This window comes from Burkholderia sp. BCC1640 (assembly GCF_902833125.1).
In the GTDB taxonomy this organism is placed as follows: Bacteria; Pseudomonadota; Gammaproteobacteria; order Burkholderiales; family Burkholderiaceae; genus Burkholderia; species Burkholderia diffusa.
The window spans coordinates 171,977-228,261 of the sequence record NZ_CADFEF010000004.1; the positions used below are offsets into that span (position 1 = coordinate 171,977).

Consider the following 56,285-nt stretch of genomic DNA (forward strand, 5'->3'; position numbering starts at 1 on the left):
GCCGCGAACACGACGAGCAGCATCGCGAGCCCGCGCTCGGAATGCACGTGATGCACGATGCGATGCGCGAGCCACATCAGGCACCCGGACAGCTCGAGCGCCTTGGTCAGCATCAGCAGACCCGCGAGCGTCGCGACGGTCTGCCAGTCGACGAGACCGACCAGTGCGCCAACTGGTTGCGGACGCAACCATTGCAGAACAATCAGCGCAAGCGCCAGCACCGTCAGTACGGGTTCCTGCAAAAGCCAGCCAAGCCACCGGCGCGGCGCCGGCGCGCCCGTGTTTTCCATCGATCGTGCCTCGTTATTCTTCGGTCGCGACGTTGCCGCGCAGACGCGCAAGAATGCCCTCGAGCGCGTCGAGGTTGCCGAAGTCGATCATCACCTGCCCTCGCCCGCGGCGGCCGAGCTTGATCTTCACCGTCGACGCGAGCAGGTCGGACAACTCCTCCTCGAGACGACGCGTGTCGCGGCCGCCATCGTCCTTCGCGCGCGCCTTCACCGCCGGCGCTTCCTTCGTCGTATGCGCGACCAGCTTCTCGGTCTCGCGCACCGACATGCGTTTGTTGACCACCTGGTGCGCGAGCGTGATCTGCGTCGCGGCATCGACTGCAAGCAGCGCACGCGCGTGGCCCATGTCGAGGTCACCGGCCAGCAACATCGTCTGCACCGGCGCCGCGAGGTTCAGCAGGCGCAGCAGGTTCGATACCGCGCTGCGCGAGCGGCCGACCGATTCGGCCGCCTGTTCGTGCGTGAAACCGAACTCATCGAGCAGGCGCTGGATACCGTGCGCCTCTTCCAGCGGATTCAGATCCTCGCGCTGGATGTTCTCGATCAGCGCCATCGCGGCGGCAGCCTGATCGGACACGTCCTTCACGAGCACCGGCACTTCGTCGAGGCCAGCCAGGCGTGCCGCGCGGAAACGCCGCTCGCCCGCGATGATTTCGTATTTGTCAGATGAAATAGGTCGTACCAGGATCGGCTGCATCACGCCTTGCGCGCGAATGCTGGCCGCCAGCTCCTGCAGGCTGCCTTCGTCCATCCGCGTCCGCGGCTGGTACTTGCCGGCCTGCAGCTTGCCGAGCGCGAGCGTGTTCGGTGCCCCTTCGATCTTCACCGCTTCGGTGATGTCCGCACTGCCGCCGAGCAGCGCTTCGAGGCCACGTCCCAAGCCCTTCTTCTTTGGTACCGCGTTCATGTCTTTCTTCCTCGCTTCGCTCATGTCCGGATCACGACACCTCGAACGCGCGCACGCGATCGATCATCTCGGCACCGAACTGGAGATACGCCTGCGCACCGCGAGAGTTACGGTCGAATACGACGCCCGGCAACCCGTAACTCGGCGCTTCCGCCAAGCGCACGTTGCGCGGAATCACCGCGTCGAACACCTTGTCGCCGAAGTGCGCTTTCAGTTGATCGGAAACTTGCTGCTGCAGCGTAATGCGCGGATCGAACATCACGCGCAGCAAGCCGATGATCTTCAGGTCGCGGTTCATGTTCGCGTGAACCTGCTTGATCGTATTGACGAGGTCCGACAGCCCCTCCAGCGCGAAGTATTCGCACTGCATCGGGATCACGACGCCATGCGCCGCGCACAATCCGTTCAGCGTCAGCAGCGACAGCGTCGGCGGGCAATCGATCAACACGAAGTCGTAGTCGTCGGCCACGTGTTCGAGCGCGGCCTTCAACCGTCGCTCGCGGTTATCGATGCTGATCAGTTCGATCTCGGCACCGGACAGTTCACGGTTGGCCGGCAGCACGTCGTACGTGACACCTTCCGGACGCACGCGCGCGTCCGTCACCGATACGCCGTCGACCAGCACTTCGTACACGGTCGACTCGCAGGCGGCCTTGTCGATCCCGCTGCCCATCGTCGCGTTGCCCTGCGGGTCGAGATCGATCAGCAGGACTCGTTGCTCCTGCGCTGCAAGGCTTGCGGCGAGATTGACCGATGTCGTCGTCTTGCCGACGCCCCCCTTCTGGTTCGCAACGCAGAAGATCTTTGCCATCGTTGGTGTGTTCCCTTTACCTTCAAACAAACGGCGCGCTACCGCGCACCTTCAATTCGCCTCGTCGACGGTGACCTCGATCAGATGCCGTTCGGCATCGAGCATCGGTACCGCCAGCCGTATCGCCTGCTTTACGCGACTGCCTTCCGGCAACCGTGCAATTTCGTCGTCCGGGTGGACACCCTTCATTGCCCAGATCGATCCGCCGGGCGCGACGAGATGTCGAGCAAGTTTAACGAAGTCGGATAGATCCGCGAAGGCGCGGGATACGATCATGTCGAATTTTTCCGGCACTTCGACGCCAGGCTGCAGCGATTCGACACGCCCGGTGACGACAGACAAGTTCGCGAGCTTCAGCTCGGCGCGCATCTGCGTCTGGAATGCAGACTTCTTCTGCACGATATCGTTCAGCGTGACCTGCCAGTCCGGCTGGACGATCGCCAGCACGATACCGGGCAATCCGCCGCCCGAACCCACGTCGAGCACGCGCGCCGATGCACGGTCGCGCAGATGCGGAACGATGGAGAGCGAATCGAGAATGTGCTGGATCAGCATCTGCTTCGGGTCGCGGATCGCGGTCAGGTTGTAGACCGCGTTCCACTTGCCGAGCAGCGCGACATAGTCGAGCAGCTGGTTGCGTTGTGCATCCGTCAACGTGATGTCGAGCGCGGCCGTGCCGTCGACGAGCATCTGTTCAAGTACGTCCCGATTAACCGCCGGCGCGCGACGCGCCGTCATTGTTGCGTCGGGACGGTGCCGTCCCCCTGTTCCGTCACTTCCGCGGCGGCGCCGTTACGACGGCCGAGGCCGCGGCGCTTCAGGTGCACCATCAGCAGGGAGATCGCAGCCGGCGTGACGCCCGAAATCCGCGATGCCTGGCCGATCGTTTCCGGGCGGAACTCGTTCAGCTTCTGGCTCACTTCGAACGACAGGCCGCGCACCTCGCGGTAGTCGATACCGTCCGGCAGGCGTGTGTTCTCGTTCGCATCGTTGCGCTCGATCTCGCTGGCCTGCCGCTCGATATAGCCCTGATATTTGATGCCAATCTCGACCTGTTCCTTGATCTGCTCGAGCAGCACCGGATCGTCGGCCAGCGGCTCTGCAGGCGCGCATTCACCACCCTTCAGGCCGCACACACCGTCGTAGCTGATACCGGGGCGGCGCAGCAGTTCGGCGAGGCTGTACTCGTGATCGATCGCCTTGCCGAGCAACGCAGTCGCCTCTTCAGGCGGCAGCGTCTTCGGCGTGACCCACGTCGACTTCAGTCGTTCGGTTTCACGTGAAACAGCGTCGCGCTTCCGACTGAACGCATCCCAGCGCACGTCGTCGACGAGGCCCAGCTCGCGGCCGATCTCGGTCAGGCGCATGTCCGCATTGTCTTCACGCAGGCTCAGACGATATTCGGCACGACTCGTGAACATCCGGTACGGCTCCGCCACGCCACGCGTGACGAGGTCGTCGACCAGCACGCCAAGATAGGCCTGATCGCGACGCGGGCACCATGCGTCCTTCTCCTGCACGTAGCGGCCTGCATTCAGGCCGGCCAGCAGCCCTTGTGCGGCCGCTTCTTCGTAGCCGGTCGTGCCGTTGATCTGGCCCGCAAAGAACAGCCCATTGATCGCCTTCGTCTCGAGCGACGCCTTCAGCGCGCGCGGGTCGAAGTAGTCGTATTCGATCGCGTAGCCGGGGCGCAGGATGTGCGCGTTCTCAAGGCCGCGCATCGAGTGCACGAGCTCAAGCTGCACGTCGAACGGCAGGCTCGTCGAAATCCCGTTCGGATAGAACTCGTTGGTCGTCAGCCCTTCCGGCTCAAGGAAGATCTGGTGCGATTCCTTCGATGCGAATCGGTGGATCTTGTCCTCGATCGACGGGCAGTAACGCGGGCCGACACCTTCGATCACGCCTGTATACATAGGCGAACGGTCGAGGCCGCCGCGAATGATGTCGTGGGTGCGCTCGTTCGTGTGCGTCACCCAGCACGGCAGCTGCTGTGGATGCTGCTCCGCACGGCCCAGAAACGAGAATACGGGGATCGGATCGAGGTCGCCCGGCTGCTCGTCCAGCTTCGAAAAGTCGATCGAGCGGCCATCGATACGCGGCGGCGTACCGGTCTTCAGGCGGCCCTGCGGCAGCTTCAGCTCCTTCAGGCGAGCCGACAGCGACACGGCCGCCGGATCGCCTGCGCGACCGCCCGTATAGTTGTTCAGGCCGACGTGAATCTTGCCGTCGAGGAACGTACCGGCCGTCAGCACGACCGCACGTGCGCGGAAGCGGATGCCGATCTGCGTCACGGCGCCGACCACGCGGTCGCCTTCGACCATCAGGTCGTCGACAGCCTGCTGGAACAGCCACAGGTTCGGCTGGTTCTCGAGCCGATGGCGGATTGCAGCCTTGTACAGGATGCGGTCGGCCTGCGCACGCGTCGCGCGCACGGCCGGGCCCTTAGACGAATTGAGGATCCGGAACTGAATACCGCTCTCGTCCGTCGCGGCGGCCATCGCGCCGCCGAGCGCATCGACTTCCTTGACCAGATGGCCCTTGCCAATGCCGCCGATCGACGGATTGCAGCTCATCTGGCCGAGCGTTTCGATGTTATGGGTCAGCAGCAGCGTCTTCGCACCCATACGGGCCGATGCCAACGCGGCTTCCGTGCCGGCGTGCCCGCCACCGACGACGATGACATCAAATTCTGTGGGAAAAAGCATGGTGGATTCCGTGCGCAGGACTGCGCACGAACCTATCTGAGAAATGTATGGGGCGAATTATAGCGGGTTCGCTTTTCACCCGAAGACCGTCCGAATGGTAGGGCCGGTTCATTTGGTCGTTTTTTTCGCCCGACCGTGCAAGCTGTGCCGTGCGGCCTGCTTCGGCGGCGCTGCCGCGCCCTCAGCGCACATCGTCAGGCTGTGCAAAATCGCGAACCCGGCAGTGGTTTGCGAAACCCGCCGTCGCTGCGCCATCACAGCATGTCGGATCGACCTTCCTACGCTTATCCCCTGTGCCATTTGGCCCCGTGTCGATAGAACACCGTCGCGCGTACAGCGCTCAACTACCCTGTGCAGCCCGACGATGGGGCCCCGCTCGTCACAGGGCTTCCGCTCGTTGCTCCGGCACTTATCCCCACGCCGGATTCACCGACGCATCGCCCTCTTCCAGAAAACAAAAGCGGCGTGTTTCACGTGAAACACGCCGCCCGTTTCCCGCCAACCGCCTCACCGATCAAGCCGTTTTTTTCACCAACCCCAAGTATGTTTCGATCACGCGCGGATTCTGCGCCAGCTCGGCCGCCGGCCCTTCCAGCGCAAACTCCCCAGTCTCCAGTACATAGCCGTAGTCCGAGATTTGCAGCGCTGCCCGAGCGTTCTGCTCGATCAGCAGCGTCGCGACACCTGTGCCACGTAACGCGCTGATGATATGAAAAATCTCCTTCACGATCAGCGGTGCCAGTCCGAGACTCGGCTCGTCGAGCATCAGCAAGTCGGGCTTGCCCATCAGCGCGCGGCCGACCGCGAGCATCTGCCGCTCACCACCCGACAGCGTGCCGGCCGCCTGCTTGCGCCGCTCCTTGAGCCGCGGAAACAGCGCAAACACATGATCGAGCTGATCGAGAAAGTTCGACTCGCCTGCGAGCTTGCGGCGATACGCGCCCAGCACAAGGTTATCCCCGACCGTCATCGTGCTGAACAGCTCGCGCTTTTCCGGGACCAGGCACATTCCCCGCGCGACACGCTGTTCGACCGGCAGTGCGCCCACGTCCTTGCCACGGTACACCACGGCCCCTGACGCATGCCCGGTCACCGGCAACGCGCCCATGATTGCGTTCAGCAGCGTCGACTTGCCGGCCCCGTTCGGGCCAATCACGCTGACGATCTGCCCAGCGCCGACCTTGATCGCCGCGCCGTGCAGCGCCTCGACCTTCCCGTAACGCACCGCCAGGCCGCGCACGTCGAGAATCGGCATCGTCGTATCCGTCATCACTCCACCCCGCCCAGATATGCTTCGAGCACCACCGGATCCTGCTGCACGTCCTGTGGCAGCCCTTCCGCGATCCGCGTGCCGAATTCCATCACCACCAGCCGGTCGGTGAGGTTCATCACGAAATCCATGTCATGTTCCACGAGCAACACGCTCATCCCCTCCGCCTTCAGGCGCCGCAGCAAGTGGGCGAGTTGCTGCTTCTCCTGGTAGCGCAGCCCGGCGGCCGGCTCGTCGAGCAGCAGCAGCGTCGGATCGCAGCACAGCGCGCGCGCGATTTCGAGAATCCGCTGCTGGCCGAGCGCGAGGCTGCCCGCTTCGTCGTACATGTGCCTCTCCAGCCCGACGCGGCGGATCTGGCGTGCCGCCTCGGCCAGCAGCTGCGCTTCCTCGTGCGCATTGAGCCGCGCGATGCTGCGCCACACGCCCGTATGGCCGCGCAGGTGCGCGCCGATCGCGACGTTCTCGAGCACCGTCATCGTCGGCAGCAGCTTCACGTGCTGGAACGTACGACCGATCCCCCGCCGGACGATCTGGCGCGACGTGAGTCCGTTAATCCGCTCGCCGCGGAACGTGATCGTGCCGGCGGTCGGCTGCAGCACGCCGGTCACGAGGTTGAACGTGGTCGACTTGCCGGCGCCATTCGGGCCGATCAGGCCGATGATCTGCCCCGCTTTCACGTCGAAGCTGACGTCGTTGACGGCCACCAGGCCGCCGAACTGCTTGCGCGCGTTATCGACGACGAGCAGCGGCTCGCCCGCCGCCGGCTTCGCGCGCTGCGGCAACGGATCGGCATGGTCGGGCGCATGTGCGCGCGGCCCGCGCGGAAACAGCTTCGCGACGAACGGCCACACGCCCTGGCGTGCGTACTGCAGCAGCAGCACCATCAGCACGCCGAACACGATGATCTCGAAGTTGCCTTCCGAGCCGAGCAGCTTCGGCAACAGCGTCTGCAGATAGTCCTGCAGCACCGTGAGGATCGCCGCCCCGAGCACCGCGCCCCACACGTGCGACACGCCGCCGACCACGGCCATGAACAGGAATTCGATCCCGTGGTTCAGGCCGAACGGGGTCGGGTTCACCGCGCGCTGCAGATGTGCGTACAGGAAGCCCGAAACCGCCGCGAGCACGGCGGCGTAGACGAAGATCACGACGCGCATCCACGCGGTGTTCACGCCCATCGCCTCGGCCATCACGCCGCCGCCGCGCAATGCGCGGATGGCACGGCCTGGCCTGCTGTTGAGCAGGTTCTGCACCGACACGATCGCGGCCAGCACGACGGCCCAGATCAGGAAGTACAGGCTTCGGCCGCTTCCCAGCTCGATGCCGAACAGGTTCAGTGCCGGAATCCCGTTGATCCCGTCGTACTTGCCGAGCAGTTCGAGGTTGCCGAACAGGTAGAACAGCGCGAGGCCCCACGCGATCGTGCCGAGCGGCAGGAAGTGCCCGGACAGGCGCATCGTGACCGCACCGAGCACGAGCGCGACGAGCGCCGTCAGCACGACGCCGACGATCAGCGCGAGCCACGGCGACACGCCGTAGCGCGTCGTCAGGAATGCGGTCGCATACGCGCCGATGCCGACGAATGCGGCCTGCCCGAAGCTCGTCATCCCGCCGACGCCCGTCAGCAGCACGAGTCCGATCGCGACGATCGCGTAGAGGCCGATGTAGTTCAGCAGCGTGATCCAGTATTCGGGCACCTGCAGCGCGCCGGGCAGCACCGGCAGCGCGAACAGCGCCACGAGGAACACCCAGAAGGTCTTGTTGCGTACCATTGTCTTCATCGCGTCACTCCTCTTCCTCTTCCGTGTGCGGCGTCGCGAAACTGCGCCACAGCAGCACCGGGATGATCAGCGTGAACACGATCACTTCCTTGTACGCGCTCGCCCAGAACGACGAATACGATTCGAGCACGCCGACCAGCAGCGAGCCGGCGGCCGCGAGCGGATAGCTGACCAGCCCGCCGATGATCGCGCCGACGAAACCTTTCAGGCCGATCAGGAAGCCGGAGTCGTAATAGATCGTCGTCAGCGGACCGACGAGGATGCCGGACAGCACACCGAGCCCGGCCGCCAGCGTGAACGCGAGCCGCCCCGCTTCGGTCGTGCCGATGCCGACGAGCCGCGCGCCGAGACGGTTCACCGACGTCGCACGCAGCGCCTTGCCGGCGATCGTGCGGCCGAAGTACACGTAGAGCGCACCGATCAGCACCAGCGCGGTCACGACCACGAGGATGCTCTGCACCGACACCGTCATGCTGCCGACCGACAGCGACGCATCCGCGAAGCCGTTGGTGCGCGAACCTTCCGCCCCGAACATCACGAGCCCGAGGCCGACCATCGCGAAATGGACGGCGACGGATACGATCAGCAGCAGCAGCGTCGTGCCTTCGGCGATCGGCTGATAAACGAGCCGGTAGACGAACGGCCCCATCGGCACGACGATCGCGAGCGTCAGCGCGATCTGCGCAAGCATCGGCATCGGCTGCGCGGCGAAGCTGCGCGTGATCGCGAACACCGCGAGCGGCAGCAGCACGTAGCGGCTAGCGAGCGTCGCGAGCGTGCGGCCGAGCTGATGGCGGCGTTCGCGATGGCGGATCAGGCCGCCGACTTCCAGCAGGAAGCACGCGATGCCCATCACGAACAGCAGCCAGCAGGTGGCGGGAAATTTCTGCGCCTGCAGCGCTGCAAGCGTGAGCGCACCGTAGGCGACGAATTCACCTTGGGGAATGAAGATCACCCGCGTGACGGAAAACACCAGCACGAGCGCCAGCGACAGCAATGCATAAATGGCGCCGGTCGTGATGCCGTCTTGCGCGAGGATCGCCGCAATCGAGAGATCCATACGTTTCGTGTATCGAGAATGCTGCGGAGAAACGAAAGACGGGAATGGCCGCGGCGCACGAACGGCAAGATCGGCGCGTCGGGCGCCACGCGGCTGGCCCCGGTGATTCCATGCGGCACGGGAGCGGCCCGTCAGGCCCGCTCCGCTGCCGACGGCGCGCACGGCGCCGTTCGCGCCGCGCCCGCCGGTTTCACGTGGTGCTTATTCGGCCTGCAGCTTCCACTTGCCGTCGACGATCTGCACCATCACGCGCGCACGCGTGTCGAAGCCGTTGTGATCGGTCGGCGTCGTGTTGATCACGCCGTGCGACACGGGCAGGTCCTTCACGCTCTCGAGCGACGCGCGCAGCGCCTCGCGGAACGCCTCGGTGCCCGGCTGGCCCTTCTTCAGCGCGTCGGGAATCGCACGCTGCAGCAACAGCCCCGCATCCCATGCGTGGCCGCCGAAGGTCGACAGCGAACCGGCGCCGTATGCCTTCTCGTACGCGGCCTTGTAGCCGAGCGCCGGCTTCTTCACCGGGTTCGAATCGGGCAGCTGGTCGGTCACGAGCACCGGGCCGGCCGGCAGGATCTCGCCTTCGCAATCCTTGCCGCACACGCGCAGGAAGTCGTTGTTCGCGACGCCGTGCGTCTGATACACCTTGCCCTTGTAGCCACGCTCCTTTAGCGTCTTGGCGGGCAGCGCGGCCGGCGTGCCGGACCCGGCGATCAGCATCGCGTCGGGATTCGAGCCCATCAGCTTCAGCACCTGCCCCATCACCGACGCGTCGGTGCGGTTGTAACGTTCGTTCGACACGAGCTTCAGCCCGTTCTTCTCGGCCGCTGCGCTGAACGTCTTGTACCAGCTGTCGCCGTACGCATCGGCGAAGCCGATGAAGCCGACCGTCTTCACGCCGTGCTTCGCCATGTAGCCGGCGATCGCATCGGCCATCAGCTGGTCGTTCTGCGGCACCTTGAACATCCATGCGCGCTTCGCGTCCATCGGCGAGATGATCTGCGCGCTCGCCGCGAGCGAGATCGTCGGCGTCTTCCCCTGCGATACCGGGTCGAGCATCGCGAGCGAGTTCGGCGTGACGGACGAACCGATGATCGCGTCGACGTGATCCTCGTCGATCAGCTTGCGCACGTTCTGCACCGCGCGGCTCGTGTCGGACGCATCGTCGAGCACGATGTACTGGACGCTCTTGCCCGCGATTTCCTTCGGTAGCAGCGCGATCGTGTTCTTTTCCGGAATCCCGAGCGATGCGGCCGGCCCGGTGGCCGACAGCGTCACACCGATCTTCACCTGCGCCGACGCCGTGGCCGCCGCGCACACAAGGCCCGCGGCAAGCAAAACCTCCATCCATCGATTCATCTTCATTTATGTTGTCTCCAAACGCTGCTCGAAAAATCCGCGGGTCGCTCGGGCGGCTCCCGGTCCTCAAAAAAGTTAATAATTTAACTATCTCGCCGTACCGCGCCTACGCTCGTTTTCCCGTGAAACGCCGGCACCGCCATCAAGCCCCGGCGAGACCGCGCGCGCACGCGCCGCGGCGCGTGCCGACACGGTCGTGCGACCGCCACGATGCGCGGCGGCAATGTCGTCAGGATGAACAAAACGGAGAAATGCGACGTTGCGCGAGACGCGATCGATGCGGACGCAACGATCGTCGGAAGGTCGGCCGGCCTGGCCGGGTTCGGCTCCACGAGCTCGCGGCGCAGAATCGAAAAATCGGCCGTTCATGCGAACGCGAACGACACGTCGGATGCGAACGCAACGACCGCGGAGACCGTCGTGCCGGCAAATCGCACCGGAACGCGCATGCCGGCCGCAGGACGGCTCGTGAACGCCGGGGCATACCCGTGCACCGCCGACCCCGAACGAGCGGCGCCAGCCGCCCCTCGCACCCCGATCCATCGTCCCGCGCTTCTCATCCAACCGCACTCCCTCTTCTGCATTTTGCTTGTAGGAGAACTGCCGACCGTTTTCCCGACCGCTCGGTCGGCGAAAGCTGAGTGTAACGGACGCTTTTTGCGCACGCCAACCGGGTAAGCCCGGACGGCAATGCACGCGGCTGCGCGCCGGCGGCGATCGACCGGCAGGAATGGATGAAAACGGGGAGACGGGATGACGCGCGAGCGAGGTGGGGCAGAATGCGGCGCCACTGCCCTGCACCAGCAATGGAAATTCGCGCACCAAATGAAAAAGCGCTGTTGGATTCCGTCCAACAGCGCTTTGGGGTCCGGGCACTTTGTGCCTCGATTGTCTCCTCGTTCTCCACCTGCAAATTCGTTTCGCGGTGCATCAGAACTGAAACGAAGATTAAAGGACCTTTCACCCTGCGACAACTTAGCATTTACCCCTATGGTGCATCGCCGCACGAAAATGGGGCACCAGTCTCGCCGCGCGGCACCGGCACGAGGCCGCCGAAACGCCCTTCCCGGCCGGGCCGGATGGTGCTTCGCATCAACGCGCCGCGCCGGCCGCCGCGCTGCAATCAGGACGGCCTGAGCGTCTTGACCCGCGCGACCATCTCGCCGACGATCCCGCGCCTGAACGCAAGCACGCATGCGATGAAGATCAGCCCCGTGACGATCGTCGTCGATTCGCCGAGCGAGTGGAACCAGCCGATGCCGGTCGCCGACGCGAGCCATTCGCCGATGTCGCCGAGCCGGTCCTCCAGCGCGACGATCAGCGCCGCGCCGAGCAACGGCCCGAACAGCGTGCCCATCCCGCCGACGAGCGTCATCAGCACGACGAGGCCCGACATCGTCCAGTACGCGTCGGACAGCGTCTCGAAACCGAGCACCAGCACCTTCAGCGAACCGGCCAGCCCCGCGAGCCCGGCCGACAGGATGAACGCGAGCAGCTTGAAGCGGTCGGTGTCGTAGCCGAGCGAGATCGCGCGCGCCTCGTTCTCCTTGATCGCAACGAGCACCTGGCCGAACGGCGAGTGCACGATCCGCACGATGAACGCGCACGCCGCGACGATCACCGCGAGCACGACGTAGTAGAGGGCGACGTCGTTCGACAGGTCGACGAGCCCGAACAGGTGCCCGCGCGGCACGCCCTGCAGGCCGTCCTCGCCGTGCGTGAACGGCGCCTGCAGGTAGATGAAGTAGACCATCTGCGCGAACGCGAGCGTGATCATCGCGAAGTAGATGCCCTGCCGGCGGATCGCGAACAGGCCGACCACGAGCCCCAGCAGCGTCGCGGCGAACGTGCCCACGAGCACGCCGAGCTCGGGCGTGAAGCCGAGCGTCTGGATCGCATAACCGGTCGCATAGCCGGCGGTCGCGAGGAACATCGCGTGGCCGAACGACAGCAGCCCCGTATAGCCGATCAGCAGATTGAACGCGGCCGCGAACAACGCGAACGTGAGCACCTTCATCACGAACACCGGGTACGCACCGATGAACGGTGCGGCGAGCAGTGCCGCGAGCAGCACGCCGTAGAGCACTTTTCTCTGCATCATTTTTCCTTGCCGAACAGGCCCGCCGGACGAATCAGCAGCACGATCGCCATGATCACGAACACGACCGTGGCCGATGCTTCCGGATAGAACACGCGCGTGAAGCCCTCGATCACGCCGAGCAGCAGCCCCGTGATGATCGAGCCGAGGATCGAGCCCATCCCGCCGATCACGACTACCGCGAACACGGTGATGATCATCGGCTGGCCCATCAGCGGCGACACCTGGATCACCGGCGCCGCGAGCACGCCCGCGAACGCCGCGAGCGCGACGCCGAAGCCGTAGGTGAGCGTGATCATCATCGGCACGTTCACCCCGAACGCCTCGACGAGCTTCGGGTTCTCGGTGCCGGCGCGCAGATAGGCGCCCAGGCGCGTCTTCTCGATCACGAACCAGGTCGCGAGACACACCGCGAGCGACGCGACGACCACCCACGCGCGGTAGTTCGGCAAGAACATGAAGCCGAGATTGGTCGCGCCGGACAGCTGCGACGGCACGTCGTACGGCTGGCCGGACGACCCGTAGAGCGAGCGGAACACGCCTTCGACGACGAGCGTGAGGCCGAACGTGAGCAGCAGCCCGTACAGGTGATCGAGCTTGTACAGCCAGCGCAGCATCGAGCGCTCGATCAGGATCCCGAACGCACCGACGATCAGCGGCGCGAGCACGAGCATCGCCCAGTACGGCAACGCGAAGTACGACAGCCCCATCCACGCGAGCATCGCGCCCAGCATGAACAGCGCGCCGTGCGCGAAGTTGATCACGTTGAGCAGCCCGAAGATCACCGCGAGGCCGAGGCTCAGGATCGCGTAGAACGAGCCGTTGACGAGCCCGAGCAGCAACTGGCTCAGCATCGCCGGCAACGGAATGCCAAAGATTTCCATCGACTTAGCCGTCAGTATGAGTTTCGTTGCGTGCGCAACGTTCAAGCCGTCGCGCGCACGGGCGGCGCAGCGGGCACATCGCTGCGCCCGCCGCCGCGCGGCGCTACGTCGCGCTTACTTCCACAGCGCGCAGCGCGATTCCTGCTTGGTGCCGAATGCCTGATCGCCCGGAATCGTCGCGAGCACCTTGTAGTAATCCCACGGCTCCTTCGATTCCGACGGCTTCTTCACTTCCATCAGGTACATGTCGTGAATCATGCTGCCGTCCTGGCGAATGAAGCCCTTCGCGTAGAAGTCGTTGATCTTCATCTTCTTCAGCTCGGCCATCACCTTGTCGGAGTCGGTCGTGCCGGCCGCCTGCACGGCCTTCAGGTAGGTCGTCACCGACGAATAGTCGGCCGCCTGCAGGCTCGACGGCATCTTCTTCATCTTGCCGAAGTAGCGCTGCGCCCACTGGCGCGACGCCGCGTCGCGGTTCCAGTACCAGCTGTCGGTCAGCACCAGGCCCTGCGTCGTCTCGAGGCCAAGGCTGTGCACGTCGTTGATGAACATCAGCAGCCCGGCGAGCTTCATCGTCTTCGTGATGCCGAATTCCTTCGCGGCCTTGATCGAGTTGATCGTGTCGCCGCCCGCGTTCGCGAGGCCGAGGATCTGCGCCTTCGACGACTGCGCCTGCAGCAGGAACGACGAGAAATCCGACGCGGACAGCGGATGCCGCACCGCGCCAAGCACCTGGCCGCCGTTCGCCTTCACGACGTCCGACGTGTTCTTCTCGAGCGCCTTGCCGAACGCGTAGTCGGCGGTCAGGAAGAACCAGCTCTTGCCGCCCTGCTTCACCACCGCCGAGCCGGTGCCCTTCGCGAGCGCCATCGTGTCGTACGCATAGTGCACCGTGTACGGTGTGCACTCCTCGTTCGTCAGCGTGTCCGCGCCCGCACCGATGTTGATGTAGACCTTCTTCTTCTCCGCGGCGAGCTTGGCCATCGCCAGCGCCGTCCCCGAATTCGTGCCGCCGACGAGCAGGTCGAGCCCGCCGCGGTCCATCCACTCGCGCGCCTTCGACGCGGCGATGTCCGCCTTGTTCTGGTGATCGGCATAGACGACCTCGATCGGCTTGCCGAGCACCTTGCCGCCGAAATCGGCGACGGCCATGCGGATCGCCTCGAGGCCGCCCTGCCCGTCGATGTCCGCGTAAAGCCCCGACATGTCGGTGACGAAACCGATCTTCACGCTATCCGCGGCGTGTGCGGCGCCGGCTGTGAACGCTGCGGTCGCGACCGCGAGACACGCGTGTGCGAGGGTCTTCATTTTCATTGACGTCTCCTGTTCTTCTGATGCGTTGTGGTTGTTCGAGGGCCGCCACGGCTAGCGGCAAGGGAAACGGGGCGGCGTCACACCCCGAGCAGGTCGTGAAGGATCGGCATCTTGCCTTCCAGTTCGGATGAGCGGAAATGCTCGACGATGCGGCCATGTTCCATCACGTAGAAGCGATCGGCGAGCGGCGCGGCGAAGCGGAAATTCTGTTCGACCATCACGACCGTATAGCCGCGCGCCTTCAGCGCGACGATCATTCGCGCGAGCGCCTGCACGATCACCGGCGCGAGGCCTTCGGAAATCTCGTCGAGCAGCAGCAGGTTCGCGCCGGTGCGCAGGATCCGCGCCACCGCGAGCATCTGCTGCTCGCCGCCGGACAGCCGCGTGCCCTGGCTCTGCCGGCGCGACGCGAGGTTCGGGAACATCGCGTAGATCTCGTCGAGCGACATCGCGTGCTCGCGCGGCCCGATCGGCGGCGGCAGCATCAGGTTCTCCTCGCACGACAGGCTCGAGAAGATTCCGCGCTCCTCCGGGCAATAGCCGACGCCGAAATGCGCGATGCGATGCGTCGCGAGGCCGATCGTCTCGTTGCCCGCGACCTTGATCGAGCCGCTGCGCCGGCCGGTGAGGCCCATGATCGCGCGCAGCGTCGTGGTGCGGCCCGCGCCGTTGCGGCCGAGCAGCGTGACGACCTCGCCGCGATGAACGCTCAGGTCGACACCGTGCAATATGTGGGATTCCCCATACCAGGCCTCGAGACCCGTGATCTCCAGCGCGGGCGTGCCGCTTTCGACGCCGCTCAATTCGCGTTCCTCCCGTTCGCTGTGCTTCATGCGTGCGCCCCCGCGAGCGCCGCATCGGCGCTGCCCATGTAGGCCTCGATCACCAGCGGGTTCTTCGACACTTCCGCATACGACCCTTCGGCCAGCACCTCGCCGCGCTGCAGGACGGTGATCGTGTCGGAGATGCCCGCGATCACGTTCATGTTGTGCTCGACCATCAGGATCGTGCGGCCGCTCGCGACCTTCTTGATCAGCGCGGTCACGCGATCGACGTCCTCGTGACCCATCCCTTGCGTGGGCTCGTCGAGCAGCATCAGTTCGGGTTCCATCGCGAGCGTCGTCGCGATCTCGAGCGCGCGCTTGCGGCCGTATGCGAGCTCGACCGTCGGCACGTGCGCGAAATCGGTGAGGCCGACCTGCGTGAGCAGGTCCATCGCGCGATCGTCGAGGCGCCGCAACGTGCGCTCGCTGCGCCAGAAGTGGAATTCGGTGCCGAGCGCGCGCTGCAGGCCGATGCGCACGTTCTGCAATGCGGTCAGGTGCGGGAATACCGCCGAGATCTGGAAGGAACGGATGATGCCGCGACGTGCGACCTGCGCGGGCCGCTCGTCGGTGATGTCGATCCCGTTGAAGACGATCTGGCCGGCCGTCGGCGTCAGGAATTTGGTGAGCAGGTTGAAGCAGGTGGTCTTGCCCGCGCCGTTCGGTCCGATCAACGCATGGATCGCACCGCGGCGCACACGCAGGTTGACACCGTTCACGGCGGTGAAGCCCCTGAATTCCTTCGTCAGTCCGCGTGTTTCGAGAATCGTGTCGCCGAGAATCATGTTCCCTTCCGTACGAAGTCAGGCGAAGCACCGGGAAGATTCGCGCAAGCGACCGCGAACAGAACCGCGGATCAGCGGGCTGCCCCCGGGGCGCCGTATTACGCCTCGAGGGTGGTCTCCCGCGCCGACGCGTATGCACACTGCGCAACATTGTCGCGCCGTTGGTGCAGTGCAATCATCGGGATTTGCACTTATAGGGCTGGCCGCCATATAGGACGCGGCTGAGCGCGGATTTCGACGCGTTTTTTTTGACACGCGCATCATCGACGGCCGCGCGCTCGCACGACGCGTGCCTGCGCGAACGCGGGCACGTTACGCTGCGCGTCATGTCGTCGCGCAACAAGAAGACTGCGAGCAATGCGCGGCGTGCGTGTCGTCGATCCGTTGCGATCCGCACGCGCCAGCTTGTTTCGCATAGCGAATCAGCGGGCACCCGGATGACGGCCCGCTGTCGCGCGTGTCAGCGTGGCGTCATGCTGCCGTCACCGCCGCTTCCGTTCGCACCTGTGTCGCGTCGTGCGCGGCACGTCGATCGGCGCGGATCATGTCGCTCGCGCGCTCGGCGATCATCAGCGTCGGCGAATTCGTGTTGCCCGACGTGATGAACGGCATCACCGATGCATCGACGATCCGCAGCCCCGCGATGCCGCGCACGCGCAGCCGGCTGTCGACGACGGCGCGCGCGTCGTCCGCACGCCCCATCCGGCACGTACCGACCGGATGGAAGATCGTCGTACCGACCGCACCCGCCGCTTCGATCAGTTCGGCTTCGGTCTGGTACCGCGTGCCGGGCAGGATCTCCTCGGGGCGGTAGCGCGCGAGCGCCGGCGCGGACGCGATCCGGCGCGTGAGGCGCAGCGCATTCGCCGCGACATGACGATCGTGGTCGGTCGACAGATAGTTCGGTGCGATCGACGGCGCCGCGCCCGCATCGGGGCTCGCGATATGCACGCTGCCGCGCGAGCTCGGCCGCAGATGGCAGACGGACGCCGTGAAGGCGTTGAAGCCGTGCAGCGGCTCGCCGAAACGCTCCAGCGACAGCGGTTGCACGTGGTATTCGAGATCGGGGCGCGTGAGCGCGGGATCGTCCGGATCAGACTTCGCGAACGCGCCGAGCTGCGACGGCGCCATCGACATCGGCCCGCGCTGCAGCAGCGCATATTCGGCGCCGATCATCAGCTTGCCCCACCAATGCGCGGACAGCGTGTTCAGCGTGCGTACGCCTTCGACGCGAAATGCCATCCGCAACTGCAGGTGATCCTGCAGGTTCTCGCCGACACCCGGCAGATCCTGCACGACGTCGATGCCGAGCGCCTGCAGCCGCGCGCCCGCGCCGATGCCCGACAGTTCGAGCAACTGCGGCGAATTCACCGCACCGGCGGTGAGCAGCACTTCGGCGCGTGCACGCGCGACGTAGTCAGTGCCGCCGCCGCGATATTCGACGCCGACCGCGCGCCGCCCGTCGAAGATCACGCGCTGCGCTTGCGCGCCGGTGATCACGGTGAGGTTCGGGCGGGTCATCGCGGGCCGCAGGAACGCCTTCGACGTATTCCAGCGCACGCCGCGCTTCTGGTTCACTTCGAAATAGCCGACCCCGGTGTTGTCGCCGCGGTTGAAATCGTCGGTCGCCGGGATGCCCGTCTGCTGCGCGGCCTGCGCGAACGATTCGAGGATCTCCCAGCGCAGCCGCTGCTTCTCGACGCGCCAGTAGCCGCCCGCGCCGTGCGCCTCGCTCGCGCCCGCGTGGTGGTCCTCGCTGCGCTTGAAGATGGGCAGCACGCTGTCCCACGACCAGCCGGCGTCGCCGGTTTCCTGCGCCCAGCCGTCGTAATCCTCGCGCTGCCCGCGCATGTAGATCATCCCGTTGATCGACGAGCAGCCGCCGAGCACGCGGCCGCGCGGATACGACAGCGCGCGGCCGTTGAGCGCCGCCTCGGGCTGCGTCTTGTACAGCCAGTCGGTGCGCGGATTGCCGATGCAATACAAATAGCCGACCGGGATGTGGATCCAGTGATAGTCGTCCTTGCCGCCGGCTTCGAGCAGCAGCACGCGGATCTCGGGATCCTCGGTCAAGCGGTTCGCGAGCACGCAGCCCGCGGTGCCCGCGCCGACGATCACGTAATCGAATTCGCCCTCGAGCGTGCGTTGAGTACTCACGAGTGTCTCCATGGATTGTTGTGTATCGCGCATGCGATTCCGCGCGTCGTTTTCAGCATAGTGCGTCACGGGCGGCGATGCGGTCGATGAAGCGTACTCCGGCCGCCCGCCGCCGATCCAATGAGTTATGCTGAATCGCGTTATAAGCTGCGCTCATATCACGACGATGGATCTCACCCTGCTCCGTGCGTTCGCGACGGTCGCCCGCGAAGGAAACCTGACGCGCGCCGCCGTGCAGTTGCACCTGACGCAGCCGGCCGTCAGCCTGCAGATCAAGCATCTGCAGGAAACGCTCGGCGTCACGCTGTTCACGCGCACGTCGCGCGGGCTTGCGCTCACGCGCGACGGCCAGACGCTGCTGCCGCACGCGGAGCGCGCGCTGGCCGCGGCCGCGGACGTGCAGCGCGCCGCTGCTGCGCTGCGCCACGAGGTGCGCGGCCGGCTGCGGATCGGCACGATCCTCGATCCCGGCTTCCTGCGGCTCGGCGGCTTCCTGCGCGCGCTGGTCGAAACCCATCCGCAGATAGAAACTGCGTTGCGGCACGGGATGTCCGGCTGGGTGCTCGAACAGGTGCGCGCGCAGGCGCTCGACGTCGGCTATTACATCGGCCGGCCCGGCGAGGACGATCCGCGCGACGACGCGCTGTTCCACACGGTCACGCTCACGCACTTCCAGTACCGCGTGCTCGCGCCGGCCGGCTGGAAGGAGCGCGTGCAGCGCGCGCACGACTGGCGCGCGCTCGCCGCGCTGCCGTGGATCTGGACGCCGCCGGCGTCCGCCCATCACCGGCTGCTGTCGCGCCTGTTTGGGGCGGCCGGCGCGCAACCGGTGAAGGTCGCCGAGGTCGACCAGGAGCAATCGATGCTCGATCTCGTGAAATCTGGGATCGGGTTGACGCTCGCGCGCGACTCGACCGCGCTGGCCGAAGCGCACGCACATGCACTGACGATCGTCGAACGCGTGACGGTGCCGACCGAACTGACTTTCGTGACGCTCGCCGAGCGGCGCGCCGAACCAGCGATCGCGGCCGCCCTGCGGCTGATCGAGACCCAATGGGCGATATGAGCGCCGCTGATGCCTGTGCGGCCGGTCGCGCACCGGGCGTCGGACTTCGGCACCCGACGCGCAGCAGATGCCCGATCGATGCCCGCAAGTGACGGGTGTTATCGCGAACGGGCGCGAATCTCCGCGGCGCGTCGCCGCGTCCCGCCTTCCCGTCACGCCACCATCGCAGGCTTTTTGCTAGATTGTGCCTTCGCACACCGCGAGACCCCTGATTGAAGGAGACCCGCATGGCCCGCAACATCGAGATCAAAGCCCGCGCCCGTGAATTCGACCGGCTGCGCGAACAGGCGGCCAAGCTCGCCGCCGAAGCACCGCTCTTCTACCGCCAGCAGGATTTCTTCTACGACGTGCCGCGCGGCCGGCTGAAGCTGCGCCGCTTCGAGGACGGCACGCCGGCCGAACTGATCTTCTATCAGCGCGACGACCGTGACGGCCCGAAGGCGTCGTACTACACGCGCAGCCCGGTGACGAACCCGGACGCGATGCACTCGCTGCTCGCGACCGCGCTCACCACGCGCGGAATCGTGACGAAGGAACGGCACGTCTACCTCGTCGGCCGCACGCGGATCCACCTCGACCGCGTCGACGGCCTCGGCGACTTCATCGAACTGGAAGTGGTGCTCGGCCCCGACGACGACGAAGCCGGCGGCGAAGCCGAGGCCCATGACGTGTTCGCGAAGCTCGGCGTGGCGCAGGAGGATCTCGTCGCGGTCGCGTACGTCGACCTGCTGAACGCCGACGCACGATCCGAAGCGGCCTGATCCGGCCCTGTCCGCGGCGGCGCCTCGCGCCCCGCCGCCGGCCCCGCCGCCGCGTCAGGCGGCGCCGGGCGCCAGGTGCGCGAGCGGCAGCGCGCCGTTGCGCTTGAAGGTCGTCAGCACGATGTTCGAGCGCACGCTGTCGACGCCCGGCACGCGCATCAGCTTCTTCATCACGAACTGCGACAGCGCGTTGAGATCCGGCGCGACGATCCGCAGCAGATAGTCGGCGTCGCCGACCACCGCATGACATTCGAGCACTTCGGGCAGCACGTCGATCTGTTGCTGGAACTGCTCGATGATCGAATCGCCGTGGTGCTTGAGCTTCAGGCTCGTGAACGCCGTGACGCCGAGCCCGAGCTTTTCGGGGCGCAGCATCACGCGGTAGCCTTCGATCACGCCGGCCGCTTCCAGCCGCTGCAGCCGCCGGCCGATCTGCGACGGCGACAGCGGCACCTCCTCGCCGAGCTGCTGGTGCGTCGCGCGGCCGAAGCGCTGCAGCACGTCCAGAAGCGCGAGATCGAAGTGATCGAGTTCCAGCATGAGCATTCTCCGCATTGATTCCCATTTTGATGCGCGATTATCGCATCAATAAGCGAATTCACGCCATCTTTGCGCCCATTCCGCATGTCGCCCGCTCTACACTTGCATGGTTCCCAACCACAGCGTGCAGAGCCTCACCATGTCCACCGTCGTCACCGCGAAACTGCAGGAGCAGTTCGACGCGGGCCTCGAAACCCGCGCCGATTTCACCATCGACCAGCCGCTCGAACGCTACGGCCAGGTCGACCACGCGGTGTGGCGGCAGCTCTATGCGCGCCAGTCGGCGCTGCTGCGCGGACGCGCATGCGACGCGTTCGTCGCGGGGCTCGGGAAGATCGACTTGCCGGCCGATCGCGTGCCGTCGTTCGCCGACGTGAATCGCCAGCTGAAACCGGCCACCGGCTGGGAAATCGTCGCCGTGCCGGGCCTCGTGCCCGATCGCGTGTTCTTCGAGCACCTCGCGAACCGGCGGTTTCCGGTCACCTGGTGGATGCGGCGCCCCGATCAGCTCGATTACCTGCAGGAACCCGACTGCTTCCACGACCTGTTCGGCCACGTGCCGCTCCTGATCGAGCCGGTGTTCGCCGACTACATGCAGGCATACGGCCGCACCGCGCTCGCGGTGGCGGACGACGAAGCGGCACTCGCGCGGCTGGCGCGTCTCTATTGGTATACGGTGGAGTTCGGGCTGATTCGCGACCCGAACGGCACGAACGGGCTGTCGATTTACGGCGCCGGGATCGTGTCGAGCAAGGGCGAGAGCCTGTACAGCCTCGAAAGCGCGGCGCCGAACCGGCTCGGTTTCGACCTCGAGCGCGTGATGCGCACGCGCTACCGGATCGACACGTTCCAGAAGACCTACTTCGTGATCGACGATTTCGCGCAATTGTTCGCGCTGGCCGACGTCGACGGCCGTGCGCTGGCCGACCGGCTGCCCGCGCTGCCCGAATTCCCGGCCGGCGCGGTGGTCGACGGCGATCTCGTGCTGCATCGCGGCACGGGCGAAGGCTGGCCGGACGACGCCGACGCGTAAGTCCGCGGGCCATGCCGGCGTGATTCGCGCGCCGGCGCCCGCCCCCTCCCAATGTCCGTCCCCGGATGGCCGTCCCGCAACTATGAAACAATGACCGTTACCGGCTTTGCCGCGTGGCCCTTGCCCGCGTGCGGGCGCCGTTACCGAACGAGGTGCAACATGATCCACAAGCTCACATCAGAAGAACGCAAGACCCGGCTCGAAGGCCTGCCGCACTGGACGGCCGTGCCGGGCCGCGACGCGATCCAGCGCAGCCTGCGCTTCGCCGATTTCAACGAGGCCTTCGGCTTCATGACGCGTGTCGCGATCAAGGCGCAGGAAATGAACCATCATCCGGAATGGTTCAACGTGTACAACCGCGTCGACGTGACGCTGTCGACCCACGACGCGGACGGCCTGACCGAACGCGACATCGCGCTCGCGACGTTCATCGACCAGGTGTGCGCCCACACGGAACCGGCCGCCTGAGACGTTCCTCTACCGCCGCGCGTCTTTCGACGCGCGGCGCGTCAACTTTTCATTTCGATGAACGTTTTCTAGGATGTACTCAGCGAAAGCCTTCAGCTTTCCAAGCCATCCTTAAGGCGCACGTAAGTCTCGTACGCTTTCCGCGCCTTGGGGTCCAAACCTTCCAGTTGCAGCGCGCCTTCGCGCTGTACAATCAGCAGCGCATACGGCTTGGAGAGCGCGCTGGCCTCTTCGCAGAGTTTGAGTTCGTCGCCGCTCGACGGCGAGCGGGCGCGCCAGAAATTGATCGCGGCTTCGAGGTCGTGAATCGAAATATCGGACATGATTGGATTTAATCGTTCGCTGGCCGCCATGCTTGATTGTCAGGCGATGCGGCGCCCCTGTGGAAACGGCGTCGTGCTGTCCGCGTGCCTGAACCGCCAACCCATTGTACTTGAGCGAACTTCATGCGACTCCTTCTGATCGAAGACGACCGCCCCATCGCACGCGGTATCCAGAGCAGCCTCGAGCAGGCTGGCTTCACCGTCGACATGGTGCATGACGGCATCTTTGCCGAACAGGCGCTGGCACAAAACCGCCACGAACTCGTGATCCTCGACCTCGGCCTGCCGGGCATCGACGGAATGACGCTGCTCACACGCTTTCGCCAGACCAATCGCCACACGCCGGTCATCGTGCTGACCGCGCGAGACGAATTGAACGACCGGATTCAGGGCCTGAACTCCGGCGCCGACGATTACATGCTCAAGCCGTTCGAGCCGGCCGAGCTCGAAGCGCGCATCCGCGCGGTGATGCGCCGCAGCGGCCCGCACAGCGACATGCCGCGTCCGGAAGTGTCGCTCGGCGGTGTCCGCCTGTCGGGCGTCGATCGCCGCATCTTCAACGACGACAAACCGCTGGAACTGTCGCCGCGCGAATTCGCGGTGCTCGAAATGCTGCTGCTGCGTCATGGCCGTGTGGTCAGCAAGGCCCAGCTGCAGGATCACCTCACGCACTTCGGCGGCGATCTCGGCGACACCGCGATCGAAGTCTACGTGCACCGGGTGCGCAAGAAACTCGAGCAGTGCCGTGTCGAAATCGTCACGGTGCGCGGCTTCGGCTACCTGCTGCAGGAAATCCGCCAGACCGCGAGCGTCTGAGCGGCGCCGCACGCCGGCCGGCCGCGTGCCGCCGGCAAGCCGCCCTGCCCGCGTCGCCGTCCGACGCACGTCCGCGCCGCTCCCCGTGAGCGGCGCTTATCCATTTGCCCGTCGAAATGTCTTCTGATCCGGCTGTCACCACCAGCCTGCGCCGCTCGCTGCTTCGACGCCTCGCCGCGCCGCTGTCGATGCTCGCGCTGATGAGCGGCCTGATTGCCTACTGGCTCGCGTGGCAATACACGCAACACGTGATCGACCGCTCGCTCGCCGATCTCGCCACCGCCATCTCCAAACAGATCCAGATCGCCGGGCCGGACGCGCCGTTCACGGTGCCACCGCTCGCGCAGGCGATGTTCTCCGATCCGGCGGAGGCGCTGATCTACCGGATCAGCGACGGCGAACAGGAACTCGCCGGCGACCCGAAGCTGCCGCTGCGCGGCATCAACGTGCGCCGCATGCATCACGCGTACGTGTTCGAGGCCGAGTACGACAATCGCGCGGTTCGCGTCGCGCAGGTGCGCGTCGACGATGTCGAAGGCGGCAAGCCGATGGTGGTCGAGGTCGCGCAGCCGGTGCGGCACCGCTACCGGATCGCGGCCGAATTCCTCGTCGCGATCATGATGCCGCTGCTGCTGTTGCTGCTCGCGGGCTGGGGCATCGTGTGGCGGGTCGTGAACCAGCAGCTCGGCCCGCTCACGCATCTCGCCGATTCGCTGAACCGGCAGACCCATACGTCGCTGGAGCCGGTCGACGAGACCGACGTGCCGCTCGAGATCCGGCCGCTGACGAGCGCAATGAACGCGCTGCTCGGCCGCCTGAAGACCGCGCTCGACGCGCAGCGCAAGTTCATCGCGGACGCCGCGCACCAGTTGCGCACGCCGCTCACGGCCGTGAAGCTGCATGCCGAGCAGGCCGCCGTCGCGCGCGACCCGCAGCAGACCTACGCCGCGGTGCGCGAACTGCGCGCGGCCGCCGACCGCGCGGTGCGGCTGTCGAACCAGTTGCTGTCGCTCGCGCGTGCGGAGCCGGGCGAACAGGCCGCGCGTTTCGTCGACGTCGATCTGGCCGCGATGGCGTTCGAGACGGGCGCCGAGTGGGTGCCGCGCGCGCTCGCATCGCATGTCGACCTCGGCTTCCAGCGCAGCGACGATCCCGGCGAAGACGAGACGCTGAACGTGCGCGGCAACCCCGTGCTGCTGCGCGAAGTGATCGCGAACCTGCTCGACAATGCGCTGAAATACGTGCCGCTCGCACGGCCGGCCGGCGCGCGGATCACGGTGAACGTCGCGCGCGGCGCGCTCGAGGACGGTCAGCCGGCCGCCGAGATCGTCGTCGAGGACAACGGCCCGGGCGTGCCGGCCGGCCAGCAGGCCGACCTGTTCAAGCGCTTCTTCCGCGGCGATGCGCAGAGCGGCAACGGCGTCGAGACGGGCGCCGGGCTCGGGCTCGCGATCGTGCACGACATCATCGCGATGCACGGCGGCACGGTGTCGTACGAGGATGCAGCGGAAGGCGGTTCGCGTTTCGTGGTGCGGGTGCCGCTCGCCAAGCGCACCGCGAAGCCGGCGAGCGAGACGCCGGCCGCCGCGCCGACGCACTGAAGCGCGCGCGCCAGCCAGTATCGGGCGGGACGGACGGCCGCGCGGCGGCCATCCGGTGAAGGTGAAGCAGCCGCGCACGATGCGCGGCCGCGCCGGTCACTTCTTCTTTTTCTTGTCCTTCGCGCCGGACTCCGACTTCCGGTCCTTCTTCTTTTTCTTCTTGCCGTCGTCGTCGGGCGTGGCGAGTAGCGTGCCGCGACACGCGGCCGTGCCGCAATGGCACGCGTATTCGCGCTTGAGCTTCTTCGTCAGCTTCTCGTCGATCACGAGGCCATAGTCGTAGAACAGCTCTTCTTCCGGCCCGATATCGCGCAGCGCGTGGATGAACACGCGTCCCTTGATCTCCTCGGCCTCGCAGTTCGGCGCGCACGAATGGTTGATCCAGCGCGCGCTGTTGCCGTCGATCTTGCCGTCGATCACGCCGCCCTCTTCCAGTGCGAAGTAGAACGTATGATTCGGCTCGTTCGGGTCGTGCGGATGGCGGCGCAGCGCTTCCTTCCACGAAATTCGCTCGCCCTTGTATTCCACTACGCGTTCGCCGGCCTTGATCGGCTCCACCGCGAACACGCCCTTGCCGTGTACTCCCGAGCGGCGCACCGAGATCCTGCGTGAACTCATCGAACGAATCCTTTGAAGACGACTTGAATGGAAGACGGCCGCGTTTGCGTCCTGCGCGGCCCTGCGTCGCGCGAAACGAAAACGCGGCACCGGTCGGTGCCGCGTCGGGGCATGCGGCGAATCACCCGCATCCTACACGTTCACGATTGCTTCGTTCAACATCGCGCGCAATATCGCGCGCATGACGCTCAACGCTGGCCGAATGCGATGTCGCCGAACAACGTCTTGTGCTCGCGCGGCTGCGAACGCCAGTACTGCGGCGGCGCCGAAACCTGCGCGCCGAGCTCGGCGGCCGCATGCCACGGCCAGCGCGGGTCGTACAGCATCGCGCGCGCCATCGCGACGAAATCGGCGTCGCCGGACTCGATCAGCCGGTTCGCATGCGCGGGCTCGTTGATGAGGCCGACGGCGATCGTCGGCATCCCGACCGCGCGCTTCACCGCCTGCGCGAACGGCACCTGGTAACCGGGCGACAGCGGAATCTTCTGCAGCGGCGACACGCCGCCGGACGACACGTCGATCCAGTCGCAGCCGCGTTGCTTCAGTTCGTGCGCAAACGCGATCGTATCCTCGAGTTCCCAGCCGCCCTCGACCCAGTCGGTCGCCGACACGCGCACGCCGACCGGCCGGTCCGCCGGGAACGCCGCGCGCACGATCTCGAAGATCTCGAGCGGAAAGCGCATCCGGTTTTCTCGCGAGCCGCCGTATTCGTCGGTGCGCTGGTTCGAAAGCGGCGACAGGAACTGATGCAGCAGATAGCCGTGCGCCGCGTGCACCTCGATCGCATCGATGCCGAGGCGCGCCGCACGCTTCGCGGCCGCAGCGAACGCTTCGCGGATCCGGTTCAGGCCGGCCGCGTCGAGCGCGAGCGGCGGCGTCTCGCCGTCCTTGTGCGGTGACGCCGACGGCGCATGCGGCAGCCAGCCGCCATCGGCGACGGACACGAGCTGGCCGCCCTTCCACGGCACCTCGCTCGACGCCTTGCGCCCCGCATGCGAAAGCTGCATCGCGACCCGGACCGGCGAATGCTTGCGGATCGCCCCCAGCACGGGCTTGAGCGCCGCTTCGGTCACGTCGTCCCACAGGCCGAGGTCGCCGGCCGTGATGCGCCCGTCGGGTTCGACGGCGGTCGCTTCGATGCAGAGCAAGCCCGCGCCGGACAGCGCGAGATGGCCAAGGTGAATCATGTGCCAGTCGGTCGCCTCGCCGCGCTCGGCCGAGTACTGGCACATCGGGGAGATCACGATCCGGTTCGGAAGGGTCACGCCGCGCAGCGTGAACGGAGAAAACAGCGCAGTCATGGATGCCGCTCGCCAGGAAAGGGAAAGAGCGGACCAGCGTAGCATGCGGGCTCGAAGCCTGCTGGCAGCCGGTTCGGCAGTAAGCGGATGGTCAGGCAGGGCCGGCGTGCAGCCGGCAACGAGGCAGCGTGCACGCGGCGTACGGCGGTGCACCGGCCGGCAATGCCCGCCCGCGGGCCGGTCACGCGCGATGCCGCTCGCCCGGGATCAAAGCCCGACGCTGTCGAGCCACTCGCCGAACATGCGTCGCGCGGCCGTCTCCAGCACAGGACCGTGCTGAACGGTGTCGGCGCGCAACTGGCGCGCGTCGATGCCGGGCGTCGACGCGATTTCGCCGGCGTTGCCGATCAGCCAGGGTTCGAAACGGTCGGTGCGGATTTCAGGATGACATTGCAGCGCCAGCACGTGCTGCCCCCACGCGAACGCCTGGTGGCGGCACGCCGGTGTCGAGGCGAGATGGATCGCGCCGCCGGGCAGGTCGAACGTATCGCCATGCCAGTGCAGCATCGAGGTCACCGCGCCGTCGAGGTGGCGCAGCGGCGACGCGCGGCCCGCGTCGGTGAGCGTCAGCGGCGCCCAGCCGAGTTCCTTCTGCGCAGCCGGATAGACGCGCGCACCGAGCGCGCGGGCGATGAACTGCGCGCCGAGGCAGATGCCGAGGATCGGCAGTCCGGCGTCGATGCGCTGGCGCACGAGTGCCGCGAGCGGCGCGATCGACGGATACTGCCCGTCCTCGTACACGCTGAGTGGCCCGCCGAGCATCACGAGCAGCGCCGGCTTGAGCGCGTCGAGCGCCTCGACGCGCGACGATCCGACGTCGACGTAGCGCACCCGCCGCCCGCGCTCTCCGAGCACCTGCTCGAAGCTGCCGAGGTCCTCGAAATGCACGTGGCGGATCGCGACCACTTCTGCGTTCATCATCGGCCTCCCGGTCGATCGACGGACGTCAGCCGGCGAACACCTTCCAGGTCTTCTTTTGCGTCGCCGCGTCGGCTTCTTCGTGCACCGAACAATCGAGACGCAGATCGCTGTCGGCCATCGACAGATCGAGCGCCGCGCAGTGATGCACGGTCTTCTTCGACTGCTTGCCCGGCTGGAAATGCGCGCACGTCAGGCACATGCGCTGCGGCGGCGTCGCACCGGCCACCTGCAGTTCGCGCAGCGTCTTCAGCAGCGCACGGTACAGCGTGCCCTGCTCGTCCGCACCGAGCTTGCCGACCGCTTTCGTCAGGAATTCAGGCCATTGCAGCGCCTTCTTCGCCGCGGTACGGCCGCGGGCCGACAGGCGCACGGCGAGCGCACGGCCGTCGTCCAGTGCGCGACGCTTCTCGACGAGACCCTTCGTCTCGAGCGTGCTGACCGCATCGCTGGTGGTCGCAGCCGTGAGCTGCGTCTCGCGTGCGATCTCGCCGAGCCGCATCGGGCCCTTGCGTTGCAGCAGCAGCACGAGGATCTCGCCCTGCGTCGGCGTGAGGCCTGCGCCTTCCGCCCAATCCCATGCCTGGCTTCGCATGGCCGTACTCAACCGCAGCAAGCTGTGGGTCACACGTCCCGAAGCCTGATTCCCGTAAACGCCTTCGCTCATAGTCTTTTCGCTTTGCCGCCGCCCGGATCGCCGAGCAGCCGTAGTGTGGAGATCGAATGTCATCTCAAAACAGACGCCCGTTGAAGAGCGTCGACACGGCCGTCGCGAGGCACACGCGGCGGTCGCGTTCGCGGCGACCGGTGAGACACGGGTCGTTCCGGTGTCCGCAAAGCCGACATTCTAAGCGAGAGCGGAAAATCGCACAGCTAAGTTATCCCCTGCATTCTGTGGAAAATCGCTGGATAACCGGATTTTTTCGTTGTGCCGGCAATCTCTGCCGACCCCACAACCGAACGCGCAAACATTTTCCTGTTCGAATCGGCCATCGTGCCGACAGCATCGGTCCACCGGGTTATCCATCCCGCAGAGCGTTGACTTTGAAGCGGAATATCGGGTTATCCACAGATTTTCAGGACGACTGGCGACGCGCTGCGCACGAATCGGCGCCGAACGGCGTTCAGCGAATCGCCGCGCGGTCGAGCCTGTAATCTGCAAAACATTTTTTCATTCACGCCAGCGCAGGCACTGCTGACGGACCGTCTCGTTCAGCGATTTTTCCTGTTTGAAAACGGTTCTCAACCACGATGCGTCATTCACGCGCGCCTTCGCGAGCGCGCCGATCTCGTCGAGCGCCGCGCGCGAGCCGAGCGCGGCCGCATGCGGCGCGATCCGGTCGAGCGTGTCGAGGATGTCTTCCGCGATCGTGCGGCGCTCACCTGTCTGAGGATTGACGCAGGTGCCCTCGAGCCCGAAGCGGCACGCTTCGAAACGGTTGAATGTGTAGACGAGATAGTCGTCCTCCGACAGCTTCAGCGGCCGGTCGGTCAGCAGGTAGCGCGCGAGCGTCTGGATGTAGCAAGCAATCGCGGCAGCGCGATCAACCGACAGCGGCGTGTCCATCACGCGCACCTCGATCGTCCCGTAACCGGGCTTCGGCCGGATGTCCCAGTAAAAGTCCTTCATCGAGTTGACGACGCCCGTGTTGACCATCTTCATGAAGTACTCCTCGAAGCTGTCCCAGGTCAGCACGAACGGCGCGCGGCCCGACAGCGGGAACGCGAACACCGAATTCAGGCGTGCCGAATGGAAGCCGGTGTCGACGTTCTGCACGAACGGCGACGACGCGGACAGCGCGATGAAGTGCGGAATGAAGCGCGACATCGAGTGCAGCAGGAACAGCGCGCTGTCTGGATCGGGACAGCCGATGTGCACGTGCTGGCCGAACACGGTGAACTGCTTCGCGAGATAGCCGTACAGCTCGGAGATGTACTGGAAGCGCGGCGCGTCGTAGATCTGCCGGTCGCTCCACTGCTGGAACGCGTGCGTGCCGCCGCCGGCGAGCCCGACGTTGAGCTGGTCGGCCGCCTTCACGAGCACGTCGCGGATCGCGTGCAGCTCGCTGACCGCCTGCTCGTGCGAATGGCAGATGCCGGTCGACAGCTCGATCATGCTCTCGGTGATTTCGGGCGTGATGTTGCCGGGGAAGGTCTCGCCTTGGATGAGGCGCATCAGGTCGGATGCCGCCTTGGTCAGGTCGTAGTTGTGCGTGTTGACGACCTGGATCTCCAGTTCGACGCCGAACGTGAACGGTTCGGAATTGACGAAAGTTTCGAGTGCCATGGCAGGTTCCGGAAATCAGTTGCCGTCGCTGCGTTCGCTGACCGCCGACAGGCAGCGGTAGACGACGAACGGGCTGACGAGCTGCAGGATCACGATCGTGCACATCACGATCGCGCGCAGATGCGGGTCGAAATTCGGATAGAGCTGGTAGGTGTCGTCGACGAGCAGGTACGACAGCGCGGACATCGGCGTGAGCGCGATACCGAGCGCGATGCCCTGCTTCATCCCGATGCCGCTCGGCTTCGCGAACGCGACGACGCCGGCCAGCTTCGCCACGAGCCGCGTGACGATCAGCGCGATCGCGAGCAGCCCGCCGAGCGCGATGTCGCCCCACGTGAACGACGTGAGCGTCAGCACGAACAGCACCACCGTCAGCAGCCAGCCGGCCGTGCCGAAATGCTCGGGCCACAGCTGCGGCCGCGCTTCGAGGTTCTTCACGATGATGCCGGCGAGCAGCAGCGTGAGCAGCGTCGACAGCTTCAACGCCTGCGCCACCGCGATCGCGAGCATCACGAGGCCGAACAGCGCGACGAACGAATGCTCGTCGCGCATCGTCGAGGTCATGTGGCGGAACAGGTAATTGCACGCGCGCGCGACCAGGTACGCGACGATGAACGAACCGGCGATCAGGTAGACGGGCTGCAGGATCGTCGCGAAAACGTTCCCGTACGCCTCCTGGTGGAGCCAGCTCGTGACGAGCTTGGTCAGCACGATCGCGTACACGCTGTTCAGCGCGGTCAGCGTGATGAGGCGCTGCGACACCTGCCCTTCCGCACGCAGTTCGGTCTTGAGCTGGATCACCATCGACGGCGACGTCGCGATCGCGATCGCCGACAGCACGAGCGCGACCATGCCCGACACGCCGAGCACGAGCATCACGAACAGCACGAGCACGAACGTCAGCGTCGCCTCGGCAAGGCTCGACGCAATGAGCCACGGATTGCGGCGAATCCATTTCAGGTCGAGACGGCTGCCGAGCTCGAACAGCAGCAGGCCGAGCGCGACGTCGATCAGCAGCCGCGAGGTTTCGTCGGTGCTCGCGTCGATCACGCCGAATCCGAACGAACCGGCGACGAGACCGATCACCGCATAGCCGGTGATGCGCGGCAACCGCCATGCGCGGTAGCACAGCTCGCCGCACAGACCGGCCGCGAACAACGCGAGCCCGGCCCAGAACACGGCATCCGGCGCAAGCGGCCAGTTGGGCAGGAATGAGAACGCCGACTTCATCGTGGTGACTTCTCCTTTGGAAGCAATCGCCAGCGGCGCGGGGTCAAGCGTCAGAAATGAGATGCGCGCCGGCTGGGTATCGCCCCGAATGTGATTGTTGTGGTCGACGACGGCGGGACATGGGATCCGCCTTTTTCCGCCGTCCGGCGGAACTGTCGTTCAGGCTGCCGATCTGGATTGTCGGCCTGATGTGTGAACGGACTGCGCAGTCTCGAAGATTCAGATTCGAAATCGTGCCGACCGTTCCATTGAAGCATGTCCGGCGCCTGGCCGAACGAACGCGAAGGAAACCGATTGTGCCACAGCTTTTTCGCTCCGGAACCGATCGAATCGACTCGCGGCCCTGTGAGGCGCCACAGGTCTTTGGTTTCAACGGTTTACTTGTATATATACGTAGTAGAAGTTAACAAGACGCGCACAGTTCTGTGGATAACTTCGGTTTCCGCAACAAGATCAAGGTGTTGGCGCAGCGATAACCCGTTGCACAGGCTGTTTGCTCACAGCGGTTTGAGTTGAGCAACTTTCGGGCCGTTCGACGACTGTGCCGAGTTGCCCAGTTTACGTCCACTGTGATTGCACACGAACCGCGCGTGGATTCCGCGCGGTTATCCACAGCGTCGAGTGGATAACCTTGCGCGAAAAAATCGAAGGACTGTGAGATTTCGGCTGACGAGATCAGCCGATCTGGCGGCCGCGCAGCGCACGGATCAGGAATCGGGCGGGGTCGACGGCATCGGCGAGTTCGCGCTCGAGCGGCAGCGGCTCGCCTTCGAGTTGCGACGCGATCAGTTCGGCGCCGAGCGCCGCCCACACCAGGCCACGGGAGCCGTAGCCGAATGCGCCGTAGAGCCCAGCGGTGCGCGGCAGGTCGCGCGCCTTCGCACCGCTCAGCGCGCGTGCGTTCGCGATGGTCTGCGCTTCGTCGGCAAGCGGGCCGATCACCGGCACGCGGTCGGCGACGACCCAGCGAAACGCGACGCGCCCGCGCAGCGTCCCGACGTCCGGCAGCTCGCCGATCAGGCCGGGCAGCAGATGCCGCACGCGCTCGATATTTTCGATATGTCCGGCGGGGCGCATCGCAGGATCGAGGTCGTCGGGTTCGAACGTTGCGCCGATCAGCAGCGTGCCGTCGTCGAGCGGCACCGCATAGCCATCGCCGATCGCCGGGCACGGCAGCGGCGCCGTGCTGCCGGGCGGCAGCAGCGTCAACTGGCCGCGCACCGGCTGCAGCGCGACATGCCGCAGGCCGGCGAGACGCACGGCATCGCCCGCGTTCGCGAGCACGACGACCGGCGCTTCGGCGAGCGTCGCACCTGCCGCATCGACGGCGCGCCACGTGTCGCCGTCACGCTCGAGTCGAGCGACCTCGGTGCCGGCCAGCAGTTGCACGCGCTCGCCGGCCGCCGCGACTTGCGCGGCGCAGAGCGCTGCCGGCCATACGGCACCGCCGTGCGGAAACAGCAGGCCGCCATGTGCGACCGGCAGGTTCAGATGCGCGCGTGCGGCGTCGGTGTCGAGCAGCGACACGTAGTCGGACGGTGCGCCGAGCGCGTCGAACGCCTCGCGCATCCGCACGAAATCGTCGGCCGATTCCGCGAGATGAATCATTCCGCGGGTGCTGCGCGCGAACGCATGGCCGGCCTGCTCGAGCGCGCGCCAGCGTGCGAGCGCATGCAGGAAACCGCTGCGCGTGAGGCGGCTCGCGACGTTGTCGTCGCGCGTCATCAGTGGATGAAATACACCGGCCGGATTGCCCGATGCATCGCTCGCGATCCGCGCGTGCCGCTCGATCAGCGTGACGTTCCAGCCGCGTGTCGCAAGCCGTTCGACGACCGCGCAGCCGGCCAGGCCCGCGCCGATCACGATCGCATCGCGCGCGGCAACCGGCAATGCGCGCGGCGGTTCGTGCCGGCGCATCCGCCAGCGCGGTGCATATTCGCCCGCGAGCATCGCGAACTTGCCGGCCAACCCGGCGATCTTGCGATATGTGAAACCCGCGTCGAGGAGCGCCTGTTTCACCACGCCCGCGCTCGAATACGTCGCAAAGGTCGCATTGTCGGCGGCGACGCGTGCCAGTGAGCGAAACACATCGGCCGACCAGAGCTCCGGGTTTTTCGCGGGCGCGAAGCCGTCAAGATAGAACGCATCGGCGCGTGCGACCAGTTTCGGCAGCATCTCGCACGCATCGCCCAGCGCGAGCGTGAGCACGACGCGGCCGGCGTCGAATTCGAGGCGATGGAAACCTGGAACGAGCATCGGCCACGCATCGGCGAGCATCCCCGCTTCTGTCGATATGGTTGTGTTCGCAACTATCTTTGACAGTGCGTGGCGCAGATCGTCGCGCGAAAACGGATGTTTCTCGAACGACACGAAATGCAGCCGCTCGCAGCGCGCGGGATCGTCGCGCCAGGCGGCCCAGGTCGCGAGGAAGTTGGCGCCCACGCCGAACCCCGTCTCGACGATGGTGAACGTGCGGCGGCCTTGCCAGCGCGCGGGCAGCGCGTTGCCCGCGATGAACACGTGGCTCGCCTGCGCGAGCGCGCCCGCGACGTTGTGATAGATGTCGCCGTACGCGGGCGAGACGAGGGTGCCGTCGTCGCGAAACGCGAGCGTGGCGGGAACGAGTCGATCGGGCATGCGAAACAAAAAACGTGGCAGCCAAGCCTGGCAAGGGATTGCGCGGAGGCGTCCGGCGGGCCGTTGGCAAAAACCAACGGCGTCGCGCGACGGCGGACCCGGCTGCGTATCCTGTCCGGTTGGCGCAGGTCAAAAAACGGGCAATCGACGATTCATTCGGCGAAATACCGATGAAAATCTTTGAAACCCTTGTCGTTATTGGGTTTGCGCTGCGCTATCATAGCAACGCCGTACCGCGGGGTGGCCGCCGGCAAGCCGGACGGCACGTCGCGCGGGCCAGGATTCGGCGCTGTGCCGTCGGAGTCTGACTCTCGACGGCACGGTTCGCGCACGTATAATCGGCGCGTTCGCGCTGTTCGTGTCAAACCTAACCTGAAAAAGGAACCTTAATGAACAAACAGGAACTGATCGACGCCGTCGCCGCCCAAACGGGCGCCAGCAAGGCTCAAACCGGCGAAACGCTGGACACGCTGCTCGAAGTCATCAAGAAGGCCGTGTCGAAGGGTGATGCGGTTCAGCTGATCGGCTTCGGCAGCTTCGGTTCGGGCAAGCGCGCAGCACGTACGGGCCGCAACCCGAAGACGGGCGAAACCATCAAGATCCCGGCAGCCAAGACGGTCAAGTTCACGGCTGGCAAGGCGTTCAAGGACGCCGTCAACAAGCGTTAATTCAGCGCCTGTTCCAGGAAAAAAACCCGCCTTCCGGCGGGTTTTTTGTTGGGTGCGCGCGGCATTTTCGCCACAGTTCGCGTCACTCTTGCAAGATTTAACGGTTACTGTTCGCAGCCGTTTTTCCCGAGTTTTACCGTGTACTACGCGTGCACGATCTGCGTGTCGCCCGGGTCTTCGTCGTCATGCGAATCGACATCCCACACCGGAAACGGGTCGTCGAACGTGGCCCATTGCGGCGCGCCGAGCGCGAATTCCGCATCGGTGAGCAGGCATGTGTCGAGTTTCGCGCGCCATGCGTCGGCATCGAGCCCGATGCCGATCAGCACGAGTTCCTGACGGCGATCGCCGACCGAGCGGTCGTCGAGGTCGCCCTGCCACTCCGTGCGAATTTCGGCGAGCAACTCGTCGTCGTCCGGCCATTCCGCGCGATCCTGCGCGGCCCACCAGAGACCTGCCGGGCCATGCCGGCACACGCCGCCCGCCTGCGACAGCGAGCCCGCGATGTCGTTGCGCGTCGCGAGCCAGAAGAAGCCCTTGCTGCGCAGCACGCCCGGCCATTCCTGATGCAGCAGCGCCCAGAGTCGCGCCGGATGAAACGGCCGGCGCGCGCGGTAAACAAAATTGCCGATGCCGAATTCGTCGGCCTCGCCATGCACGTGCGCGTGATGCGGATCGTGGCACTCCGGATCGTCGCAATGCGTGTGATCGTGATCGAGCGACGCGAGCCAGCCCGGCGCGTTCGCGGCTTCGTCGAAATCGAAGCGGCCGGTGTTCAGCACTTCGCCGAGCGCCACGTCGCCGAACGTCGACACGACCTGGTGCGCGCGCGGGTTGAGCCGCGCAAGGATGTGCTGCAGGCGCGCGAGTTCGTCCGCGCCAACGAGGTCGGCCTTGTTGATCACCAGCACGTCGCAGAATTCGATCTGCTCGATCAGCAGCTCGACGAGCGTGCGATCGTCTTCGTCCGATGCGGCGATCCCGCGCGTCGCGAGCGCGTCGTCGGAACCGTAGTCGCGCAGGAAATTGTAGGCGTCGACCACGGTGACGAGCGTGTCGAGGCGCGCGACGCTCGACAGCGACGCGCCGTCGTCGTCGACGAACGTAAAGGTTTCGGCAATCGGCATCGGCTCCGCGATGCCGGTCGATTCGATCACGATCGCATCGAAGCGGCCGTCCGCCGCGAGATTGCGGATCTCGACGAGCAGGTCGTCGCGCAGCGTGCAGCAGATGCAGCCGTTCGACATCTCGACGAGACGTTCCTCGACGTGCGACAGCGCCTGCGCATCGCGCACGAGCGACGCGTCGATGTTGACCGCCGCGAGATCGTTGACGATCACGGCGACTTTCAGGCCCGCGCGGTTCGCGAGGATGTGATTGAGCAGCGTGGTCTTGCCGGCGCCGAGGAAACCGGACAGCACGGTGACGGGCAACGGCTGGTTCATTGCCGGATTCATAACGATTTGCACCAACGGAAAAGAGGGAAAAGCGGCCGCGGCGCCCTGGCGGGGCGCGATCGGCCCGGGCCGGTCGAAATCGCGGCGTGAGATGCGCATTGTGCATCAAACGCGCGCCGGCCGAGCGGCACGGCGTCAGCCGGCGCTGCGGCGCGGCGTCACTGCTCGGGCGGCAGCAGCTTCCACTGCGCCAGGATTCCCGCGATCTGCCGTGCGTACTTGTCGCGCAGCGACGGCGTTTCGGAATGATAGGCGCCGACGGCCTGCCATGTGTTGCCGTAGCGATTCATCTTCTGGCGCAGGTGCCACGCGGCGATGTAGACGCTCTTGCACGGCTGCATCAGCGTGTCGCGGCCGATGCCGTAGCGCGACAGCGTCGGCAGGTGGATCGAATTGATCTGCATCAGGCCGTAGTCGACCGAGCCGTTCGTGTTCTTGTTCAGCGCGTCGGGCCGGTTGCGCGACTCCTGCCACGCGATCGCGCGCAGGATCAGCGGATTGACCTTCTGATAGCGGGCGGCTTCGTCGAAACAATCCGCGCGAGCGTTTCCGCAGGCGAACCACGCGCCGGCGGCGATCAACGCGATCGAAGCGAACCGTCTGTTCATGTTGCGGAAACGAAAAGGAAATGACGCAAGGATCGGGAAAACCCGTGTCTGTTATTCGTACGACTGGAAACGCGCCGCCCGTATCATACAGACAGTCCGTCGCGTGACGACAAGCGAAAGGCGGCAGCCCGTTTATACCGCATTTTCGTGTCGATTCATCGCAAAACGACGGCGATGGCCTGAATGCCGGGGCATTGCCGAAATCTTACATATTGCATACGGCGTGCCGGATACATGTCGTATGTGAGACAGTCTTCGGATCAATGTGATATTTCGGACATGAAAAACTGCTAATGTCGCGCCTTTAGGACCTGGATCCCAGCACTACCGCCGGAAGTGGCCTGAGCCGGCATCGACCCAATCATCCATGACAAGAAATCGCTTCGTTATGCGGCGCATCGCCACGACCTTGATGGTCGCCGGCATCATCGTCTCGCAGGCCGCCTACGCTCAGGTCACGCTCAATTTCGTGAATGCGGATATCGACCAGGTCGCCAAGGCGATCGGCGCCGCAACCGGCAAGACCATCATCGTCGACCCCCGCGTGAAGGGGCAGCTTAACCTCGTGGCCGAACGGCCGGTGCCGGAAGACCAGGCGCTGAAGACGCTGCAGTCGGCGCTGCGCATGCAGGGCTTCGCGCTCGTGCAGGATCACGGCGTGCTGAAGGTCGTGCCGGAGGCCGACGCGAAGCTGCAGGGCGTGCCGACCTATGTCGGCAATGCGCCGCAGGCGCGCGGCGACCAGGTCATCACGCAGGTGTTCGAGCTGCGCAACGAATCGGCGAACAACCTGCTGCCGGTGCTGCGGCCGCTCATCTCGCCGAACAACACGGTCACCGCCTACCCGGCGAACAACACGATCGTCGTCACTGACTACGCGGACAACGTGCGCCGCATCGCGCAGATCATCTCGGGTGTCGACAGCGCCGCGGGCGCGCAGGTTCAGGTCGTGCCGCTGCGCAACGCGAACGCGATCGACCTCGCCGCGCAACTGCAGAAGATGCTCGACCCCGGCGCGATCGGCAACAGCGACGCGACGCTGAAGGTGTCGGTCACGGCCGACCCGCGCACCAACTCGCTGATGCTGCGCGCGTCCAGCGCGTCGCGCCTCGCGGCCGCGAAGCGCCTCGTGCAGCAGCTCGACGCGCCGAGCGCGGTGCCCGGCAACATGCACGTCGTGCCGCTGCGCAACGCCGACGCGGTGAAGCTCGCGAAGACGCTGCGCGGGATGCTCGGCAAGAGCAGCGGCGACAGCGGCTCGTCGGCGTCCTCCAACGATGCGAACAGCTTCAACCAGGGCGGCGGCTCGTCGTCGAGCGGCAACTTCTCGACCGGCACGTCGGGCACCCCGCCGCTGCCGTCGGGCGGCCTCGGCGGTTCGTCTTCGTCGTCGTACGGCAGCGGCGCGACGGGCAGCGGCGGCCTCGGTACCGGCGGCCTGCTCGGCGGCGACAAGGACAAGGGCGACGACAACCAGCCGGGCGGGATGATCCAGGCCGACTCGGCGACCAACTCGCTGATCATCACCGCGTCCGATCCGGTCTACAGGAACCTGCGCTCGGTGATCGACCAGCTCGACGCACGGCGCGCGCAGGTCTATATCGAAGCGCTGATCGTCGAGCTGAACTCGAACACGTCCGGCAACCTCGGCATCCAGTGGCAGATCGCCCAGGGCCAGTTTCTCGGCGGCACGAACTTCAGCGCCCCCGGTACGCCCAGCGGCAACATCCTCGGGGTGTCGGGCGCGGTTGCCGCCGGTGGTACAGCGGGGCTCGGCGCGCTGGGGCAGACGCTCCTGCCGGGCTTGAACGTCGGCTGGCTGCACAACATGTTCGGCGTGCAGGGCCTCGGCGCGCTGCTGAATTATTTCGCGGGCGTGAGCGACGCGAACGTCCTGTCGACGCCGAACCTCATCACGCTCGACAACGAAGAGGCGAAGATCGTCGTCGGCCAGAACGTGCCGATTCCGACGGGGTCGTATTCGAACCTGACGAGCGGCAACACGAACAACGCATTCAATACCTACGATCGCCGCGATGTCGGCCTCACGCTGCATGTGAAGCCGCAGATCACCGACGGCGGCATCCTGAAGTTGCAGCTCTACACCGAGGATTCGGCGGTCGTCACCAGCACGTTGACCGCCACGACCGGCCCGACCTTCACCAAGCGCTCGATCCAGTCGACGATCCTGGCGGACAACGGCGAAATCATCGTGCTCGGCGGCCTGATGCAGGACAACTACAACGTGTCGAACAGCAAGGTGCCGCTGCTGGGCGACATCCCGTGGATCGGCCAGCTGTTCCGCTCGGAATCGAAGAACCGACAGAAGACCAACCTGATGGTGTTCCTGCGCCCGGTGATCATCACCGACCGGCAGACCGCGCAGGCGGTGTCGGCGAACCGCTACGACTATATCCAGGGCGTCACGGGCTCGTATAAGTCTGACAACAACGTCATGCGTGACAAGGACGATCCGACCGTTCCGCCGATGCCGCTCGGCCCGAGCGAAGGCGGCTCGGCACTGAACCTGTTCGACCTGACGAAGATTCGCCGCCAGCAGCAGGGCCCGCAGTCGGCGCAGCAGGCGCAACCGGCCGTCCAGCCGCAAGCCGTGCCGCAGCAGCAGATGCAGCAACAGCCGCTGACGGTGCCGCCGGGAGCCTCGCAGTGACCGACGTGCTCGCGTCCTCCGCCCACGACGGCGCGCCGGGCGAACGGCAGCCGCCGTCGCCGCTCGCCGCGCGCCTGTTGCCGTACGGCTTTGCGAAGAGCGGCCAGGTGCTGATCGCGCACCAGCTCGACGACACGCTCGAGGTGTGGATCAGCGAACGCACGAACGACGCGGCGCTCGCCGAAATCGCGCGCAACTTCGGCTCGATCTCCGTGCATCGCGTGCCGGCCGACGAGCTCGCGCAGGCAATCAACCAGGCCTACGCGCGCCAGGACGGCAGCGCGGCGCAGATCGTCGGCGAGGTCGAAGGCGAAGTCGACCTGTCGCGGCTGATGCAGGACATCCCCGAAGTCGAGGATCTGCTCGAATCGGAAGACGACGCGCCGATCATCCGGATGATCAACGCGCTGCTCACGCAAGCGGCGCGCGAACAGGCCTCGGACATTCACATCGAGCCGTTCGAGAACGCATCGGTCGTGCGCTTTCGCGTCGACGGCACGCTGCGCGACGTCGTGCGCCCGAAGAAGGCGCTGCACGGCGCGCTGATCTCGCGGATCAAGATCATGGCGCAGCTCGACATCGCCGAGAAGCGCCTGCCGCAGGACGGCCGCATCACGCTGCGCGTCGGCGGCCGGCCGGTCGACGTGCGCGTGTCGACGCTACCGACCGGGCACGGCGAGCGCGCGGTGCTGCGTCTGCTGGAAAAGGATGCGCAGCGCCTGAACCTCGAGGCGCTCGGGATGGGCCGCGACACGCTCGTCCAGTTCGACAAGCTGATCGGCCGCCCGCACGGGATCGTGCTGGTGACGGGCCCGACCGGTTCGGGCAAGACGACGACGCTGTATGCGTCGATGTCGCGGCTCGAAACGGCGACGACCAACATCATGACCGTCGAGGATCCGATCGAATACGACTTGTCCGGCATCGGCCAGACGCAGGTGAACGAGCGGATCGGAATGACCTTTGCCCGCGCGCTGCGTTCGATCCTGCGCCAGGACCCGGACGTGATCATGATCGGCGAAATCCGCGATCTGGAAACCGCGCAGATCGCGGTGCAGGCATCGCTGACGGGCCACCTCGTGCTCGCGACGCTGCACACCAACGACGCGGCGTCGGCCGTCACACGCTTGACCGACATGGGCGTCGAGCCGTACCTGCTCGCGTCGTCGCTGCTCGGCGTGCTCGCGCAGCGCCTGGTGCGCCAGCTCTGCCCAGTCTGCAAGGAAGAGCGGCACGAGGAAGGCCGCACCGTGTGGCATCCGGTCGGCTGCGACAAGTGCGGGCATTCGGGCTACACGGGCCGGCGCGGCGTGTACGAACTGCTGGTGGTCGACGATTCGATCCGCACGCTGATCCATCGCAACGCGGCCGATGCGGAGATTCTCGCCGCGGGCCGCGCGGAAGGGATGCGCACGCTGCGCGACGACGCCGAGCGCTGGCTCGCGGCCGGCGCGACGTCGCTCGAGGAAGTGCTGCGCGTGACGGGAGGCGCATAGCGCGATGCCGGCATTCCGTTTCGAAGCAATCGATTCGGCGGGGCGCGCGCAGAAAGGCGTGATCGACGCCGACAGCGCGCGCGCCGCGCGCGGCCAGCTGCGCACGCAGGGGCTCACGCCGCTCGTCGTCGAGCCGGCCGCCAGCGCGACCCGCGGCGCGCGCTCGCAGCGCCTAGCGTTCGGCCGCAAGCTGTCGCAGCGCGAGCAGGCGATCCTCACGCGCCAGCTCGCGAGCCTGCTGATCGCGGGGCTGCCGCTCGACGAGGCGCTCGGCGTGCTCACCGAGCAGGCCGAGCGCGACTACATTCGCGAACTGATGGCCGCGATCCGAGCGGAAGTGCTCGGCGGCCATTCGCTCGCGAACGCGCTGGGCCAGCATCCGCGCGACTTTCCGGAAATCTACCGCGCGCTCGTCGCGGCGGGCGAGCACACCGGCAAGCTCGGCATCGTGCTGTCGCGCCTCGCCGACTACATCGAACAGAGCAACGCGCTGAAGCAGAAGATCCTGCTGGCGTTCACGTATCCGGGAATCGTCACGCTGATCGCATTCGGCATCGTCACGTTCCTGCTGAGCTATGTCGTGCCGCAGGTCGTCAACGTGTTCGCGAGCACGAAGCAGCAACTGCCGCTGCTGACGATCGTGATGATGGCGCTGTCGGATTTCGTCCGGCACTGGTGGTGGGCGATCCTGATCGCGGTCGCGCTCGTCGTGTGGTTCGTGAAGGCGACGCTGTCGCGCGACGGGCCCAGGCTCGCGTTCGACCGCTGGGTGCTGACGGCGCCGCTCGCGGGCAAGCTCGTGCGCGGCTACAACACGGTGCGCTTCGCGAGCACGCTCGGGATCCTGACCGCGGCCGGCGTGCCGATCCTGCGCGCGTTGCAGGCGGCCGGCGAGACGCTGTCGAACCGCGCGATGCGCGCGAACATCGACGATGCGATCGTGCGCGTGCGCGAAGGCTCCGCGCTGTCGCGCGCGCTGAACAACGTGAAGACGTTTCCGCCGGTGCTGGTGCACCTGATCCGTTCAGGCGAGGCGACGGGCGACGTGACGACGATGCTCGATCGCGCGGCGGAAGGCGAGGCGCGCGAACTCGAGCGGCGCACGATGTTCCTGACGAGCCTGCTCGAGCCGCTTTTGATCCTCGCGATGGGCGGCATCGTGCTCGTGATCGTGCTGGCCGTGATGCTGCCGATCATCGAGCTGAACAACATGGTGCAGTGACGGCCCGGGCGCCGGTCGGGCCGCCGCCGTTCAACGCATGTAGATCGCGGGGGACGGCGTGTTCGCGGGGAGCTGGATTTCGGCGCGGGCGCCGTTGCGGTCGACGATGATCGAGCGGCTGCGGACTTCCGCGAGCTTCGCGCCGGGCGTGACTTCCGCGCCGAGCGACACGGCACGCGGCGGTTCGCCGCCGACGCCGACGATCGCGGCGCCGCCATGATCGAGCGCGAGAATGCCGAACAGGTGGATGTCCTGCACGGGATTCTTGTCGAGCTGTCCGCCGAAGAGCGCGGCGGCGTCCTCGGTGCGGATCGGCAACCGCGCGGCGGCGGCGGGCAGCGGCGCTTCGCGGGCCGACAGCGTGACGACCCAGTAGGTGGCCGTCGCGCACAAACCCGCGAAGAGGGCTAGGGAGAGGATCCGGATCGAGAGCGCGTTCATGCGCGCTATTGTACGGATGTATATGAAATTTGCGTTGGGTGAAAGCCCTCGGCAATGCGCGCCTTACAATGCGTGCTCCGCGCCCGGGGAAACGGAAGCCAGCCGTCAGGCAAGCGTCCGGAATACGCCGGGTGCGTCACTCAATCGACGATATTTTTTGGAAAGAGGTAGTCAGTCATGCAAACGTGGATCACTCGCCGTAATGCGGCCGTGCGCCGTCAGCGCGGTTTCACGCTGATCGAGATCATGGTGGTGGTCGCGATCCTCGGGATCCTGGCGGCACTGATCGTGCCGAAGATCATGAGCCGTCCCGACGAGGCACGCCGTATCGCCGCGAAGCAGGACATCGGCACGATCATGCAGGCGCTCAAGCTGTATCGTCTCGACAACGGCCGCTATCCGACCCAGGAACAGGGCCTGAACGCGTTGACCCAGAAGCCGACCACCGATCCGATCCCGAACAACTGGAAGGACGGCGGCTATCTCGAGCGCCTGCCGAACGATCCGTGGGGCAATGGGTACAAGTACCTGAACCCGGGCGTGCACGGGGAGATCGACGTGTTCAGCTACGGCGCCGACGGCAAGGAAGGCGGCGAGAGCAACGATTCCGACATCGGTTCGTGGCAGTAAGCCCGCGCTGACCGGACCGACGTTCTTCCCGTTTCTTCACTTCATGCCCGCCCTTCGCACGCCCTTGCGCTCCGCTCGCGCTCGCCGCGATGCCCGCGACGGCCGCGTGCGTCGCGGCGCGGCCGTGATCGCGGCGCGAGCGCGCGGCTTCACGCTGCTCGAGATGCTGGTCGTGCTCGTGATCGCGGGCCTGCTGGTGTCGCTCGCGTCGCTGTCGCTCACACGCAATCCGCGCACCGACCTGCGCGAGGAAGCGCAGCGCATCGCGCTGCTGTTCGAGACGGCCGGCGACGAAGCGCAGGTGCGCGCGCGCCCGATCGCGTGGCAGCCGACCGCGCACGGCTTCCGTTTCGACGTGAGCTCGCCCGATGGCTGGCGCACGCTGCGCGACGACGTGCTGCGCCCGCGCGACTGGGACGGCGGCGTCACCGGCGCCGATATCGACTATCCCGGATCCGACACGCGTGCGAGCCGCGTCGTGTTCGGCATCGAAAGCGTCGACACGCCGGTGCGCGTGACGCTCCATTCGGCAGTCGGCAGCGCGACGATCGTCGGCACCGGCAACGGCCGCTACGAGGTGCAATGACGATGCGTCGTCGCCTGCCCTTCCCGGCTCCTTCCCGAGGCTTCACGATGATCGAGGTGCTGGTCGCGCTCGCGATCATCGCGGTCGCGCTCGCCGCGTCGATCCGCGCGGTCGGCACGATGGCGACCAATGCATCCGATCTCCATCGCCGGCTGCTCGCCGGCTGGAGCGCCGACAACGCACTCGCGCAGCTGCGGCTCACGCATGCGTGGCCGGAGGTCGGCGAGCAGAGTTTCGACTGTTCGCAAGGCAACGTGCAGCTCGTTTGCACGCAACGCGTGAGCACGACGCCGAACCCGGTGTTCCGGCGCGTGCAGATGTCGGTGAGCATGCCGGGGCACGCCGGCGTGCTCGCGCAAATGGTGACGGTGGTCGCGAATGAAACCAGCCGTCCGCTCTGACGCGCCGATGCGGCGCCGGCCCGTGCGTTCCGTCGGCTCGCGCCGCGTGCGCGGCTTCACGCTGATCGAACTGATGATCGCGATCGCGATCCTCGCGGTGGTCGCGATCCTCTCGTGGCGTGGCCTCGACCAGATCATGCGCGGTCGCGACAAGGTCGCGTCCGCGATGGAGGACGAGCGCATCTTCGCGCAGATGTTCGACCAGATGCGCATCGACGCGCGGCTCGCCGCCACCGACGACGAAGCCGGCCAGCCGGCGATCGGCGTCGCCGGCAACACGCTGCAGATCGTCCGCGAACTCGACGTGCCGGGCGCCGCGCCGCGGCTGCAGGTGGTCCGCTACCGGATCGCCGGCGGGCGCGTCGTGCGCTATGCGTCGCCGCCGCTCGACGACGCGAACCGCCTGCGCGACGTGCTGAAGGACAGCAGCGTCGACGGCTGGAGCTGGGTCGCGCTGATGGGCGGCGTCGGTGCGATCGACGCGAAGCTGTACGTGCCGCGCGTCGGCTGGACCACCAACCTGCAGGCGGCCAGCGACGCGCTGTCGCAGAACAACGATGCGCTGAAGGTGCCGCAGATCGGCAACGCGCCGCCGACGCGCGCGGTGACGGGGCTGCAGGTCAGCATCGGCGCGACGTCGCTGCGCGTGCCCGTCACGCGCATTTTCCTCGTCGGGGAATGACGATGCGCGCGCGCCCTCACCGTTCCCGGTTCGCCACTCGCGGCGGCGCACGCGCGCATGTACGCACCCGCCGCGAGCGCGGTGCGGCGATCATCACCGCGCTGCTCGTCGTCGCGCTGTCGGCGATCCTCGTGTCGGGGATGCTGTGGCGTCAGCAGGTGCAGATTCGCCGCATCGAGAACCAGCGCGTGATCGCGCAGGCGCAGTGGGTCGCGCGCGGCGCGCTCGACTGGACGCGCATGATCCTGCGCTCCGAAGGCGACACGGCGCCCGGCATCACCTATCTCGGCGGGATCTGGGCCGTGCCGATCGCGAAGACCAAGCTGTCCGACTTCCTCGGCCGGATCGGCGCGCCGAACGACAACGGCGGCGAAGACACCTACATCTCCGGATCGATCGAGGACGCGCAGGCGAAGTACAACCTGCGCAACCTCGTGTCGTCGCCGGCGCCCGGCGTGCTGCAGCTCAACGTGATGCAGCTCCAGGCATTCCAGCGGCTGTTGACGACGCTCGGCTACGACGGCGCGTTCGCGAAGCGGATCGCGCTGCAGATGCGCGCGGGCCTGATGCATTCGGCGACGCGTTTCCAGACGCCGACGCTGCCCGGCGCCGGTACGGCCGCGACCGCGCCGGTGCCCGGCGGCGACATGACCGGCAACATCACCGACGAACCGGGGATGTCCGACGGCGATCGCGGGCCCGCGCCGCTCCAGATGACCGGCGTCGACAGCCTGCTCGACGTCGACGGCGTGACGCCCGAGATGGTCGCGCGGCTGCGCCCGTTCGTCACCGTGCTGCCGACCACCACGCCGGTGAACATGAATACCGCGCCGGCCGAGGTGATCGCGGCGCTGGTGCCGGGGATGAGCGTGTCGTCCGCGCAGGCGCTCGTGGCGCGGCGCGAGACCGTGTTTTTCCGCAACGTCGGCGACGTGCAGCTCGCGCTGCGCGGCGCCGGAGCGCCGCCGAACGCGACGATCGACTCGAGCCTCGTCGACGTCAATTCGAACTATTTCATCGTGCATGGCCGGATTCAGCACGATCGCGCGGAGGTCGATCGCACCTCGCTCGTGTATCGTGATTCGACCACGCACTCGACGCGGGTCGTGCGCATCCGCGACCAGCTATAACGACGCCATTCGGGAGAGGAGCTCTTGAGCACGCTGATTGTTTCTTTGCCGCCGCGTGAGCCGGCCGTGCCGTTGCAGGAGTGGCAGTGGCCCGAGCTGCCGTTCACGCTCGTGGACAAGGCCGGCCAGGTGCAGCGCGCGGGCCGCGCCGCGCTCGCGCTGCTGCCGCGCGCGAACGCGACGGTGCTGATCGTCGCCGCGCGCGACGTGCTGCTGCTGGCCGCGACCGTGCCGCCGCTCAAGGGGCCGAAGCTGCGCCAGGCGCTGCCCAACATCGTCGAGGACCAGCTGATCCAGGATCCGCTCGGCTGCCATATCGCGCTCGATCCGGTCGCGCTGCCGGACGGCCGCCGCGTGCTGGCCGTCGTCGATCGCGCGTGGTTCCGCGCGATCTGCGACGCGTTCACGGCGGCCGGCCATCGCCACCTGAGCGCCGTGCCCGCGACGCGCTGCCTGCCCGCGCCGCGGGCGCCGGCGGCGGACGCTGCGCCCGATGCGCCTGCCGAGGGTGAGGCCACGCCGGCCGCCGCAATCACGACGGCGGACGAGCCGCCCCTTCGCCCGACGGCGGTGGCCGCGGTGCTCGGCCTCGCGACGACGGTCGAACCCGTGCTCGTGGAAGCCGGCGCGCAGCCGGCCGCGGCCGGTGCGCCGCGTCTCGAGCTTGCGATCGCGCGCGGCGCGCTCGGCGAAGGTTTCGCGGCGCCGGCATCCCGCGCGGGCGGCACGCTGGCCGCGCTCGCCGGTGGCGGCGACGTCGAGCTGTACGAACTCGGCGAACCGGGCGCGGAGCCGCGCCTCGCGTCGGTCGGTCGTGCCGACGGCCCGCTGCTGCCCGGCGCGCAACCGCTGTCGTTCGACGCATTCGCGCGGCGTGCGCTGACCGAACGCTTCGATCTGTGCCAGTTCGAATTCGAATCCCAGCCGTGGCGCTTCGACCGCGCGACGGTGAAGCGCCTGCGCGTGCCGATCGCCCTCGCCGCGGCCACGCTCGGCGTCGCGGTGATCGGGATGAACCTGCACTGGTGGAAGCTGTCGCGCGAGCGCGACGCGCTGTCCGCGCAGATCACCGAGACGCTGCTGTCGGCCTTCCCGAAGACGACGACGGTGCTCGATCCGCCTGCGCAGATGCAGCGTCAGCTCGACCAGCTGCGCCTTGCGGCGGGCGAGCTGTCGCCGAACGATTTCCTCGCGCTGTCGAGCGGGTTGTCGCGTTCGATGGGCGCACTGCCGCTGAACGGAATCGCGTCGCTCGATTATCACGACCGGCGGCTCGACGTCGGCTTCAAGCCGGAGGTCAAGGTCGACCCCGATTTCCCGCAGCGTCTCGCGCGCAACGGGCTGTCCGGCGAAGTCGACAGCAGCACCGGCAAATGGACGATCCGGAGCCGCTCATGAAGACCGAACAACTGAACCAGACGCTGGCCCAGTTCTGGGGCGAACGCACGCCGCGCGAGCGGACGCTGCTCGGCTGGGGCGGCGCCGTGCTGGCGGTCGCGATCGCGTATTCGGTGCTGTGGTCGCCCGCGCAGGAAGGCCGCGCGCGGATCCGCCACGAACTGCCGACGATGCGCCGCGAGCTCGCGCAGATGACCGCGCAGGCCACCGAGGCGAAGTCGCTGACGGCCGCCGCGCAAGGCGTCGCGCCGACCGGCCTCGCGCTGAAGGACGCGCTCACCGCGTCGCTGTCCGATCACGGGCTGCAGGGCGCGCAGGTGCAGGTCGTCGGTAACGGCGTGCAGGTCCAGATGAAGAACGTGCCGTTCCCGGTGTGGACGCAGTGGCTCGACGATGCGCGCCGGCAGTTCAAGGTGCAGGTCGGCGAAGCGCACGTGACCGCGCTGAAGGAAGACGGCCAGGTCGACCTGACGGCCGTGATGCAACCCTCGACGCAGAAATGACGCAGTGGATGAAACAAGCGACGGTCGGCCGATGAGGCCAGGGATTCGGCGGCTCGTCGCCGCATTGCCGTGGGTGGTGGCGGGCGGGCTCGCGACGGCGCTGACGCTCGTCGCGCTCGCGCCGGCCGCCTGGATCGCCCCGCAGTTCGCGCGCGCGACCGGCGGGCACGTCAACCTCGTCGATCCGGACGGATCGCTGTGGCACGGCTCGGGCACGCTGATGCTCGCGCCCGGCGCGGACCAGAGCGCAGCGACGCTGCTGCCGGGCCGGGTCGAATGGACCACGGGCTTCTGGCCGCTCCTGACCGGGCGCGTGCAGATGCGCATGCGGCAGACCGAGGCGATGCCCGACGCCGTCACGCTCGACGCGACGTGGCGCGGCGCGGTGCTGTCGGCGGGCTCGATGGCCGTGCCCGCGTCGCTGCTCGCCGGGCTCGGCACGCCGTTCAACACGCTCGACCTGCAGGGTGACGTGCGGCTTGGCTGGACCGACTGGCGGATGATCGGCAACAACGCGTTCGGCCAGTTGACGGTGACGATCGATTCGATGAGTTCGCGCGTGTCGCGCGTGAAGCCGCTCGGGTCGTACCGGGCAGTGCTACAGGCGAAGGGGGCGGACGCCGATCTCGACCTGTCGACGACGCAGGGCCCGCTGTTCCTCGACGGGCACGGCAGCTTCGGCCCCGGTCAGGGTTCGTTTCGCGGCACCGCGCACGCGGCGCCCGAGCAGCAGGCGAATCTCGCCGGGCTGCTGAACTTGCTCGGCCATCCGATCGGCAACAACCAGGTGTCGCTGATCTTCGGCGACGCGACGCGCTGACGCGCCCGGCGCGCTCGCCTTTTCCCGTCTTACTTCTGCGCGAGCGGTGCGGCAGCCGACGGCGCCGCCGCACCGGATGCCGGCACCGGCGCTGGCACCGGCGCCGCCACGTCGCCCGTTTCGCGCGCCATGTCCGATGCATCCCAGCCGCCGCCGAGCGCCTTTACGAGCCCGACCGACGACACCATCCGCTGCCCGCCGATCGTCGCGAGCTTTTGCTGCGCGGTGAACGCGGTGGTCTGCGCGGTCAGCACGTTCAGGTAGGCGACCGTGCCGGCCTTGTACTGGTTCGTGACGATCGCGAGCGCGTGCTCGGCGCTGTCGACGGCCTGCCGCTGCACGTCGACTTCCTGCGCGAGGATGCGCTGCGACGCGAGGTTGTCCTCGACGTCCTGGAACGCGGTGAGCACCGCGAGGCGGTACGCGGCGACGTCCTGGTCGTAGGTCGCGCGCGCGGCATCGGTCTGCGCGGCGCGCAGGCCGGCGTCGAACAACGTCGCCGCGAGCTGCGGGCCGACCGTCCAGAACCGCGCGGGCAGCGTGAACAGCTGCGACCACACCGAGCTCTGGAAACCGCCCGTGGCCGACAGCGTGAGCGTCGGGAAGAACGCGGCAATCGCGACGCCGATCTGCTCGTTCGCGGCCGCCGCGCGGCGCTCGGCCGCCGCGATGTCGGGCCGGCGCTCGAGCAGCGCGGACGGCACGTCGACCGGCGTGATCGGCGGCTCCGCCGCGAGCGGATTCGGCGGCAGCGAGAACGTCGAGGCCGGTTCGCCGATCAGCGTCGCGATCGCGTGCTCGTACTGCGCGCGCGCGACGCCGTTTTCGATCGCCGCGGCCTGCGCGCTCTGCAGCTGCGTCTGCGCCTGGATCACGTCCGCGCGCGCGGCGACGCCCTGCGCGTACTGGTTCTGCGTGAGCTTCAGCGATTCGCCGTACGACTTCACGGTGTCGTCGAGCAGCTTCTGCAGCGCATCGGACGTGCGCAGCTGGAAGTAGGTCTGCGCGAGCAGCGCCTGCTGCGACAGCCGCGCGTTCGCGAGATCGGCCGCGGCGGCCGCCTCGCCGGCGCGCTGCGCGCTGACGCTGCGGCTCACCTTGCCCCACAGGTCGGGCTCCCAGCTCGCATCGAGACCGACGCTGTAGCTGTTGCCGATCGACGAACTGCTGCCGAAGCCCGACGTGCTCGACGTCGACGCGCGCCCGGTGCGGGAGCGCGAGCCCGACGCGGTCAGCCCGACGGTCGGGAAGTACGCGGCACGCGCTTCGGCGACGAGCGCGCGGGCTTGCCGGTACGCGGCGGCCGATTGCGCGATGGTCTGGTTCGATGCGTTGAGCTTGCCGATCAGCGCGTCGAGCTGCGGATCGTTGTAGACGGTCCACCACGGGCCGCGGTCGGCCCGGTCGGCGGGCTGCGCGACCTTCCAGCCGGCCGGCGCTTCCTTGAAGGCGGCGGGGATCGACGTGTCGGGCCGGTGATAGTCGGGCCCGACGGCGCAGCCGGCGAGCAGCACGGCCGTCGCAACGGCGACGGCGGCGCTCAGCGGGCGAAGGGCGCGCGGGAGGGGGGCGTACGGCATCGTGGTATTCCTGTCTGGGCGCGATGGCCGGCGAGCGGCGTCGCGCGATGCGGTCGTTGTGCCGCTGGCGGACAAATGGTAACTGACGGCGGGAAAGCTGCGCAGCCCTAAGGGTACGGTGCGCGGCGGCACGAATGTGTTACCGGCTCGGCCGGCCGGTTTACCGGTCATTACGGATCGCTTGCGCACGGAGCGGGCAACGAATGCGGCGCGGACGGCGCCGGGCCGCGGGGATGCGGCCGGCGTTCAGTCCGGATGGCGGGGGTGGCGCGGGGTCAGTGGCAGTGCACGGGCGCCGGGACGGGATCGGCGGCGGACCGCCATGTCGACGGCTCCGTTGCCGCCGGCTGGCTCGTGCGGCGGGCGGTGTGCTTCGCGTTGCGCTGCCGGCGGTGATCGAACCATGCGAACCCGAGTGCCGCGAGCGATCCGCCCGGTACCACCAGCATCGTCACGTACAGCGCGATCTTCCAGCCGCGGTGCGGCCCGGAGAACACATGATGAGCGGTATCGGTCAGGTTGCGGCGCAGCGCGCCGGCGGCATTTTTCAGGAACAGCATCGCGAACATCCTCGGGGTGCCCGGCAGCGCGGGCGAAGCGGTCAGAACATCGTCTCCGGCAGTGCAACATGCACGTCGTAACTGGTTGCCTGAAATAATATTGACTAAGCAATTAATTTTCAAGATACTGGGCGCGTTTTGACCTGAAACGCACTATTGCTGCGCGCGCAATTCGCATGAACGGCGGCCTCTACGATCCCGACACCATCGCACTGGAAACGAGCCTCGGTTATTACCTGACCAAGGCCCGGCAGGCGCTCGTCGAGCGAATGGACCGCGCGCTCGAGCCGTACGACCTCACCGCGCAGCAGATCGGCGTGATCCTGCTGTTGTCGCGCGGCTATGCGCGCACGCCGTTCGAGCTGTCGCGCAAGATGTCGTACGACAGTGGATCGATGACCCGGATGCTCGACCGTCTCGAGCGCAAGGGCCTGATCGCACGCTCGCGCAGCGAACAGGACCGCCGGGTGATCGAGCTGACGCTGACCGAACGCGGCGCCGAAGCGGCCCGCGCGCTGCCGTCGCTGATCGCGACCGCGCTGAACGCGCAGCTTGCCGGCTTCTCGGCCGACGAGCTCGCGCTGCTCACCGGCCTGCTGCAGCGGTTCATCGCCAACGGGCCCGGCGACACCGGCTGCCCGAAGCCCGACGAACCGGATTGTTGAGCACGGAGGCCCGATGTTTAGGTTAAGCAGTCGCTTATTTCTCTGTCTGGGCAGAAGATGACAAGGCACGCGCTCCGTCTCTCCCCTCACCCGTTCCCACCAGCCGGGCCGCGCGATATCGTGCGCCCGTGCGCTGTGCCGGCGCGTCGCGCGCGCCGCGTCTAGGAGATTCCGATGTCCGCCACCACGGCATCCGCCGCGCCCCGTCCCGCCGAACCCGCGCCGCTGACCGGCGGCGCGCTCGCGCTCCTCACCGTCGGGCTCGCGCTCGGCACCTTCATGGAAGTGCTCGACACGTCGATCGCGAACGTCGCGGTGCCGACCATCTCGGGCAGCCTCGGCGTCGCGACGAGCGAAGGCACGTGGGTGATCTCGTCGTATTCGGTCGCGTCCGCGATCGCGGTGCCGCTGACCGGCTGGCTCGCGCGACGGGTCGGCGAAGTGCGCCTGTTCACGCTGTCGGTGCTCGCGTTCACGATCGCGTCGGCGCTGTGCGGCCTCGCGGAGAACTTCGAGACGCTGATTGCGTTCCGGCTGCTGCAGGGCCTCGTGTCGGGGCCGATGGTGCCGCTGTCGCAGACGATCCTGATGCGCAGCTATCCGCCCGCGAAGCGCGGGCTCGCGCTCGGGCTATGGGCGATGACGGTGATCGTCGCGCCGATCTTCGGCCCGTTGCTGGGCGGCTGGATCAGCGACAACTACACGTGGCCGTGGATCTTCTACATCAACCTGCCGATCGGGATCTTTTCGGCGGCCTGCGCGTACTTCCTGCTGCGCGGCCGCGAGACGAAGACGACGAAGCAGCGGATCGACGCGGTCGGCCTCGCGCTGCTCGTGATCGGCGTGTCGTGCCTGCAGATGATGCTCGACCTCGGCAAGGACCGCGACTGGTTCAACTCGACCTTCATCGTCGCGCTCGCGCTGATCGCGGTCGTGTCGCTGGCGTTCATGCTCGTGTGGGAGGCGACCGAGAAGGAACCGGTGGTCGATCTGTCGCTGTTCAAGGACCGCAACTTCGCCCTCGGCGCGATGATCATCTCGTTCGGCTTCATGGCTTTTTTCGGCTCGGTCGTGATCTTCCCGCTGTGGCTGCAGACGGTGATGGGCTACACGGCCGGCAAGGCCGGCCTCGCGACCGCGCCGGTCGGGCTGCTCGCGCTCGTGTTGTCGCCGCTGATCGGCCGCAACATGCACCGGCTCGACTTGCGGATGGTCGCGAGCTTCGCGTTCATCGTGTTCGCCGGCGTGTCGATCTGGAACTCGACGTTCACGCTCGACGTGCCGTTCAACCACGTGATCCTGCCGCGGCTCGTGCAGGGGATCGGCGTCGCGTGCTTCTTCGTGCCGATGACGACGATCACGCTGTCGAGCATCTCCGACGAGCGGCTCGCGAGCGCGTCGGGGCTGTCGAACTTCCTGCGCACGCTGTCCGGCGCGATCGGCACCGCGGCCAGCTCGACGTTCTGGGAGAACGACGCGATCTACCACCACGCGCGGCTGTCGGAATCGGTGAGCGTCTATGCGCAGAGCACGACCGACTACCAGGGCGCGCTCGCACAGCTCGGCATCGTCGGGCAGACGGCCAACGCGCAGCTCAACCAGCTCGTCACGCAGCAAGGCTTCATGATGGCGACCAACGACTTCTTTCACCTGTCGGCGGGCGTGTTCATCGCGCTCGCGGCGCTCGTGTGGATCACGAAGCCGAAGAAGGGCGCAGGGCCGGCGATGGGGCACTGAACGCGCGGCGGGCCGCGCCGGCGCCGGCCCGCTCCTCTTCCATCCCGGCGGTGGGTCTCACTCCCGCGCCAGCAATCCGCCGAAGGCCAGATCGTCGCCCGACGCGATCGGCAGCGTCGCCCGCGCGACCTCGAGCCATGCACGCGCCGCGTGCGACAGGTAACCCTTCTTCAGCCAGCCGAGCGCGATCGCCCACGTGATTTCCGGCTCGACGATCGGCCGGCACGTGAACTGCCGCGCGTCGAGCCGCCGGCAGTACGGCTCCGGCAACAGCGCGATACCGACGCCCGCGTGCACGAGGGCCGCCATGAAATCCCAGTGTCCGCTGCGGCTCACGATCGACGGCGTGAAGCCGGCCTGCCGGCACGCGTCGAGCACCGCGTCGTGCAGCGCGAGGCTCTCCGCGTAGAACACGAACGACTCGCGCGCGAGATCGGCGAGCGGCACGGCCTTGTGGTCCTCCCAGCGCGACTCGCGCGGCGCGACGAGCCACAGCGGCGCGCGCACCATCGGCAACCGCTCGAACGTGGCGGGATCGACCGGCTCCAGCAGCCCGCCGAGCTCGAGCTCGCCCGACATCAGCGCGGCCTCGATCATCCGCGCGCCCTGCTCGAACAGCTTCAGCTCGATGTTCGGATAGCGTTGCTTGTACGCGGCGATGATCGGCGTGAACAGCGACCCGCCGAGCGGCGGAATGCCGATCGTCAGCTCGCCGCGCCCGAGCGTGCCGAGATCCTTCAGCTCCGACTGCAGCTGCGCCTGCGCGGCGAGCACGTCCTGGCCGCGCTGGAACACGATCCGCCCCGCGTCGGTCAGCACCATCTGCCGGCCGTCGCGCAGCAGCAGCGGCGAGCCGATCTCGTCCTCGAGCGCCTTCACCATCTTGCTGATGGTCGGCTGCGTGACGAACAGCCGGTCGGCGGCCGCCGTGAAACTCTGCTGACGGACCACCTCGACGAAGTACCGCAGCGCGCGCAATTCCATCGATCACTCCCCAGGTTGGTGCAGCGAACACAAACTGAATTCCGAATTGGAATGATAAGGATAGAGACAAGTCATTTTATTTATGGTTAGGGGAAACCCTATACTCACACCATCGACGAAATATCTGTATGGAGCCCGCCATGACCCAGCCGACCGCCACTGCCGCCGCCCGCCCCGCCGCTTCGGGCAACGTTGCGCGTACGGGCCGGATCGTGCTTCAGGCCGCCGCGCTCGGCGTGCTGTGGATGGCCGTCGACTGGACGGTACGCGCGGTCGGGCTGCCGGTGCCGTCCGGCGTGATCGGCCTCGCGGTGCTGCTCGCGCTGCTGTTTTCAGGCCGCGTCGCGCCCGCGTGGGTCAAGGACGGCGCGAACTGGCTGCTGTCCGACATGCTGCTGTTCTTCGTGCCGGCCGCCGTCGCGGCCGTCCAGTACGGCGGGCTCTTCCGCGAGGACGGCTGGCGTATCGCGCTGGTCATGCTCGCCGGCACCGCCTTCGTGATGGTCGCGGTGGCGGTGGCGGTCGATCTCGCCGCGAAGCTCGAACGCCGCCTCGCCGCGCAGCGCGTGTTCGCCGAGCGCCGCCGCGCGCGCCTCGCCACCGTGTCCGCCCACTGAGCCGGAGCCTGGAATGCCCGCGCTGCTGTCGAACCTGTCCGCCGACCAAGTGAATACCGCGATCTCCGTCGGCTGCTTCGTGCTGACGGTCGTCCTGTATTTTGTGTCGAAGCGGCTTTACGCGTACAGGAAGACGCTGCTGTTCTCACCGCTCGTGTTCGTGCCCGGCGTGCTGGTGCTGCTGGTCCTGCTGACCGGCATCCCGTATTCGGTCTATTTCCGCGACACGCGCTGGCTGATGTGGCTGCTCGGCCCGGCGACGATCGCGTTCGCGGTGCCGATCTACGAGTACCGCGACCTGATCCGCCGCCACTGGCTGTCGCTGTCGGTCGGCGTCGCGGTCGGGATCGGCGCGGGCGTGTGCGGGTCGCTGCTGCTCGCGAAGCTGCTGCACCTGTCGCCCGAGCTGCAGCGCTCGCTGATGACGCGCTCGGTCTCGACCCCGTTCGCGCTGGCCGTATCCGACAAGATCCATGCACCGAAGGACCTCACCGCCCTCTTCGTGATCGCGACCGGCATCTGCGGGATGCTGCTCGGCGAAATCGTGCTGGCGCTGGTGCCGATGCGCACGCGGCTCGCGCGCGGCGCGCTGTTCGGCGCGGCCGCCCACGGCGTGGGCACCGCGAAGGCGCGCGAGATCGGCAGCGAGGAAGGCGTCGTGTCGAGCCTCACGATGATGATCGCCGGCGTCGCGATGGTGCTGATCGCGCCGCTCTTGTCGCTGTTGCCGATCTGACGCCGCGCGGGCGGGCGCCGCCGCCAGCCCGCTCCGCCTCGCTGCCCCGGCGCCCGCCGGCCGCGCCTCGCCCCGCCGTTCCCGCCCTGCATCGAGCCGACACCCGCCCGACAATCGGCTGAGATAGCCGCAATTCCCCCCTCTTTTCCGCCCATCGGGCTCGGCCCGGATGCCGAACAATGCATGCTACGAGACATCACGCACGCATTCACATGGCCTCCACGACTGCAAACCCGACCGCCGACAAGCCGGCTTCGTCCGGCAAGTTCAAGCGCATCGCGCTCATCGCCGTCATCGCGCTGGGCGCGGCCGCCGCCGCCGCGGGCGGCATGTACGTGTTCCTGAGCAAGGCAGGCGTCGGCCATGCGAGCGCGCCCGCCGAACCCGCGCCGCTTGCCGCGCCGGTGTTCTTCCCGCTCGACCCGTTGACCGTGAACCTGCAGTCGGACGACGGCGTGCAGCACTACCTGCGCGTCGGCCTGTCGCTGAAGCTCACCGACCCGAAGGCGCAGGAGCAGCTGACCGCGCGCATGCCGGAGATCCGCAGCCGGATCCTGCTCGCGCTGTCGAACAAGCATCCCGAGGATCTCGCGACGCCGGACGGCAAGCGTTCGCTCGCGACGGAACTGCGGGAGCTGATCGAACAGCCGACGCAGCCGGGCAACCAGCGCGCGAAGGTCGACGACGTGCTGTTCACCGAATTCGTCGTCCAATAACGCGGCCGGACAAGGAGCGCGCATGGGCCACCAGGAGTTCATGTCCCAGGAGGAGGTCGACGCCCTCCTCAAGGGCGTCACGGGCGAAACCGATTCAGTCGACGAGCAGCGCGACACGTCGGGCGTCCGCCCCTAC

At 67.0% G+C, this 56,285-nt stretch carries 54 protein-coding genes (2 of these 54 running past the window's edge); 24 read left to right on the top strand and 30 right to left on the bottom strand.

Going from position 1 to position 56,285, the window contains the following annotated elements; translation table 11 throughout:
• From HWX25_RS06720 to HWX25_RS06790, 15 genes are all read right to left on the bottom strand, one after another.
• Positions 1–290: the beginning of an SLC13 family permease gene (locus HWX25_RS06720; protein WP_175907804.1), read on the bottom strand. It extends 841 nt beyond the left edge of the window; the window shows 290 of its 1,131 coding nt (coding positions 1–290); the start codon lies at positions 288–290; its stop codon lies beyond the left edge, outside the window.
• A 13-nt stretch (positions 291–303) separates the two neighbouring features.
• Positions 304–1,197 (bottom strand): ParB/RepB/Spo0J family partition protein, encoded by an 894-nt coding sequence (locus HWX25_RS06725; RefSeq protein WP_059531410.1) that lies wholly within the window; start codon positions 1,195–1,197, stop codon positions 304–306.
• A 31-nt stretch (positions 1,198–1,228) separates the two neighbouring features.
• Positions 1,229–2,008 carry a ParA family protein gene (locus HWX25_RS06730; protein WP_044845234.1) on the bottom strand — a complete coding sequence of 260 codons (780 nt, stop codon included), beginning with the start codon at positions 2,006–2,008 and terminating at the stop codon, positions 1,229–1,231.
• A 51-nt stretch (positions 2,009–2,059) separates the two neighbouring features.
• Entirely contained in the window at positions 2,060–2,746 is a 687-nt protein-coding gene (rsmG, locus tag HWX25_RS06735) for a 16S rRNA (guanine(527)-N(7))-methyltransferase RsmG (RefSeq protein WP_175907806.1), read from the bottom strand.
• Positions 2,743–4,713, bottom strand: a complete 1,971-nt coding sequence (gene mnmG, locus HWX25_RS06740) for a tRNA uridine-5-carboxymethylaminomethyl(34) synthesis enzyme MnmG (protein WP_175907808.1) — start codon at positions 4,711–4,713, stop codon at positions 2,743–2,745. Before mnmG ends, rsmG begins: the two co-directional genes overlap by 4 nt.
• Positions 4,714–5,227: 514 nt before the next feature.
• Positions 5,228–5,983, bottom strand: a complete 756-nt coding sequence (locus HWX25_RS06745; RefSeq protein ID WP_175907811.1) for an ABC transporter ATP-binding protein — start codon at positions 5,981–5,983, stop codon at positions 5,228–5,230.
• The gene (locus HWX25_RS06750) at positions 5,983–7,767 is read right to left on the bottom strand and encodes a branched-chain amino acid ABC transporter ATP-binding protein/permease (protein WP_175907813.1); all 1,785 of its coding nucleotides are present in this window, start codon (positions 7,765–7,767) and stop codon (positions 5,983–5,985) included. The genes HWX25_RS06745 and HWX25_RS06750 overlap by 1 nt, the downstream gene beginning before the upstream one ends.
• Positions 7,768–7,771: 4 nt before the next feature.
• Positions 7,772–8,827 carry a branched-chain amino acid ABC transporter permease gene (locus HWX25_RS06755; RefSeq protein WP_059699580.1) on the bottom strand — a complete coding sequence of 352 codons (1,056 nt, stop codon included), beginning with the start codon at positions 8,825–8,827 and terminating at the stop codon, positions 7,772–7,774.
• A gap of 201 nt (positions 8,828–9,028) precedes the next feature.
• Positions 9,029–10,186 carry an ABC transporter substrate-binding protein gene (locus HWX25_RS06760; protein ID WP_059531229.1) on the bottom strand — a complete coding sequence of 386 codons (1,158 nt, stop codon included), beginning with the start codon at positions 10,184–10,186 and terminating at the stop codon, positions 9,029–9,031.
• A 1,117-nt stretch (positions 10,187–11,303) separates the two neighbouring features.
• Positions 11,304–12,278: a branched-chain amino acid ABC transporter permease gene (locus HWX25_RS06765; protein WP_059699721.1), complete on the bottom strand. Its 975-nt coding sequence runs from the start codon at positions 12,276–12,278 to the stop codon at positions 11,304–11,306.
• Positions 12,278–13,162, bottom strand: coding sequence for a branched-chain amino acid ABC transporter permease (locus HWX25_RS06770; protein WP_059814543.1), 885 nt, complete (start codon positions 13,160–13,162; stop codon positions 12,278–12,280). Before HWX25_RS06770 ends, HWX25_RS06765 begins: the two co-directional genes overlap by 1 nt.
• A gap of 114 nt (positions 13,163–13,276) precedes the next feature.
• A complete protein-coding gene (locus tag HWX25_RS06775) occupies positions 13,277–14,476 on the bottom strand; it encodes an ABC transporter substrate-binding protein (RefSeq protein WP_059814550.1) in 1,200 nt (399 codons plus the stop codon).
• Positions 14,477–14,553: 77 nt separating this feature from the next.
• Positions 14,554–15,309, bottom strand: a complete 756-nt coding sequence (locus tag HWX25_RS06780) for an ABC transporter ATP-binding protein (protein ID WP_059465973.1) — start codon at positions 15,307–15,309, stop codon at positions 14,554–14,556.
• Positions 15,306–16,085, bottom strand: a complete 780-nt coding sequence (locus HWX25_RS06785) for an ABC transporter ATP-binding protein (protein WP_040142748.1) — start codon at positions 16,083–16,085, stop codon at positions 15,306–15,308. The genes HWX25_RS06780 and HWX25_RS06785 overlap by 4 nt, the downstream gene beginning before the upstream one ends.
• 471 nt (positions 16,086–16,556) lie before the next feature.
• On the bottom strand, positions 16,557–18,242 hold the full coding sequence (locus tag HWX25_RS06790) for a GMC family oxidoreductase N-terminal domain-containing protein (protein ID WP_059814669.1): 1,686 nt from the start codon (positions 18,240–18,242) through the stop codon (positions 16,557–16,559).
• Positions 18,243–18,408: 166 nt separating this feature from the next.
• Between HWX25_RS06790 and HWX25_RS06795 the strand changes: the two genes are divergently transcribed.
• Positions 18,409–19,308 (top strand): LysR family transcriptional regulator, encoded by a 900-nt coding sequence (locus HWX25_RS06795; protein ID WP_175907815.1) that lies wholly within the window; start codon positions 18,409–18,411, stop codon positions 19,306–19,308.
• 227 nt (positions 19,309–19,535) lie between these two features.
• Positions 19,536–20,069, top strand: coding sequence for a class IV adenylate cyclase (locus HWX25_RS06800; protein WP_059531241.1), 534 nt, complete (start codon positions 19,536–19,538; stop codon positions 20,067–20,069).
• Positions 20,070–20,123: 54 nt separating this feature from the next.
• On the opposite strand, the gene HWX25_RS06805 is transcribed toward HWX25_RS06800, so the two are convergent.
• Entirely contained in the window at positions 20,124–20,609 is a 486-nt protein-coding gene (locus tag HWX25_RS06805; protein WP_006408082.1) for an Lrp/AsnC family transcriptional regulator, read from the bottom strand.
• A 106-nt stretch (positions 20,610–20,715) separates the two neighbouring features.
• On the opposite strand from HWX25_RS06805, the gene phhA reads away from it, so the two are divergent.
• On the top strand, positions 20,716–21,642 hold the full coding sequence (gene phhA / locus HWX25_RS06810; protein ID WP_175907817.1) for a phenylalanine 4-monooxygenase: 927 nt from the start codon (positions 20,716–20,718) through the stop codon (positions 21,640–21,642).
• A 90-nt stretch (positions 21,643–21,732) separates the two neighbouring features.
• Positions 21,733–22,110 (top strand): 4a-hydroxytetrahydrobiopterin dehydratase, encoded by a 378-nt coding sequence (locus HWX25_RS06815; protein ID WP_279610107.1) that lies wholly within the window; start codon positions 21,733–21,735, stop codon positions 22,108–22,110.
• Between the two features lie 92 nt (positions 22,111–22,202).
• Here the strand turns inward: HWX25_RS06815 and HWX25_RS06820 are convergent, their stop codons facing one another.
• Positions 22,203–22,433, bottom strand: a complete 231-nt coding sequence (locus tag HWX25_RS06820; RefSeq protein ID WP_006756491.1) for a DUF3717 domain-containing protein — start codon at positions 22,431–22,433, stop codon at positions 22,203–22,205.
• A gap of 123 nt (positions 22,434–22,556) precedes the next feature.
• On the opposite strand from HWX25_RS06820, the gene HWX25_RS06825 reads away from it, so the two are divergent.
• Together HWX25_RS06825 and HWX25_RS06830 are read left to right on the top strand one after the other, a co-directional pair.
• Positions 22,557–23,249 (top strand): response regulator transcription factor, encoded by a 693-nt coding sequence (locus tag HWX25_RS06825; protein ID WP_006401494.1) that lies wholly within the window; start codon positions 22,557–22,559, stop codon positions 23,247–23,249.
• 116 nt (positions 23,250–23,365) lie between these two features.
• Positions 23,366–24,850, top strand: a complete 1,485-nt coding sequence (locus tag HWX25_RS06830) for a sensor histidine kinase (protein WP_059531258.1) — start codon at positions 23,366–23,368, stop codon at positions 24,848–24,850.
• Between the two features lie 96 nt (positions 24,851–24,946).
• Here HWX25_RS06830 and HWX25_RS06835 read toward each other — a convergent pair whose 3' ends face one another.
• The 7 genes from HWX25_RS06835 to mnmC all read right to left on the bottom strand — a co-directional run bounded on the left by HWX25_RS06835 (position 24,947) and on the right by mnmC (position 33,841).
• A complete protein-coding gene (locus HWX25_RS06835) occupies positions 24,947–25,468 on the bottom strand; it encodes an SET domain-containing protein-lysine N-methyltransferase (protein WP_175907818.1) in 522 nt (173 codons plus the stop codon).
• 188 nt (positions 25,469–25,656) lie between these two features.
• Positions 25,657–26,769: an NADH:flavin oxidoreductase/NADH oxidase gene (locus HWX25_RS06840; protein WP_175907820.1), complete on the bottom strand. Its 1,113-nt coding sequence runs from the start codon at positions 26,767–26,769 to the stop codon at positions 25,657–25,659.
• Positions 26,770–26,976: 207 nt separating this feature from the next.
• On the bottom strand, positions 26,977–27,687 hold the full coding sequence (locus HWX25_RS06845; protein ID WP_175907822.1) for a glutamine amidotransferase: 711 nt from the start codon (positions 27,685–27,687) through the stop codon (positions 26,977–26,979).
• A 28-nt stretch (positions 27,688–27,715) separates the two neighbouring features.
• Complete coding sequence (locus HWX25_RS06850; protein WP_059531266.1) at positions 27,716–28,354, bottom strand: MarR family winged helix-turn-helix transcriptional regulator; 639 nt, start codon at positions 28,352–28,354, stop codon at positions 27,716–27,718.
• A 504-nt stretch (positions 28,355–28,858) separates the two neighbouring features.
• Positions 28,859–29,974 carry a YbdK family carboxylate-amine ligase gene (locus HWX25_RS06855; protein WP_034183814.1) on the bottom strand — a complete coding sequence of 372 codons (1,116 nt, stop codon included), beginning with the start codon at positions 29,972–29,974 and terminating at the stop codon, positions 28,859–28,861.
• Between the two features lie 15 nt (positions 29,975–29,989).
• Positions 29,990–31,204 carry a cation:proton antiporter gene (locus tag HWX25_RS06860; RefSeq protein ID WP_175907824.1) on the bottom strand — a complete coding sequence of 405 codons (1,215 nt, stop codon included), beginning with the start codon at positions 31,202–31,204 and terminating at the stop codon, positions 29,990–29,992.
• Between the two features lie 675 nt (positions 31,205–31,879).
• Positions 31,880–33,841, bottom strand: a complete 1,962-nt coding sequence (mnmC, locus tag HWX25_RS06865) for a bifunctional tRNA (5-methylaminomethyl-2-thiouridine)(34)-methyltransferase MnmD/FAD-dependent 5-carboxymethylaminomethyl-2-thiouridine(34) oxidoreductase MnmC (protein ID WP_175907826.1) — start codon at positions 33,839–33,841, stop codon at positions 31,880–31,882.
• A 389-nt stretch (positions 33,842–34,230) separates the two neighbouring features.
• On the opposite strand from mnmC, the gene HWX25_RS06870 reads away from it, so the two are divergent.
• Positions 34,231–34,509 (top strand): HU family DNA-binding protein, encoded by a 279-nt coding sequence (locus HWX25_RS06870; RefSeq protein WP_006401505.1) that lies wholly within the window; start codon positions 34,231–34,233, stop codon positions 34,507–34,509.
• 143 nt (positions 34,510–34,652) lie between these two features.
• Here HWX25_RS06870 and HWX25_RS06875 read toward each other — a convergent pair whose 3' ends face one another.
• Both HWX25_RS06875 and HWX25_RS06880 read right to left on the bottom strand, forming a co-directional pair.
• A complete protein-coding gene (locus HWX25_RS06875; RefSeq protein ID WP_175907828.1) occupies positions 34,653–35,966 on the bottom strand; it encodes a GTP-binding protein in 1,314 nt (437 codons plus the stop codon).
• A gap of 158 nt (positions 35,967–36,124) precedes the next feature.
• Positions 36,125–36,574, bottom strand: coding sequence for a lytic transglycosylase domain-containing protein (locus HWX25_RS06880; protein WP_059691488.1), 450 nt, complete (start codon positions 36,572–36,574; stop codon positions 36,125–36,127).
• Between the two features lie 367 nt (positions 36,575–36,941).
• On the opposite strand from HWX25_RS06880, the gene gspD reads away from it, so the two are divergent.
• The 3 genes from gspD to gspF are packed head-to-tail and all read left to right on the top strand — an operon-like array spanning position 36,942 to position 41,963.
• A complete protein-coding gene (gene gspD, locus HWX25_RS06885) occupies positions 36,942–39,245 on the top strand; it encodes a type II secretion system secretin GspD (protein WP_175907830.1) in 2,304 nt (767 codons plus the stop codon).
• Positions 39,242–40,741 carry a type II secretion system ATPase GspE gene (gene gspE / locus HWX25_RS06890; protein WP_059531283.1) on the top strand — a complete coding sequence of 500 codons (1,500 nt, stop codon included), beginning with the start codon at positions 39,242–39,244 and terminating at the stop codon, positions 40,739–40,741. The genes gspD and gspE overlap by 4 nt, the downstream gene beginning before the upstream one ends.
• Positions 40,742–40,745: 4 nt before the next feature.
• The gene (gspF, locus tag HWX25_RS06895) at positions 40,746–41,963 is read left to right on the top strand and encodes a type II secretion system inner membrane protein GspF (RefSeq protein ID WP_059531287.1); all 1,218 of its coding nucleotides are present in this window, start codon (positions 40,746–40,748) and stop codon (positions 41,961–41,963) included.
• A 30-nt stretch (positions 41,964–41,993) separates the two neighbouring features.
• Here the strand turns inward: gspF and HWX25_RS06900 are convergent, their stop codons facing one another.
• Positions 41,994–42,404 carry a type II secretion system protein N gene (locus HWX25_RS06900; protein ID WP_059448336.1) on the bottom strand — a complete coding sequence of 137 codons (411 nt, stop codon included), beginning with the start codon at positions 42,402–42,404 and terminating at the stop codon, positions 41,994–41,996.
• Between the two features lie 177 nt (positions 42,405–42,581).
• Here HWX25_RS06900 and gspG point away from each other — a divergent pair, with 177 nt between their 5' ends.
• From gspG to HWX25_RS06940, 8 genes are read left to right on the top strand one after another with little or no spacing between them, the layout of a single operon-like run.
• Entirely contained in the window at positions 42,582–43,034 is a 453-nt protein-coding gene (gene gspG / locus HWX25_RS06905; RefSeq protein WP_059531290.1) for a type II secretion system major pseudopilin GspG, read from the top strand.
• 43 nt (positions 43,035–43,077) lie between these two features.
• A complete protein-coding gene (locus HWX25_RS06910; protein ID WP_175907833.1) occupies positions 43,078–43,620 on the top strand; it encodes a GspH/FimT family pseudopilin in 543 nt (180 codons plus the stop codon).
• Entirely contained in the window at positions 43,617–44,021 is a 405-nt protein-coding gene (gene gspI, locus HWX25_RS06915; RefSeq protein WP_059531297.1) for a type II secretion system minor pseudopilin GspI, read from the top strand. Before HWX25_RS06910 ends, gspI begins: the two co-directional genes overlap by 4 nt.
• Positions 43,999–44,703: a prepilin-type N-terminal cleavage/methylation domain-containing protein gene (locus HWX25_RS06920; RefSeq protein WP_059602162.1), complete on the top strand. Its 705-nt coding sequence runs from the start codon at positions 43,999–44,001 to the stop codon at positions 44,701–44,703. The genes gspI and HWX25_RS06920 overlap by 23 nt, the downstream gene beginning before the upstream one ends.
• A gap of 2 nt (positions 44,704–44,705) precedes the next feature.
• Positions 44,706–45,833, top strand: a complete 1,128-nt coding sequence (gspK, locus tag HWX25_RS06925; RefSeq protein WP_175907835.1) for a type II secretion system minor pseudopilin GspK — start codon at positions 44,706–44,708, stop codon at positions 45,831–45,833.
• Between the two features lie 24 nt (positions 45,834–45,857).
• On the top strand, positions 45,858–47,231 hold the full coding sequence (gene gspL / locus HWX25_RS06930) for a type II secretion system protein GspL (RefSeq protein ID WP_175907837.1): 1,374 nt from the start codon (positions 45,858–45,860) through the stop codon (positions 47,229–47,231).
• The gene (locus HWX25_RS06935) at positions 47,228–47,734 is read left to right on the top strand and encodes a type II secretion system protein M (protein WP_059531425.1); all 507 of its coding nucleotides are present in this window, start codon (positions 47,228–47,230) and stop codon (positions 47,732–47,734) included. Before gspL ends, HWX25_RS06935 begins: the two co-directional genes overlap by 4 nt.
• A gap of 31 nt (positions 47,735–47,765) precedes the next feature.
• A complete protein-coding gene (locus HWX25_RS06940) occupies positions 47,766–48,554 on the top strand; it encodes a type II secretion system protein N (RefSeq protein WP_059814582.1) in 789 nt (262 codons plus the stop codon).
• A gap of 29 nt (positions 48,555–48,583) precedes the next feature.
• Here the strand turns inward: HWX25_RS06940 and HWX25_RS06945 are convergent, their stop codons facing one another.
• Positions 48,584–50,134, bottom strand: a complete 1,551-nt coding sequence (locus HWX25_RS06945; RefSeq protein WP_175907839.1) for an efflux transporter outer membrane subunit — start codon at positions 50,132–50,134, stop codon at positions 48,584–48,586.
• A 275-nt stretch (positions 50,135–50,409) separates the two neighbouring features.
• Positions 50,410–50,694, bottom strand: coding sequence for a multidrug ABC transporter ATPase (locus HWX25_RS06950; protein WP_175907841.1), 285 nt, complete (start codon positions 50,692–50,694; stop codon positions 50,410–50,412).
• Between the two features lie 176 nt (positions 50,695–50,870).
• Here HWX25_RS06950 and HWX25_RS06955 point away from each other — a divergent pair, with 176 nt between their 5' ends.
• Both HWX25_RS06955 and HWX25_RS06960 read left to right on the top strand, forming a co-directional pair.
• On the top strand, positions 50,871–51,359 hold the full coding sequence (locus tag HWX25_RS06955; protein ID WP_059531315.1) for a MarR family transcriptional regulator: 489 nt from the start codon (positions 50,871–50,873) through the stop codon (positions 51,357–51,359).
• A 174-nt stretch (positions 51,360–51,533) separates the two neighbouring features.
• Complete coding sequence (locus HWX25_RS06960; protein WP_059814597.1) at positions 51,534–53,096, top strand: DHA2 family efflux MFS transporter permease subunit; 1,563 nt, start codon at positions 51,534–51,536, stop codon at positions 53,094–53,096.
• Positions 53,097–53,153: 57 nt separating this feature from the next.
• Here HWX25_RS06960 and HWX25_RS06965 read toward each other — a convergent pair whose 3' ends face one another.
• Complete coding sequence (locus tag HWX25_RS06965) at positions 53,154–54,080, bottom strand: LysR family transcriptional regulator (RefSeq protein WP_059531322.1); 927 nt, start codon at positions 54,078–54,080, stop codon at positions 53,154–53,156.
• Positions 54,081–54,220: 140 nt separating this feature from the next.
• Here HWX25_RS06965 and HWX25_RS06970 point away from each other — a divergent pair, with 140 nt between their 5' ends.
• The 4 genes from HWX25_RS06970 to fliM form a co-directional block, all read left to right on the top strand.
• Entirely contained in the window at positions 54,221–54,697 is a 477-nt protein-coding gene (locus HWX25_RS06970) for a CidA/LrgA family protein (protein ID WP_059814600.1), read from the top strand.
• A 13-nt stretch (positions 54,698–54,710) separates the two neighbouring features.
• Complete coding sequence (locus HWX25_RS06975) at positions 54,711–55,433, top strand: LrgB family protein (RefSeq protein ID WP_059531328.1); 723 nt, start codon at positions 54,711–54,713, stop codon at positions 55,431–55,433.
• Positions 55,434–55,612: 179 nt separating this feature from the next.
• Positions 55,613–56,149 (top strand): flagellar basal body-associated protein FliL, encoded by a 537-nt coding sequence (gene fliL, locus HWX25_RS06980; protein WP_059531331.1) that lies wholly within the window; start codon positions 55,613–55,615, stop codon positions 56,147–56,149.
• A gap of 22 nt (positions 56,150–56,171) precedes the next feature.
• Positions 56,172–56,285 carry the 5' end (the start) of a flagellar motor switch protein FliM gene (gene fliM / locus HWX25_RS06985; RefSeq protein ID WP_059531334.1) on the top strand. 885 nt of this gene lie beyond the right edge of the window, so the window shows 114 of its 999 coding nt (coding positions 1–114); its start codon is at positions 56,172–56,174; the stop codon falls past the right edge of the window.

Coding starts and splice junctions, on each gene's coding strand:
- HWX25_RS06725 (WP_059531410.1), bottom strand. CDS start 1,197: ATGAACGCGGTACCAAAGAAGAAGGGCTTGGGACGTGGCCTCGAAGCG.
- HWX25_RS06730 (WP_044845234.1), bottom strand. CDS start 2,008: ATGGCAAAGATCTTCTGCGTTGCGAACCAGAAGGGGGGCGTCGGCAAG.
- rsmG (WP_175907806.1), bottom strand. CDS start 2,746: ATGACGGCGCGTCGCGCGCCGGCGGTTAATCGGGACGTACTTGAACAG.
- mnmG (WP_175907808.1), bottom strand. CDS start 4,713: ATGCTTTTTCCCACAGAATTTGATGTCATCGTCGTCGGTGGCGGGCAC.
- HWX25_RS06745 (WP_175907811.1), bottom strand. CDS start 5,983: ATGACGGATACGACGATGCCGATTCTCGACGTGCGCGGCCTGGCGGTG.
- HWX25_RS06750 (WP_175907813.1), bottom strand. CDS start 7,767: ATGAAGACAATGGTACGCAACAAGACCTTCTGGGTGTTCCTCGTGGCG.
- HWX25_RS06755 (WP_059699580.1), bottom strand. CDS start 8,827: ATGGATCTCTCGATTGCGGCGATCCTCGCGCAAGACGGCATCACGACC.
- HWX25_RS06760 (WP_059531229.1), bottom strand. CDS start 10,186: ATGAAGATGAATCGATGGATGGAGGTTTTGCTTGCCGCGGGCCTTGTG.
- HWX25_RS06765 (WP_059699721.1), bottom strand. CDS start 12,278: ATGCAGAGAAAAGTGCTCTACGGCGTGCTGCTCGCGGCACTGCTCGCC.
- HWX25_RS06770 (WP_059814543.1), bottom strand. CDS start 13,162: ATGGAAATCTTTGGCATTCCGTTGCCGGCGATGCTGAGCCAGTTGCTG.
- HWX25_RS06775 (WP_059814550.1), bottom strand. CDS start 14,476: ATGAAAATGAAGACCCTCGCACACGCGTGTCTCGCGGTCGCGACCGCA.
- HWX25_RS06780 (WP_059465973.1), bottom strand. CDS start 15,309: ATGAAGCACAGCGAACGGGAGGAACGCGAATTGAGCGGCGTCGAAAGC.
- HWX25_RS06785 (WP_040142748.1), bottom strand. CDS start 16,085: ATGATTCTCGGCGACACGATTCTCGAAACACGCGGACTGACGAAGGAA.
- HWX25_RS06795 (WP_175907815.1), top strand. CDS start 18,409: ATGGATCTCACCCTGCTCCGTGCGTTCGCGACGGTCGCCCGCGAAGGA.
- HWX25_RS06800 (WP_059531241.1), top strand. CDS start 19,536: ATGGCCCGCAACATCGAGATCAAAGCCCGCGCCCGTGAATTCGACCGG.
- HWX25_RS06805 (WP_006408082.1), bottom strand. CDS start 20,609: ATGCTGGAACTCGATCACTTCGATCTCGCGCTTCTGGACGTGCTGCAG.
- phhA (WP_175907817.1), top strand. CDS start 20,716: ATGGTTCCCAACCACAGCGTGCAGAGCCTCACCATGTCCACCGTCGTC.
- HWX25_RS06815 (WP_279610107.1), top strand. CDS start 21,733: ATGACCGTTACCGGCTTTGCCGCGTGGCCCTTGCCCGCGTGCGGGCGC.
- HWX25_RS06820 (WP_006756491.1), bottom strand. CDS start 22,433: ATGTCCGATATTTCGATTCACGACCTCGAAGCCGCGATCAATTTCTGG.
- HWX25_RS06825 (WP_006401494.1), top strand. CDS start 22,557: ATGCGACTCCTTCTGATCGAAGACGACCGCCCCATCGCACGCGGTATC.
- HWX25_RS06830 (WP_059531258.1), top strand. CDS start 23,366: ATGTCTTCTGATCCGGCTGTCACCACCAGCCTGCGCCGCTCGCTGCTT.
- HWX25_RS06835 (WP_175907818.1), bottom strand. CDS start 25,468: ATGAGTTCACGCAGGATCTCGGTGCGCCGCTCGGGAGTACACGGCAAG.
- HWX25_RS06840 (WP_175907820.1), bottom strand. CDS start 26,769: ATGACTGCGCTGTTTTCTCCGTTCACGCTGCGCGGCGTGACCCTTCCG.
- HWX25_RS06845 (WP_175907822.1), bottom strand. CDS start 27,687: ATGAACGCAGAAGTGGTCGCGATCCGCCACGTGCATTTCGAGGACCTC.
- HWX25_RS06850 (WP_059531266.1), bottom strand. CDS start 28,354: ATGAGCGAAGGCGTTTACGGGAATCAGGCTTCGGGACGTGTGACCCAC.
- HWX25_RS06855 (WP_034183814.1), bottom strand. CDS start 29,974: ATGGCACTCGAAACTTTCGTCAATTCCGAACCGTTCACGTTCGGCGTC.
- HWX25_RS06860 (WP_175907824.1), bottom strand. CDS start 31,204: ATGAAGTCGGCGTTCTCATTCCTGCCCAACTGGCCGCTTGCGCCGGAT.
- mnmC (WP_175907826.1), bottom strand. CDS start 33,841: ATGCCCGATCGACTCGTTCCCGCCACGCTCGCGTTTCGCGACGACGGC.
- HWX25_RS06870 (WP_006401505.1), top strand. CDS start 34,231: ATGAACAAACAGGAACTGATCGACGCCGTCGCCGCCCAAACGGGCGCC.
- HWX25_RS06875 (WP_175907828.1), bottom strand. CDS start 35,966: ATGAATCCGGCAATGAACCAGCCGTTGCCCGTCACCGTGCTGTCCGGT.
- HWX25_RS06880 (WP_059691488.1), bottom strand. CDS start 36,574: ATGAACAGACGGTTCGCTTCGATCGCGTTGATCGCCGCCGGCGCGTGG.
- gspD (WP_175907830.1), top strand. CDS start 36,942: ATGACAAGAAATCGCTTCGTTATGCGGCGCATCGCCACGACCTTGATG.
- gspF (WP_059531287.1), top strand. CDS start 40,746: ATGCCGGCATTCCGTTTCGAAGCAATCGATTCGGCGGGGCGCGCGCAG.
- HWX25_RS06900 (WP_059448336.1), bottom strand. CDS start 42,404: ATGAACGCGCTCTCGATCCGGATCCTCTCCCTAGCCCTCTTCGCGGGT.
- gspG (WP_059531290.1), top strand. CDS start 42,582: ATGCAAACGTGGATCACTCGCCGTAATGCGGCCGTGCGCCGTCAGCGC.
- HWX25_RS06910 (WP_175907833.1), top strand. CDS start 43,078: ATGCCCGCCCTTCGCACGCCCTTGCGCTCCGCTCGCGCTCGCCGCGAT.
- gspI (WP_059531297.1), top strand. CDS start 43,617: ATGACGATGCGTCGTCGCCTGCCCTTCCCGGCTCCTTCCCGAGGCTTC.
- HWX25_RS06920 (WP_059602162.1), top strand. CDS start 43,999: ATGAAACCAGCCGTCCGCTCTGACGCGCCGATGCGGCGCCGGCCCGTG.
- gspK (WP_175907835.1), top strand. CDS start 44,706: ATGCGCGCGCGCCCTCACCGTTCCCGGTTCGCCACTCGCGGCGGCGCA.
- HWX25_RS06935 (WP_059531425.1), top strand. CDS start 47,228: ATGAAGACCGAACAACTGAACCAGACGCTGGCCCAGTTCTGGGGCGAA.
- HWX25_RS06940 (WP_059814582.1), top strand. CDS start 47,766: ATGAGGCCAGGGATTCGGCGGCTCGTCGCCGCATTGCCGTGGGTGGTG.
- HWX25_RS06945 (WP_175907839.1), bottom strand. CDS start 50,134: ATGCCGTACGCCCCCCTCCCGCGCGCCCTTCGCCCGCTGAGCGCCGCC.
- HWX25_RS06950 (WP_175907841.1), bottom strand. CDS start 50,694: ATGCTGTTCCTGAAAAATGCCGCCGGCGCGCTGCGCCGCAACCTGACC.
- HWX25_RS06955 (WP_059531315.1), top strand. CDS start 50,871: ATGAACGGCGGCCTCTACGATCCCGACACCATCGCACTGGAAACGAGC.
- HWX25_RS06960 (WP_059814597.1), top strand. CDS start 51,534: ATGTCCGCCACCACGGCATCCGCCGCGCCCCGTCCCGCCGAACCCGCG.
- HWX25_RS06965 (WP_059531322.1), bottom strand. CDS start 54,080: ATGGAATTGCGCGCGCTGCGGTACTTCGTCGAGGTGGTCCGTCAGCAG.
- HWX25_RS06970 (WP_059814600.1), top strand. CDS start 54,221: ATGACCCAGCCGACCGCCACTGCCGCCGCCCGCCCCGCCGCTTCGGGC.
- HWX25_RS06975 (WP_059531328.1), top strand. CDS start 54,711: ATGCCCGCGCTGCTGTCGAACCTGTCCGCCGACCAAGTGAATACCGCG.
- fliL (WP_059531331.1), top strand. CDS start 55,613: ATGCATGCTACGAGACATCACGCACGCATTCACATGGCCTCCACGACT.